Annotated in this window: 30 protein-coding genes; 16 read left to right on the forward strand and 14 right to left on the reverse strand. The window is 72.7% G+C overall.

The annotated features are described in order from the left end of the window. The coding region (locus ACIQ87_RS00005) for a hypothetical protein (protein WP_402399080.1) at positions 1 to 360 on the forward strand (360 nt) is incomplete at its 5' end. Between the two features lie 94 nt (positions 361 to 454). Beyond that, positions 455 to 2,278 (forward strand): trypsin-like serine protease, encoded by a 1,824-nt coding sequence (locus tag ACIQ87_RS00010; RefSeq protein ID WP_402399083.1) that lies wholly within the window; start codon positions 455 to 457, stop codon positions 2,276 to 2,278. A gap of 101 nt (positions 2,279 to 2,379) precedes the next feature. Here ACIQ87_RS00010 and ACIQ87_RS00015 read toward each other — a convergent pair whose 3' ends face one another. The 4 genes from ACIQ87_RS00015 to ACIQ87_RS00030 all read right to left on the reverse strand — a co-directional run bounded on the left by ACIQ87_RS00015 (position 2,380) and on the right by ACIQ87_RS00030 (position 10,389). After that, positions 2,380 to 3,708 carry an MFS transporter gene (locus ACIQ87_RS00015; RefSeq protein WP_402399976.1) on the reverse strand — a complete coding sequence of 443 codons (1,329 nt, stop codon included), beginning with the start codon at positions 3,706 to 3,708 and terminating at the stop codon, positions 2,380 to 2,382. 125 nt (positions 3,709 to 3,833) lie between these two features. Further along, complete coding sequence (locus ACIQ87_RS00020; RefSeq protein ID WP_402399086.1) at positions 3,834 to 4,646, reverse strand: glycerophosphodiester phosphodiesterase; 813 nt, start codon at positions 4,644 to 4,646, stop codon at positions 3,834 to 3,836. A 142-nt stretch (positions 4,647 to 4,788) separates the two neighbouring features. Then, positions 4,789 to 6,030 carry a damage-control phosphatase ARMT1 family protein gene (locus ACIQ87_RS00025; protein ID WP_402399978.1) on the reverse strand — a complete coding sequence of 414 codons (1,242 nt, stop codon included), beginning with the start codon at positions 6,028 to 6,030 and terminating at the stop codon, positions 4,789 to 4,791. Positions 6,031 to 6,312: 282 nt separating this feature from the next. Continuing rightward, complete coding sequence (locus tag ACIQ87_RS00030) at positions 6,313 to 10,389, reverse strand: ricin-type beta-trefoil lectin domain protein (protein WP_402399089.1); 4,077 nt, start codon at positions 10,387 to 10,389, stop codon at positions 6,313 to 6,315. A 394-nt stretch (positions 10,390 to 10,783) separates the two neighbouring features. On the opposite strand from ACIQ87_RS00030, the gene ACIQ87_RS00035 reads away from it, so the two are divergent. Beyond that, positions 10,784 to 18,418: a ricin-type beta-trefoil lectin domain protein gene (locus ACIQ87_RS00035; protein WP_402399092.1), complete on the forward strand. Its 7,635-nt coding sequence runs from the start codon at positions 10,784 to 10,786 to the stop codon at positions 18,416 to 18,418. Between the two features lie 81 nt (positions 18,419 to 18,499). Here the strand turns inward: ACIQ87_RS00035 and ACIQ87_RS00040 are convergent, their stop codons facing one another. Continuing rightward, the gene (locus ACIQ87_RS00040; RefSeq protein ID WP_402399094.1) at positions 18,500 to 18,958 is read right to left on the reverse strand and encodes a hypothetical protein; all 459 of its coding nucleotides are present in this window, start codon (positions 18,956 to 18,958) and stop codon (positions 18,500 to 18,502) included. A 174-nt stretch (positions 18,959 to 19,132) separates the two neighbouring features. Between ACIQ87_RS00040 and ACIQ87_RS00045 the strand changes: the two genes are divergently transcribed. Then, positions 19,133 to 19,900 carry a hypothetical protein gene (locus ACIQ87_RS00045; RefSeq protein ID WP_402399097.1) on the forward strand — a complete coding sequence of 256 codons (768 nt, stop codon included), beginning with the start codon at positions 19,133 to 19,135 and terminating at the stop codon, positions 19,898 to 19,900. A gap of 222 nt (positions 19,901 to 20,122) precedes the next feature. On the opposite strand, the gene ACIQ87_RS00050 is transcribed toward ACIQ87_RS00045, so the two are convergent. The 3 genes from ACIQ87_RS00050 to ACIQ87_RS00060 all read right to left on the reverse strand — a co-directional run bounded on the left by ACIQ87_RS00050 (position 20,123) and on the right by ACIQ87_RS00060 (position 24,666). Beyond that, entirely contained in the window at positions 20,123 to 21,031 is a 909-nt protein-coding gene (locus ACIQ87_RS00050; protein WP_402399100.1) for a UTP--glucose-1-phosphate uridylyltransferase, read from the reverse strand. Between the two features lie 390 nt (positions 21,032 to 21,421). Beyond that, on the reverse strand, positions 21,422 to 23,227 hold the full coding sequence (locus ACIQ87_RS00055; protein ID WP_402399103.1) for a penicillin-binding transpeptidase domain-containing protein: 1,806 nt from the start codon (positions 23,225 to 23,227) through the stop codon (positions 21,422 to 21,424). Between the two features lie 200 nt (positions 23,228 to 23,427). Further along, positions 23,428 to 24,666: a cytochrome P450 gene (locus ACIQ87_RS00060; RefSeq protein ID WP_402399106.1), complete on the reverse strand. Its 1,239-nt coding sequence runs from the start codon at positions 24,664 to 24,666 to the stop codon at positions 23,428 to 23,430. A gap of 198 nt (positions 24,667 to 24,864) precedes the next feature. On the opposite strand from ACIQ87_RS00060, the gene ACIQ87_RS00065 reads away from it, so the two are divergent. Beyond that, positions 24,865 to 25,488, forward strand: a complete 624-nt coding sequence (locus ACIQ87_RS00065; RefSeq protein ID WP_402399109.1) for a hypothetical protein — start codon at positions 24,865 to 24,867, stop codon at positions 25,486 to 25,488. A gap of 326 nt (positions 25,489 to 25,814) precedes the next feature. After that, positions 25,815 to 26,444 carry a hypothetical protein gene (locus ACIQ87_RS00070; RefSeq protein ID WP_402399112.1) on the forward strand — a complete coding sequence of 210 codons (630 nt, stop codon included), beginning with the start codon at positions 25,815 to 25,817 and terminating at the stop codon, positions 26,442 to 26,444. A gap of 92 nt (positions 26,445 to 26,536) precedes the next feature. On the opposite strand, the gene ACIQ87_RS00075 is transcribed toward ACIQ87_RS00070, so the two are convergent. Then, entirely contained in the window at positions 26,537 to 29,743 is a 3,207-nt protein-coding gene (locus ACIQ87_RS00075; protein WP_402399114.1) for a M28 family peptidase, read from the reverse strand. A gap of 357 nt (positions 29,744 to 30,100) precedes the next feature. Between ACIQ87_RS00075 and ACIQ87_RS00080 the strand changes: the two genes are divergently transcribed. The 6 genes from ACIQ87_RS00080 to ACIQ87_RS00105 all read left to right on the forward strand — a co-directional run bounded on the left by ACIQ87_RS00080 (position 30,101) and on the right by ACIQ87_RS00105 (position 46,491). Further along, a complete protein-coding gene (locus ACIQ87_RS00080) occupies positions 30,101 to 31,534 on the forward strand; it encodes a helix-turn-helix domain-containing protein (RefSeq protein WP_402399117.1) in 1,434 nt (477 codons plus the stop codon). Positions 31,535 to 31,843: 309 nt separating this feature from the next. Continuing rightward, positions 31,844 to 32,701: a sterol desaturase family protein gene (locus tag ACIQ87_RS00085; RefSeq protein ID WP_402399120.1), complete on the forward strand. Its 858-nt coding sequence runs from the start codon at positions 31,844 to 31,846 to the stop codon at positions 32,699 to 32,701. 72 nt (positions 32,702 to 32,773) lie between these two features. Next, the gene (locus ACIQ87_RS00090; protein WP_402399123.1) at positions 32,774 to 42,019 is read left to right on the forward strand and encodes an amino acid adenylation domain-containing protein; all 9,246 of its coding nucleotides are present in this window, start codon (positions 32,774 to 32,776) and stop codon (positions 42,017 to 42,019) included. After that, a complete protein-coding gene (locus ACIQ87_RS00095; RefSeq protein ID WP_402399126.1) occupies positions 42,006 to 43,745 on the forward strand; it encodes a phytoene desaturase family protein in 1,740 nt (579 codons plus the stop codon). Before ACIQ87_RS00090 ends, ACIQ87_RS00095 begins: the two co-directional genes overlap by 14 nt. A gap of 29 nt (positions 43,746 to 43,774) precedes the next feature. Next, on the forward strand, positions 43,775 to 45,439 hold the full coding sequence (locus ACIQ87_RS00100) for a phytoene desaturase family protein (protein ID WP_402399981.1): 1,665 nt from the start codon (positions 43,775 to 43,777) through the stop codon (positions 45,437 to 45,439). After that, positions 45,436 to 46,491, forward strand: coding sequence for an MDR family NADP-dependent oxidoreductase (locus ACIQ87_RS00105; protein WP_402399129.1), 1,056 nt, complete (start codon positions 45,436 to 45,438; stop codon positions 46,489 to 46,491). The genes ACIQ87_RS00100 and ACIQ87_RS00105 overlap by 4 nt, the downstream gene beginning before the upstream one ends. Before the next feature lie 59 nt (positions 46,492 to 46,550). Here the strand turns inward: ACIQ87_RS00105 and ACIQ87_RS00110 are convergent, their stop codons facing one another. From ACIQ87_RS00110 to ACIQ87_RS00120, 3 genes are all read right to left on the reverse strand, one after another. Further along, a complete protein-coding gene (locus tag ACIQ87_RS00110) occupies positions 46,551 to 47,936 on the reverse strand; it encodes a hypothetical protein (RefSeq protein ID WP_402399131.1) in 1,386 nt (461 codons plus the stop codon). A gap of 178 nt (positions 47,937 to 48,114) precedes the next feature. Continuing rightward, a complete protein-coding gene (locus ACIQ87_RS00115; RefSeq protein WP_402399134.1) occupies positions 48,115 to 49,377 on the reverse strand; it encodes a pyridoxal-phosphate dependent enzyme in 1,263 nt (420 codons plus the stop codon). A gap of 81 nt (positions 49,378 to 49,458) precedes the next feature. Beyond that, entirely contained in the window at positions 49,459 to 50,013 is a 555-nt protein-coding gene (locus ACIQ87_RS00120) for a YceI family protein (protein ID WP_402399136.1), read from the reverse strand. Positions 50,014 to 50,188: 175 nt separating this feature from the next. Between ACIQ87_RS00120 and ACIQ87_RS00125 the strand changes: the two genes are divergently transcribed. Continuing rightward, positions 50,189 to 50,500: a hypothetical protein gene (locus tag ACIQ87_RS00125; protein ID WP_402399139.1), complete on the forward strand. Its 312-nt coding sequence runs from the start codon at positions 50,189 to 50,191 to the stop codon at positions 50,498 to 50,500. Between the two features lie 42 nt (positions 50,501 to 50,542). Here the strand turns inward: ACIQ87_RS00125 and ACIQ87_RS00130 are convergent, their stop codons facing one another. Next, positions 50,543 to 53,365: a penicillin acylase family protein gene (locus tag ACIQ87_RS00130; RefSeq protein WP_402399142.1), complete on the reverse strand. Its 2,823-nt coding sequence runs from the start codon at positions 53,363 to 53,365 to the stop codon at positions 50,543 to 50,545. A gap of 225 nt (positions 53,366 to 53,590) precedes the next feature. Here ACIQ87_RS00130 and ACIQ87_RS00135 point away from each other — a divergent pair, with 225 nt between their 5' ends. Further along, positions 53,591 to 54,304, forward strand: coding sequence for a hypothetical protein (locus ACIQ87_RS00135; RefSeq protein ID WP_402399145.1), 714 nt, complete (start codon positions 53,591 to 53,593; stop codon positions 54,302 to 54,304). A 109-nt stretch (positions 54,305 to 54,413) separates the two neighbouring features. On the opposite strand, the gene ACIQ87_RS00140 is transcribed toward ACIQ87_RS00135, so the two are convergent. Then, entirely contained in the window at positions 54,414 to 55,427 is a 1,014-nt protein-coding gene (locus tag ACIQ87_RS00140; protein ID WP_402399148.1) for a zinc-binding dehydrogenase, read from the reverse strand. A gap of 99 nt (positions 55,428 to 55,526) precedes the next feature. Between ACIQ87_RS00140 and ACIQ87_RS00145 the strand changes: the two genes are divergently transcribed. Beyond that, positions 55,527 to 56,189 carry a TetR/AcrR family transcriptional regulator gene (locus tag ACIQ87_RS00145; protein ID WP_402399150.1) on the forward strand — a complete coding sequence of 221 codons (663 nt, stop codon included), beginning with the start codon at positions 55,527 to 55,529 and terminating at the stop codon, positions 56,187 to 56,189. A 183-nt stretch (positions 56,190 to 56,372) separates the two neighbouring features. After that, positions 56,373 to 57,419: an IPT/TIG domain-containing protein gene (locus tag ACIQ87_RS00150; protein ID WP_402399153.1), complete on the forward strand. Its 1,047-nt coding sequence runs from the start codon at positions 56,373 to 56,375 to the stop codon at positions 57,417 to 57,419. Positions 57,420 to 57,671 lie beyond the last annotated feature (252 nt).

The raw sequence follows: 57,671 nt of genomic DNA on the forward strand, positions 1-57,671 counted from the left end.
ACCGGCGACTACACCGCCGGAACCTGGACCACCTTCGAGGCCCTCCCCAGCAACGGCATCCAGCACATCGCCGCCACCACCATCGGCAACACCGTGCGCCTGTTCGCCGTCGGCGGCGACAGCCAGATCTGGACCACCGACAGCACCGCCGGCGGCCCCTGGACCACCTTCGCCCCGGTCCCCGACGTCCGCGGCGTCAAGCAGGTGGCCGCCACCACCATCGGCGACACCGTCCGCCTGTTCGCCATCGGCACCGACGACCAGATCTGGACCGCCGACAAGAAGGCCGACGGCAGCTGGACCACCTTCTACGCCGTCACCAGCAAGGGCATCCGGTCCATCACCGCCACCACCGGCTGACCCGGGCCGAACCCGCCGTACCCTGCGGGGGCGCGCCGGCACGATGCCGGCCGCTCCCGCGGGCTGCTCCTTACTGACTCGAAGAGGAATCCTCATGTCCCGCAAGACCCCGTCCCGTTCCTGGCGGACCGGTGTGCTGGTCGCGGCCGCGACCGCCGGCACGCTGAGCACCTTCTCCCCGGCCGGTGCCGTGGTCGGCGATGCGGCCGCCGACGGCTCCTACGCCTTCACCGCGCGCCTGGTGATCGGCGACAACCTGCGGGCCTGCACCGGCGCGCTGGTGGACCGTTTCTGGGTGCTCACCGCCGCCTCCTGCTTCGCCGACGACCCGGCGCAGCCGCAGGCCCTCGCGGCCGGCGCGCCGAAGTGGAAGACCACCGCCACCATCGGCGACAGGTCGGTGGAGATCGCCGAGCTGGCGCCGCGTCAGGACCGTGACCTGGTGATGGCCCGCCTCGCCGCACCCGTCTACGGAGTCGCCCCGATCGCGGTCACCGCCACCGCCCCCAGCGCCGGGGAGACGCTGCGGGTGCCCGGCTTCGGGCGCACCAAGGACGAGTGGATCCCGAACAAGCTGCACACCGGCGCCTTCTCGCTCGATACCGTGAGCCCGACCGGCGTCGGCATCACGGGCACGGGCGGCGCGGCGATCTGCAAGGGCGACACCGGCGCCCCGGCCGTCCGTGAGGCCAACGGCAAGGCCGAGCTGGTCGCCGTCGCCTCCCGCTCCTGGCAGGGCGGCTGCCTCGGCGTGCCCGCCACCGAGACCCGCACCGGCGCGTACGACACCCGCGTCGACGACCTCGGTGGGTGGATCAAGCAGGTGCGCGACGGCTGGTGGGAGAGCGTCACCGCGAACCCGCCGGCCCGCAGCTCGGTCTACGACCCGGTCCGGAAGATCACGATGGTCTTCGCCGTCGACAGCAACCGCCACGTGGTGTCCTCCTCCAGCGCGGACGGCACGACCTGGAGCGCTTGGGAGCAGGTCGCCGGCAACTGGGAGTTCGCGAGCGTCCCCGTCGCGCTGTACAACCCCGCCACCGGCGGCATCGAGCTGTTCGCGATCGGCACCAACGGGGTGCTCAACCAGACCTACTGGATGCCGGACGGCGCAGGCTGGCGCGAGTGGTACAACCAGGACTCGAACCTGAAGTTCACCGGCAGCCCCACTGCCGTCTACAACCCGGCGACGAAGACCGCGGAGGTCTTCGCCACCCGGGCCAACGGGGTGGTCGCGCACTCGTACTACACGCCGGGCATGAAGGGGTGGAGCGGCTGGTTCGACATCAACGACTGGCAGTTCGCGAGCAGCCCGAGCGCCGTCTACAACCCCGCCACCGGTGGCATCGAGCTGTTCGCGATCGGTGGTGACGGCGTGCTGTCCCAGACCTACTGGTTGCCCGACGGAAAGCACTGGCGCGGCTGGACCACGCTGCACCCCGAGGCGAAGTTCACTGGCAGCCCCACGTCCGCCTACAACCCGGTGACCAGGACCGCGGAGGTCTTCGCCACCAAGGACAACGGGGTGGTCGCGCACTCCTACTTCACGCCGGGCATGACGGAGTGGAGCGGCTGGTACGAGATCCCGGGCAAGCAGTTCGCCGGCTCGCCGACCGCCGTCTTCGACCCCGCGACCGGCGGCTTCGAGGTGTTCGCGGTCGACGGCGGCGGCACCCTCGCCCGCACCGAGTGGGTGCCCGACGGCAAGCCGTGGCGGGCCTGGACCGCCATCGGGGACTGGAAGTTCACCGCCGGCCGGTTCCCGGCCGCGACGTTCAACGCCACGGCCGGCGTCATGGACCTCTTCGCCACCGGCCGGGACGACGGTGCCCTGAACTACGTGTCCTACAAGGCCGACCCGGGCCAGACCTGGGGCGGCTGGAAGACGATCGGCGGCAAGACCATGATCACCGGCTGACGAAGCCGTCCACGGACCGGGCCCGGCCGCTCCTCCGATCGATCGGAGGAGCGGCCGGGCCCTGCTGGTCGTCAGGGGTGCCGTGCGAGCCGTGCGAGCCGTCAGAGCCGCTCGGGCACCGGGTTTCCGACGGCCTCGATGGCGCGGCGGACGGGCACCTTGAGCAGGACGGCGAAGCCGATGACGAAGAAGATCAGCAGGGAGATGATCGCGGAGCGGTAGCTGCCGGTGAGCTGGTAGGCGAGGCCGAAGACGAGCGGTCCCATCCAGCTGGTGCCGCGGTCGCTGACCTTGTAGAAGCTGAAGTACTCGGCTTCCCGCCCGGGCGGGATGAGGTGGGAGAAGAGGGAGCGGGAGAGGGCCTGGCTGCCGCCGAGCACCAGGCCGATCATGCAGGCCAGGGCGTAGAACCAGGCGGGCTGGTGGGCGGGCATGAAGTAGCCGAGGGCGAGGGTGACGACCCAGCCGACCAGGGAGCCGAGGATGGTCCGCTTGGCGCCGTAGCGCTGGGCTATCCGGCCGAGCAGCAGGGCGCCGCCGATCGCCACGACCTGGACCAGGAGCACGGCGGTGACCAGCGAGGTCTGCTCCATGCCGAGTTCCTCGCTGCCGTAGAGGGAGGCCTGGGAGACGACGGTCTGGATGCCGTCGTTGTAGCAGAGGAAGGCGGCGAGGTAGAGCAGGGTGAGCGGGTGCTCGCGCATGCGGCGCAGGGTGCGGGCGAGTTCGCGCAGGCTGCCGGTGGTGGGCTTGCCGTCCGCGGTGGCGCCGGCCCCGTCGGTGGCGGGTCGCGGGGCGACGCCGGCGCGGGAGGGCAGCCGGAGCAGGGGGACGACGGTGAACAGCGCCCACCACAGGCCGGCCGAGGCGAGGCAGATCCGGACGGCGGTGCCGGAGTCCAGGCCGAACGCGTCGTGGCCCTGGAACAGCGCCAGGTTGGCGATCAGCAGCAGTCCGCCGCCCGCGTAGCCGTAGGCCCAGCCCTTGGAGGAGACCTTGTCGCGCTCGTCGGGGGAGGCCAGGCCGGGCAGGTAGGCGTAGGAGAGCGCGACCGAGACCGCGTACGAGATGTTGGCGACGACGAGCAGCGCGCCGCCGAGGAGGTAGCGGTCGCCCTGGAGGAAGAACATCCCCATCGTGGCGAGCGAGCCGAGGTACGCGAAGCCGCACATCAGCTCCTTGTGCCGCCCGGTGCGGTCGGCGAGGGTGCCGGTCAGCAGCATCACCGCGACCGAGAGCAGCACGGAGAACGAGACCGTGTACGGGAAGAACGATCCTGCGCGGATCGTCAGGCCGAGCGGGTGCACGTTGCCGGCCGCGTCGGCGGCGTCCTTGGCGACGGAGGTCAGGTACGGGCCGAGGAACACCGTCAGGACGGTGGTCGAGAAGGCGGCGTTGGCCCAGTCGTTGACGTACCAGCCGAACTGCATCCGGCGCAGGGACCGTCCGTCGTCGGTGGCAGCGGTGGCAGCGGTGGCAGCGGCAGCCGTGGCCGGGGCGGTCGTGGGGTCGGTCGGTGGGTCGTCCGGCAGGTGCGTCGCCGAGTTCGTGGTGCTCATGGGGTTCCCATCACCGTGCTGGAGCCGGTACTGCCGTCCGTCCAGCAGCCGCGCTCGCCGAGGACGTCCCGCAGGACGTCGATGCGATCGGCCATGATGCCATCCACACCCAGGTCGAGGAGAGCCCTGATCCGTGTGGGATCGTCCACAGTCCAGACGTGCACCTGGAGGCCGAGCCGGTGGGCGGTTCGGACGAAGGCCCGGTCGACGACCCGCACGCCCCGGTGACGCTCCGGCACCTGGGCGCACAGCCCGGTGAACGGTGCTCCAGCGCGCCGCGGCAGTGGCAGGAACGATTCGGCCAGCGAGCGCAGCCGCAGCCGGGCCACCTCGCGCGGACCGAGCGAGGTGGCCAGCCGCGGGCCGGCGGCGGCGCGGACGGCGGCCAGCCGGGTGTCGGAGAAGCCGCCGACGCAGACCCGGTCCCAGGCGTCGGTCCGGCGGATCGCCTCGACCAGCGGGCCGACGGCCGGCGCCGCCTTGACGTCGATGTTGAACCGGGCCTCCGGGAACGCGCCGAGCAGGTCCTCCAGCAGCGGCACCGGCTCGGTCCCGTCGATCCGGGCCCGCCTGACGTCCTCCCAGGGCAGCTCCGCCACCGCCCCGGTGCGGTCGGTGACCCGGTCGAGGCGCGAGTCGTGAAACGCCACCAGGACACCGTCGGCGGTCGCGTGCACGTCCGTCTCCAGGTAGCGGTACCCGAGCGCGACGGCGGCCTCGAAGGCGGCGAGCGAGTTCTCGGGGCGCCCGAGGTCACCGCCCCGGTGCGCGAAGGCGAGCGGCCCGGGGTGGTCGAGGAAGGGGTGCATGTGGTGCTCCGAGCTGCGGGGAGAGGGATCCGAGCGGCCCGCGGGGCCGGGATCCGGGGCGTACCGGTGCCAGCGCGTTACAGTATTACGCACCCTGTCAAGCAGTAACGATCACCTGGCGGCGCCCAGCCCCGCGGAGCCCCTATCCGCGCGGGTCGACCTGGACGACGGCGTGCCGCCCGTCGGTGCGCCACGTCGTGCCGGTGCCGTCGAGCCGGGCGACGGCGGCGGCGTCGAGACCGACGACCACGTCCGACTTCAGCGTCCGCAGCGCCGCCACCGCCGAGGGGAAGTGTCCGACCGCCTCGGCGAACGGGGTGGTCGGCGGCCAACGCCGGTCGCCGACCAGCCGGCGGTAGTTGAGGTCCCCCTTGACGATCGTCAGCGCCGCACCGGCGAACTCGGCCCGCAGGTCGGCGGGCAGGTCGTGGAACGGCAGCGGAGCACAGAAGAACGGGTGCGTACGGACCACGAGCGCACCCCCGCCCAGCGCCCGCCACAGCCGCCCGCCGACCGCCCCGGCGGCGGGGGAGGACGCGGCGCGAAGGCGCCCCACCGCGGCGAGGACGTCGGCCATCGTCGCGTCCGACACGAAGTACGGCTGCGGCTTCACGTACAGCACGACCCGCGCCGCCAGGCCGTGGGCCAGCAGGTGGTCGATCAGCACCAGGTCCGGCAGCAGCTCCCGGCCCGCGTTGTCCGCGACGACGCCCACCGATTTGCCCGCGCTCCCGGCCCGTTCCACGGACGCCCGCTCCAGCGCCGTCCGCAGCAGCGCACCGTCGTCGGCGGCCAGGTCCGGGGCCGTCGCCCCCTCCGCCCCCGCGGTGATCCGGAAGCTGAGGTCCGCCCGGTTGCCCCACAGGGCGGAGGACACCAGCGCCTGCGCCCGTCGCTCCTCCGGCAGCCCGTCGAGCGCGTCCAGCGCGGCCAGCTCCTCGTCCACCGCCGGCCCGCCCAACTCGGCGGCCTTGAACGGCGCGAACGGATCGACGCCCTGCCACGCGCCGGGCCGGAAGTACCCGGTGGCCTCCAGCAGCCGCCGGTAGAAGTAGCTCTCCGCCCAGAGGAACGGCGCCTCGCCCCACGGCCTGCCCCACAGGCCCTCGCCCCAGGCCAGCCACTGCGCCCCGTCCGGGGCGTCCGCCCCCAGCGGCTCCAGCACTCCGGCGGTGCTCTCCACCAGCAGCCGCTCGACCGCCGCCCGCTCGCCCGGCCCGTACGGCAGCGCGTCGAGCACCTGCCGGAGCAGCTTCGGGTGGCGCTCGTGGAACACCCCGTGGGCGAAGGACCCGGGGATGTCGGCCCGGATCACGGGCGGGGCGTACGGGGAGCTGCTCCCGCTCGACGGGTCGGGCGTCGGTGCGCTCGGCTTCGACACGATGGGGCTCGTCTCTCTCGTCCTCGTCTTCGTCCTCGGTGTCCGGAGCCCGGAGCCCGGAGCCCGGCGACCGGCGCCTGGCGACCGGCGGCCCGTCCACCGTCCACCGGCCGTCCGCCGCAGCCGCAGCCGCCGGCACGCCCGAGTCTAGGTCGCGCCACTGTTCGGCCGCCCGCCCGCCCGCGCCCGGCCGCGTCGGCGGAGCCGGGGGAAACGCGGACGGGGCCCGCGGCGCAAGGCTGCGCCGAGGGCCCCGTCACGGTCGAGGGGATGCTGCTACGAGCGTCAGACGTTGTTCGGGAACATCGTCCAGCGCTGGTTGGCGTGGCCGGAGATGCACTCCCACACGCCGAGGGCCGTGCCGTTGGCGTCGGCCCAGTTGGGGAGTTCGAGGCAGCGGTCGGCGTTCGGGTTGTAGATGCTGCCGTCGGCGCGGAGCGTCCAGACCTGGCCGGTCGCTCCGACGCAGTCGCTGACGACGACCTGGGCGCCGAGGGTGGTGGCGTTGTCCTTGATGCCGACGCAGCGTCCGCCGGTGCGCAGGGTGCCGTCGGAGCCGAAGGTGAACTTCTGGCTCGCGCCGGCCCAGCAGTCGTAGAGGCGGAGGTTGGTGCCGTTGCTCGCGCCCCAGTTGTCGAGGCAACGGCTCGGGTTCGCAACGGAGTTGATGTTGTAGGAGGCGGGCTTCGGGGTGTCCAGGACGCGGATGTCGCCGAAGCGCGGCAGGCCGGCCTCGGGCGTGGTGCCCAGGTACTGGACGAGGGTGTGGTTGTTGTCGTTGGTGATCAGGTCCGGGTTCCCGTCACCGTTGATGTCGCCGGGGGAGTCGACCACCGGGTAGTCGGCCGAGCTGAAGCCGCCGACGAGGGCCGCGGTGGCGGCCGGCGCCTGCCAGTACTGGCTGCTGTTGTCGAGGCAGTCCCAGATGATCAGATGGGTGCCCGGCGTGTTGCTCCCGGCGGAGACGGCGAGGCAGCGGCCGGAGTCGGGATTCTGCAGGGTGCCCGGGTAGGGGCCGGTGACCCACTTCTGGGCGCCGCCGCTGTGGCAGGTGTACAGGTTGACCGGCGAGCCGTTGCCGGTCGCCGCGCCGGTGATGTCGAGGCACTTGCCGAGGACGTGCAGGGTGCCGTCCGTGGCGTAGGTGAAGGCCTGTCCCGGGTTGGTGTTGCAGTCCACCAGCTGGGCGTCGGTGACGTTCTCGGTGCGGCCGTCCTTGATGTCGGCGCACATGCTGCCGCCGGCGGCGCTCTTGACGGCGGAGACCAGGGTCCGGTGGGCCGGGGCGTGCAGGGACTTGGCGGCGGGGCTGCCGTTGGTCAGCGGCATCGGGATGGTGCTGATCGCACCGGTGACGCTGTCGCGCACCCACAGGGTGGGCACACCGGCGATGACGCCGGGCGAGAGCAGGGTGAAGCCGCTCCAGTCCTCGTTGTCGGCGCCGATCTCGATGCCCTCGGCGAACCGGCAGTTGCCCTGCGGGCTGCCGGTGTAGTAGCGCAGGTGGCCGCTCTCGATGGTGACCAGGTTCGGCTTGCCCTTGCTGTTGGGCGTCTCGCTGAACGCGGTCATCTGGTCGAGGTGGTTCCAGGTGCCGTCGATGCCGAAGGTGCACAGACCGGTGCTGGTGGCGACCTGCGCGACGCCGGTGCGGTCGGCGAAGTGGCCGGGGGTGCCGCCGCGGGCGGCGTCGTTGGTGTAGACGTACAGGTGCTTGGTGGCCTTGTCGAAGGCGATCAGGTCGTCGACGCTGTTCTCGACGAGCGACCCGCGGTGGGCGATCAGGTAGTTGTTCCAGCTGTCCTTCTCGGGGCTGCCGGCCATCGGTGAGGCGGTCCCGGGCATGGAGGTGAAGTCGGCGTTGCCGGGGAGCAGGGTCAGCGAGCCGTCGGAGGCGGGCACCAGGTAGTCCGGGGTGCCGTCCGCGGTCACGTCACCGGCGACGACCTTGGTGGCCGGGTTCCACGGCGCGTAGAAGTCGTACGTCGCGGCCTGCGGCTGGGTGTTGCCGGCGTTGTCCGTGGCCCGGACGTACAGGCGGTGGCTGCCCCACTGGTCGGGGTTGAGGTTGATCGGGATGTCCGCGTACGCGTAGCCGTTGGCGTCGACTCCGGCGACGGGTTGGGCCTTGTAGCCGGTCGGCGGGATGTTGTCGTCCAGGTTGTACTGGAACTCGCGCACGCCGCTGGCGAGGCAGCTGCCGCGGGTGCAGCCGCCCGGGACCGGGTCGAGGCTGGTGACGCGGATGGTGGAGGCCTGGTCACCGGCGTGGCCGGTGGGCTTGATGCCGCTGCCGATCGGCGGGAAGACCGTGGAGGGCGCGATGTTCGCGAGCGTGGGCGCGCTCAGGTCGACGTTGAAGTAGCAGTAGAGGCTGTCCCCGCTGCTCAGCAGCCCGTCGGTGGCCCACGCGTTCCAGCCGTACTGGTGACCGTCATGGACCGGGCCGCCGATGTTGGCGTCGCCCCAGCCCGCGCCGTTGATGGTCTGGCTTTCCACCCAGGAGTAGGTGGTGGGACCGCCGTTGGCGTCCGCCACCATGTTGTCCCAGACGTGGAACTTGATCACGATGTTGGTACCCGGCATCACCGTGCGGCTCCAGGCGTGCAGGGTGATGTCGGCGGCGCCGTTGCCCAGCGGCGTGGTGTTCCCGATCCAGCCGGGCTGGCCGGCCCCGCAGGCGTAGCCGTCGGGGTTCCGCGGCATGGGGCTGGTGTAGTTCGCGTCGGGGGTGTTCGGCGGCAGGTCGTACGTGGCGATGACGTACGGGTTGGGGTTGAACCGCATGAAGTGGTCGATGCTGGTGGAGCGGGTCTCGTCACCGAACAGGGCGACGGTCAGCGGCCGGCCCTCCTGGACGACCTGACGGACCGCACCGGTGACGTCGAAGTCGACGTCGTGCCAGCCGCAGGAGCCGTAGGAGCTCTTGAGCCACTTGGTCTCGCCGTCCTGGCGCACGCCGGGCTGGCTGTTCCAGGTGGTGCCGCCGCCGATCTCCCAGGTCCACTTGAGGGTGACCGGCGCGGTGGCGTTGCAGTCCCAGGCCGCGGCGTAGGTCTCGGAGAAGTACGCCCGGGCGCTGTCGATGTACATCTGCGGGGTCAGGGCGCCGGTGCCGAACTCGTAGTACGAGCGCTCCATGCCGTAGCAGTTGGACTTGTAGTGCTGGTAGCCCGCGCCCTGGCCGTTGTCCTGGGCGACGTCGTAGGCGGGGGTGCCGGCGCAGCCCTCCATGACCTGGGCGAAGTGGCTGGTGCCCATGGTCGGGGCGGGCTGGAACGTCGGGTCGATGAACAGCGGCCAGACGGTGTCCTTGCCGCCGAGCAGTTCCGCGTCCGGGGTCAGGGCGAGGCTGCCGTCCTTGGCCTCGACGCCGATCGGCTTGATGTGGGCGCCGTGGCCGGGGCCCTCGGGCGAGGAATCGTTTCGTCCGGCCGGCTGGGCGACGGCGGTGGTCGGGGCACCTTCGGCGGCCGGGGCGGCCGCGGCCTTGGCGTCCTTGGCTTCCTTGGTGTCCTTGGCCGCGGGAGCCGCGGGGGCCGCGGGAGCGGCAGGAGCCGCCGGAGCGGTGGCAGCGGAGTCCCACATCAGCGGGGCCTGGGCCCGGAACGCGGCCTTGCCGTCCTTGCCCGCGGCGGTGAGGTTGCCCTCGGCGTCGGCGGAGACCGTCAGGTCGCCCTTGGTGCCGGTGCCGAGCGTGATGGTCTTCAGTGCCGGATTGGCGGCCGCCTTGGCGTCCTTGACGACCAGCACCTCGCGCACGGCGCCCTGGTCGGTGACGGTGACCCGCAGGTCGACCCCGGGCAGGACCTCGGCGTACGTGGCCGCGCTGCCGGACACGGTGGGCTTGGGCAGGGTGACCGGGAACGTCACCGCGAGGCTGCGCCCGTCCTTGTCGGTGAGCGTGGCCAGCGGGCCGCGGCCGCCGCCGGACAGGGCGACTCCGGACGGGGTGGCACCCGGCGAGTACGTCCCGTCCGCGTTGCGGCCGAGCTTGGCGTCCACCGCCGTCCACCCGCCGTTCGCCTTCTTCACCCGGGCGGGCTGGAGGTGGTTGGTGACGGTGAGCTTGCCGTTGGGCTCGGCGACGGTCAGCGAGGTCTCGGTGGTCAACTCGTCGATCGTGACGGGCTTGCCGGTCTTCTTCGCCGTCAGCCGAGCCGCCTGGACGGCGCCACCGGCGGTGAGCTCGGCCGGCTTCGGGGCGGCTGCCGAGGACTGGCCGGGAGGCGCGGCGAACGGGCGGTCGTCCGCGACCGCGACGCCCGGGGCGGTGAGGACGAGGCCGAGCGCGCACGCGGCGGCCAGGCGTCTGGGCAGCCTCCGGCGGCGCGGAGGAGGGGTGGGAAGGAATTCCCCCATAGCGTGTCAATCCACTTTCAGGCAGGCCGAATCTCTCACGGTCGGCCTGGTGCGCTGTGCCACACCCGGCCGTCGCGGAGAGCGGGACTTTGTCCATTTCTGGCGCGGTATCCGACCAATCGTCGACTGGCGAGACATCAAATCGGCCACCGCGCTCGGCCCCGAACGCTATTGCTTCTGCCTGTTCGCTGACAATACGGTTCCTGCCGTCCTTCCGTGACCTGGGCTGACCGGAAGTCAGTGCAGGTCACGGACCTATGACGAATCAGGAAACGCAAGGAAACGCATGCAACTCAACAGGAGATGGCTCACGGGCCGATCACCGGTGGGTGGAAGGCGGCGAAAGGCCCTGACGGCCGCCGCACTAACTACCGTCATTTCACTGGTAGTTCCAATGGTCGGCTCGGAAACGGCCTTCGTGGCACAGGCGGCCGGGCAGGACAAGGAAAAGCTGCCGCAGCTGCCGCGGGTCGGCGGACACAACGCCGATGGCAAAGCGGCCCGGAAGGACTTTCCGCGCCCGGCCGGAGCCCGGGACCTCGCCGAGCACAAGCCCGGCCCCGTCCGATGGCCCGGCCGGGCCACGGTCGCGGTCGACCTGACGTCCGGTCCGGCCCTCCTGGACAAGGGGAACGCAGGCGCTCCCGTCCAGGCCGGGGCGACCCCGGTCCGACTCGGCGCCGCGCCGGCGGACCGCGTCGGCGAGAAGGCCAAGGCCGCGGCTGGCGGCGCCGCCGGGATCGGCCGGCCCTCCTCGGTCGAGGTCACCGTCGCCGACCGCGGCCAGACCGAGAAGGCGAACGTCGACGGCCTCCTCGTGGGACTGAAGCGCACCGACGGCGGCCACGACGCGGCGGGCCTCGACGTGTCGCTGGACTACAGCGCGATAGCCGACGCGTTCGGCGGTGGCTGGGCCTCCCGGCTCCACCTGGTCGCCATGCCCGCATGTGCGCTGACCACGCCCGAGCAGGCCGAGTGCCGGACCAGGCAGCCGCTCGACTCCGTCATCGACCCGGTCGCCAAGACGATCAGCGGCACCCTGGCGGTACCGGGCGACGGCGCGGCCCCGGCCGCGAAGGCCTCGCCCGACCAGGTGCCCGCCATGAAGCTCGACTCGCTCGCCTCCGTGGCGGGCGGGATCGCCGTGGCGGCGGAGTCCACGCCCAATGGCTCTCAGGGGTCCTACACCGCGACCGACCTGTCCGCCTCCGGTTCGTGGGCGCAGACCGCCTCCGGTGCTTTCACCTACAGCTATCCGGTCACCATGCCTCCAGCGGTGACCGGTGCCGCGCCCGGCGTGGCCCTGTCGTACAACTCCCAGAGCGTCGACGGCCAGACCTCGGCGCGCAACTCGCAGGCTTCATGGATCGGGGACGGCTGGTCGTACAGCCCCGGATTCATCGAGCGCTCCTACCGGCCGTGCAAGAGCGCGGGCATCGACAAGTCCGGCGACCAGTGCTGGGCCGGATGGACCGCGACCATCTCGCTCGGCGGGCGCACCGGTGAGCTGGTACGCGACGACAACGGCCTGTACCACCTCCAGAACGACGACGGCACCCGCGTCGAGCGGCTGACCGGCGCGGCCAACGGCCTCTGGCAGGGCGAGTACTTCAAGGTCACCACCACCGACGGCACCGCCTACTACCTGGGCCTCAACCACGCGCCCGGCACCACCTCCGACGGCGCCACCAACAGCGCCTGGGGCGTGCCGGTCTACCACCCCAACAGCGGCGACCCGTGCTACAGCGCTGCCAAGGGCGCGGGATCCCAGTGCGACCAGCAGCCCGGCTGGCGCTTCAACCTGGACTTCATCGTGGACCCGCACGGCAATGTGCAGCGCTACGACTGGGCCGGCGAGAGCAACCGCTACGCGATGGGCGGCGGCCAGGCCGCCGCCGGCAGCAACGGCACCCTCACCGCGTACACCCGCGGCGGCTACCTGACCAGGATCTCCTACGGCTACCAGCTCGCCGACGCACTCGCCGGCCGCGAGCCCTCGGCCCGGGTCCTCTTCGACACCGCCGAGCGCTGCGTGACCTCCCCGGACGTCTGCAAGCCGGAGAACCTCAGCGGCTCCACCGCCTCGAACTGGCCGGACGTCCCGTACGACCTGGCCTGCCAGGACGGCTGGACGACCACCGGCACCGGCTCCAATGTCTGCCGGCCCGGCTCGCCGACCTTCTGGACCACCAAGCGTCTGACGGCCGTCCGCACCGAACTGCGCGCGCAGAGCGGCTGGCAGCCCGTGGACAAGTACGAGCTGACGCAGGTCTTCTCGGACGCGGGCGGGATCATGGACCCGGTCACCGGCAAGACCCCCGACAAGCAGAACGTCGGTGGCCTCCAGTCGGTGATGTGGCTGTCGAAGATCCAGCACACCGCGCAGGACCCCTCCACCGGTGGTGCCGAGATCAAGCTCGACCCGACCACCTTCGCGGGCACCGAGATCGACAACCGCGTCAACGGCACCGACACCGGCGCCCCGCCGCTGTACCGCCCGCGCATCATCGGTGTGAACACCGAGTCCGGAACGTCGGTCGTGGTCACCTACCGCGACGCGGAGTGCGACCGCACCAAGGGCAGGATCCCGGCCTCGGCGGACAACAACCAGATGGCCTGCTACCCGGCCTACTGGACTCCGGCCGGCTATGCCGCACCACTGGCCGACTGGTTCAACAAGACCGTGGTCAAGCAGGTCGAGGTCTCGGACACCACCAAGGCCAACTCGCCGACTCGGACCACCAGTTACGAATACGCTGGAGCGGCCTGGCATCGCGATGACTCGGATCTGACCGACGACCAGTTCCGCACCTGGAACGACTTCCGCGGCTTCCGCACGGTCACCACCACCGGTGGCGCGGCCCCGGACCCGATCAGCAGGACAGTCGTTTCCTACCTGCAGGGAATGGACGGAGACTATCTGGCCAACGGCACCCTGCGGCAGGTGCCGAAGCTGAAGAACTCCCTCGGTGAGGAACTGGCCGACAGCCCCTGGCTGGCGGGGCTGGCGCAGGAGACCGACACCTACAGCCAGGCCGGCGGTACCGTGATCGCGAAGGAGCTCGCGGACGCACCGACTGTCAAGTCCACCGCCAGCCGCAAGCGCACCGCCTGGAGCTCCAAGAAGGGCGCCACACTCGCCACGCTGCCGGCCCTGGAGGCGCGGCGAACGGAGGCGGCCGGCTTCCGGACGAGCGCGCTGCTGTCCGACGGAACCACGTGGCGCACCAGCCGGAGCACCATGGCCTTCGACGACCTCGCGCGTCCGACGACGGCCACCTCCCAGTCCGACATCACGGTGCCGACCGACCAGACGTGCACCAGCACGACGTACGCGAAGCCGCCGGCGAGCAACCCGATGATGGTGGCCTACCCCGTCAGGACACTGACCGTGGCGGGTGCGTGCGGCACGACGCCGTCCGCCGGCACGATTCTCACCGACAAGCGGCAGATCTACGACGGCAGTGCCGACCCCGCCAACCCCGGTGCGCCGGAGGTCCTCGGCCAGAACGGCACGACACTCGGTGAGGTCACCGCGACCCAGGTCGTGAAGGCGTACGACCAGCAGGGCAACCCCACCTACCAGACAGTCGCCGCCCAGGCCTTCGACTCCTACGGCCGCGTCGTCCGCGCCGTGGACGGGCGGGGCGCGGTCTCCCAGATGTCGTACACCCCGGTCAGCGGTACCGTGCCGACCGAGGTGTCGGCGACCAACCCGCTCGGCTGGACCGCGAAGACCGTCCTGGCACCCGGCCGGAGCCTGGCCACCCGGACGATCGACGCCAACGGCAGGGTCACCGACTCGACCTATGATGCGCTCGGGCGGCGCACTGCCGTCTGGCTGCCCGGGAACAGCAAGGACGCGGGCAAGAAGGCTGATCGGACCTTCGGGTACGAGATGCACGGGGTCGACCAGAACCCGGCCAGCCGGGCGCTCCCGCCGTCCGTCACGACCTCGACGCAGTTGGAGAACGGTACCTACCGGACCGACGTCACCATCTACGACGGCTTCCTGGCGCCCCGCCAGACCCAGACCACGCCTGCCAACGGCGCGGCCGGCCGCGTCGTCTCCTCCACTCGCTACGACGGCCACGGGCAGGTCAGCAAGACCACCGCCGCGTGGTCCGACCCGACCACCGGCCCCGGCACGACCTTGTTCGAAGAGGACGACAACACCGTTCCCTCGCAGACCAGGACGGTCTACGACGGCACGGGCCGGGTGATCGCCAGCAAGCTCTACGCCAAGGCGACCGAGCTCTGGCAGACGGTGACCGCATATCCGGGTGCCGAGCGGACCGACACCACGCCGCCCAACGGAGGCACCCCGAGCACGGTCTACGTCGACGCGGCGGGCCGTACCTCGACCTCCGTATTGCACGGCGGGGCGGGCACCGGTGACGCCACCACCCGATTCACCTACGACACCCGTGGCCTCCTCGCCACCGTCGCCGACAATGCCGGCAACACCTGGTCGTACGGCTACGACCTCCGGGGCAACCGGATCTCGCAGTCCGACCCGGACTCCGGCGCCAGTACGACGGCGTACGACGAATTCGACCGTGTCACCACCACCACCGACGGGCGCGGCAAGCAGCTCTCGTACTCCTACGACCTGATCGGCCGCCTCACCGGCCGCTTCGAGGGCACCGACATCGGCGACCCCTCCAAGCAGCTCGCCGAATTCACGTACGACGGCCTTCTCAAGGGGTTGCCGAGTTCGGAAATCCGATACGTGGGAGGCAAGGGCGGCGCCAGCAGCAGCGCCTATGTGAACAGGATCGACAGCTACAACGATCGCTACCAGCCCAAGTCCGTCACCACCACGGTCCCGGCCGCCGAGGGCAAACTCGCCGGTGACTACACGCAGGCCGCCTACTACACCGACAACCTCGGTCTGCTCGCCGGTACCGGATACGGGGCGGACGGTGGCCTGCCCGCAGAGAAGCTGGGGCTCACCCGTGACCTGATGGGCGAGGTCGTCGGCTCCGGCACCGAGAACACCAAGCTGCTCGACCTGGCCAACTACAACCCGCTCGGCCAGCTCCTGCTGTCGCAGTACGGAACGCGTGGGGAACTGCTGCGCACGGCCCGTACGTACGACGACACCACGGGCCGCCTGACCACCAGCAGCGTCAAACTGCAGCAGGCCGACGCCAACCCGGTCTCGTTCACCACCTACGGTTACGACCAGGTCGGCAACCTCACCAGCGCGTCCGAGCTGCAGTCCTCCGGGGGTACGGACCAGGCCTATGACACCCAGTGCTTCCGCTACGACGGCCTGAACCGCCTGGCGGAGGCCTGGACCGACACCCAGGGCGTCAGCGCGCCGGGGGCCGGTCAGGTCTCGCACTGCAACAACTCCGACCCGAGCTGGGTGACCATCGGCGGGCCGGCCCCGTACTGGCAGAGCTTCCAGTACAACCTGCTCGGCGACCGCACCCAGACGGTCCGGCACGACGTGGGTGGCGACACCTACCGCGACGTCACCCAGACCAGCGTCTACCCGGGCAACGGCACCACCCAGGCCGCGAAGCCGAATGCGGCCACCAGCGTCACCTCCCGCACCGGACAGCAGACCACGACGATCGCATCGGCCATGGCCGGTGCCGGTGGCGTGACGCTGTGCCTGGACGTCCGCAACGGCCTGACGGCCGACGGTACGGCCGTCGAGACGACCAACTGCAACGGCAGCCCGGCCCAGCGCTGGACCCGGCCCGGCGACGGCACCGTGCGGGCGCTCGGCAAGTGCATGCGGCCCGCCGCCGGTCTCGTCGGCTGGGGCATCGAGCTCGCCACCTGCGACGGCAGCGACAACCAGAAGTGGCAGGACGGGGCCGACGGTGCCCTCGTGCACAGCGCCTCCTCGCTCTGCCTGGACATCCCGGGGTGGAACGGCAACCTCGGCGTCCAGTTGGCGCTGTACTACTGCAACGGCGCCAACGCGGCCAACCAGCACTGGTCCTCCAGCGCCAACGCGCCCAGCGGCCCGTCCTACACCAGCACCCTGACCCCGCAGTACGACGCGCAGGGGAACACCACCAGCCGCACCACCATCGCCACGACCACCCTGCCCTCCGGCGTCGCGACCGGGACCACTCCGCTCTGCCTCGACGCCGCGGGTGGCCGCAGTGACAACGGCACCGCGGTGCAGACCTGGGCCTGCCACGACGGGGCGTCCCAGCAGTGGACCGTAGGCCAGGACGGCACGGTGCGCGTGCTGGGCGCGTGTCTGCGGCCGGTCGGGGGCAACACCAACTCCGGCTCCCAACTCGAACTGTGGGCGTGTGACAGCGCCGACGGCAGTCAGCAGTGGCGCATCGGCACCGACGGCGCGCTGCTCACCGCGGCGTCCGGCCTGTGCGTGGACATCCCGTGGGCCAGCAGCACGCCCGGCACACGGGTGATGCTCTACACCTGCAACCAGGGCCCCAACCAGAAGTGGGGTCCTGCGGGCACCCAGCCCACCACCGGTGCGACCCAGACCTTCACCTACAACGCCGAAGGCCGCACCGAGACCGTCACCAACCCGAGCGGGGTAGGCACCAGCACCTCGCGGTACCTCTACGACGCCAACGGGGAGCTGCTCGTCCAGCGCGGCTCCGAGGGCACCATCCTCTACCTGTTCGGGGGCACCGAACAGCTCACCCTCTCGCCCGACGGCACCACCGTCTCCGGCAAGCGCTACTACCCCAACCCCGACGGCACCGCGGCCGTCCGCTCCAGCAGTGGGAGTCTCACCTACGAACTGACCAACCCCCAGAACACCTCCACCCTCCAGATCGACGCCGCGACCAAGGGCATCACCCGGAGGGCCTTCGATCCGTACGGCAGCCCCCGCGGTCCCGTCCCCACCTCGTGGGCCGACAACCGCGGCTACCTCGGCAAGCCCGTCGACAGCGGCAGCGGGCTGAACCTGCTGGGCGCCCGCAACTACGACCCGTCCCTGGGACGCTTCCTCTCCGTCGACCCGATCTTCCAGGCCGGCGACCCCAACGAGATGGGCGGCTACGCCTACAGCGGGAACAACCCGGTCACCAGGAGCGACCCGTCGGGCCTGTGTGACTGGTGCGACGCCCTCGTCGGCGCGATCGACACGGTCATCTGCCTGGAGGGGTGCGCGACCGGCCATCTGCCCAGGAAGGGCGAAGGCGGACACGAGTACATCACCTTCGATGACCGCGGACCTGCCAAGGAATTCTTCGGAGTCAGTGACGACTCGATCTCCTACAACAACGCTCGCGCCGGATTCGGCACGGTCTTCCTCGGTGGCGCGATCAAATCGCTCGTCACCGCGGGTGTCAAAAAGCTGGCTGGAGCGATGTCCGCCGCCGGCCCGCTGGAAGCCGCGGCGAGCGGGGGCGGCGGTGGTTGGTTCAGCCGTGTCACGAATGGTTTCAAGAATCTCTACAAGGGGCTCAGCCGCTCGAAGGTCGACGACCGAGGGATTCCGTTCTCGGAGCGGCAGCCCAAGCCTTCGCCGAAGGCAGGTGGAGACGGTGGTCCGAGTGCTCCCAAGGGCTCTTCCGGAGCCGCCGCGGACGATGAAGGACCGTATCTCTCACCCAAGGGGAAGAAGGGCCGGAAGGCTGCCGCTGAATCCGCCGAGCCGTCGGCTCCGAAGGGACGGTCGGGAGGCGCCACCCCTGTCGGCGGATTCCGTCCGGACGGAGAGGTGGTTTTCCAGGGGCATGGTTCCTACCATCCGGCAGACGGTACCATCATCGTTCCCGAGGGAACGACCTTCGTGGTGTATGGCGAATTCGGTACGAAGCTCCACTACTACGACGGACACAAGGTCGCGGGCGCCTCGCCGACCGCGCCTTCCCCGGTGGCCGTGTACAAGTCGGGCGAAGTGATGCCGAACTTCACCCTGCACCCGCTCGGGATGCGGCCGGACACGGGTCTACCGTTCGCGTACCGGGTGGGATCGGAGATCGTGGATGAGCCGACCCTTCTGTCCGACCTGATCAAGCCGGGCGCCGGGACGTGCCACTGGGCCGCGTGCCAGTCGGTCAGAAGATTCCAGTAGACGCCTGATCTGACGACGGAAATGCGCCGCCCCTCGCTTCGAGGGGCGGCGCATTTCCAGGCGGCGTGTCGCGCTGACCCTTTACTCCTCGTACTCCGCGTCGTCGGGAATCCATGGAAAGTGTGCCCACGGGTGCAGCGGTGACGTGTCCTGTACCGGATCGAAGGCGAGCACGGCGTCGATGAACTCCTGGGGTGGACGATAGTGATGGTCGGCCACATAGTGGGAGATCAAAGTCGGTGCGGCGAAAACAGTCCCCGGCGATCCCGGTACGCGGATCTCTCCGAACCCGTCGCTGTGCTCCCGATTCCCCGGAAGGGGGCCGGGGTTCGCCTCCACGGTGTCACAGGGCGGGCAGAATTCGCAGTGAAACGGGGACATCGTCTCGTTGACGCCCTGTAGTCGCCGAAGCTGCGCGAGCTTTTGGACGAGATCCTCCGACGGTGGCTCCTCGGTGTACGGGTGGCCCGCGGCGAGCCAGCCCACGTTGACTCGTCGGTAATCCGGCTGGAAGTTGACCCAGCCGTATCCCTTGGTCATGTCCGTGAAGACGTCTGGGCGCGATGTGGGAGAGTACCAGCTGAGGTCCTCGTGAAAAGACATACGGATGTTGTACCAGACGGTGTATACCCCAATCGATACTGACTCCTCGTCGGGGAGCCATAGGCGGCGGGCAGCGGCCGCCGTAGCACCCCTTCCGCACAAGGAGAAGGCATGCCCAGGGACATCGCCACGGTCTGCCTGGACGAGACGGCCGCCGACGATGTGACGGCCGCCCTCACCGAGGCCCTCGCCCCCTTCGCGCACGACGCCCAGCCGGTGGACGGCCGCTGGCAGGGCGAATGGGACTGGTGGCACGTCTACGGGGGCGACGGTGAGCGGGGCCTGGCCGTCCGCCCGGGCCATGAGAACGACCCGCGACTGATCCGCAGCCCCATCTGGCTGGACGGCTCCCCGCGCCCGGCACAGCCCGCGCACCGGTGCGACGGCGGACCCCGAGGCCTCCTCGACCTCGACACCGAGCGCACGGCCGCAGCCGTCGCCGCTGCCCGGGAGTGGGACGACTGGTCGGCGTTTGCCGCGCGGTTCCCGCCCGCGCGCTCCCTTCGGGCGATGTCCGAACGCGGCCCGTCGGCTCCCCCCGCCGTCGGCTCGCCCTATCAGGCGTTCAGGGAACAACCGCTCATGCGCGCTCTTGTCGCCTGGCGGCAGTCCGACCCGAACGCCCCGGCATGGACCAGGGACTCGGATCCCGTCTGGCGCTTCGGCGAGAGCCGCGAGCAGTACGCACATCGAGCCGCTGTACGGGTCCAGACCACGAACGTCCTGGTCACCCTCGACGGCCGGTGGACCGACTGCTTCGAGTACGCCCCCACGCCGGAGCAACCGATCGCCGCCGACGCGTACTTCGACTTCGCGGACCGGTACCTCCGCGAACTGCCGGACGACGCCCTCATCGTCCGCGTCCGATTCCATTCGTGACACCGAGCACCAGCGGAGCGGGGCCGCCACCACCGAGGTGGCGGCCCCGCTGTCCTGTCGGCGCGCCGACGGTGTCCTGCCGGCGGTGACAGTGGCCTGTTCGGGCGCTGTCCGTGTGCTGCAAGCGGTGGGCCGCAGCCCCGGGTCGAGACGACCTGCAGGACTACTGACCGGCGAGGCGGCCCTCGCCGGTCAGGGCCTGGGGCGAGCGTGCCCCCGGCCCTACCGGGCGGCCGCCGGGGAGAGCTCCGCGGCGAGCCGGCGCAGCTCGGGGCCGTACTCGGGGTTGGCCAGCGCGGCGGCGAACTGGGCGCGCAGGTACGCGGCGGGGTTGCCGGTGTCGTACCAGGTGCCGGCGATGACCTGCCCGTAGACCGCCCGCCGGGCCGCGTAGGCGTTGATGGCGTCGGTCAGGTAGACCTCGTCCTCGGGCTTCTCGTGCCACCGGAGGGTGAGTTCGCGCAGCTCGTCGACGATGCCGGGGGTGATCACGTAGCCGCCGATCGCCGCGTACGAGGAGGGCGCGTCGGCCGGCTTCGGCTTCTCGACCAGGCCGGTGATCCGCAGCGAGCCGCCGCCCAGGTCCTCCTTCACCACCGGCACGCCGTAGCGGTAGGAATCCTCGGGAGCCATCGGCATCAGCGCGAGCACCGGCGCGTTGGTCTGCTCGTACGCCCGGATCAGCTGCTGTGCGCGGGGGACCTCCGCCACGAAGACGTCGTCGGGCCAGAGCACCAGGCAGGGCTCGTCGCCGAAGTGGCGGGCGGCGTTGAGCACCGGGGTGCCGTTGCCGTACGGGCCGTGCTGGTAGAGGTAGCTGATGTGGCCCTTGCGGGACAGCTCGCCGACCTCCTCGACCGCCGCGGCGAAGGCCGCCTTGCCGTCCCGGCGCAGCTGCTCGACCAGGACGGGGTTGGGGCGGAAGTGTTCCTGGATCAGGCCCTTGTCGCCGTTCACGACGATGGTGATGTCGGTGATGCCGCTCTCGACCAGCTCGCGCACGGTGTGCTCGATCACCGGCTTGTCGCCGACCGGCAGCATCTCCTTCGGCGTGGCCTTGGTCAGCGGCAGGAGGCGGGAGCCGAGGCCCGCGGCGGGGATGACGGCTCGGCGGATCGTCCTGGGGGCCATGTGACGCCCTCTCGTTCGGCGGTGGAGCTGCGCCGGGGGTGACGCGGCGGCACCGCAGACGCTACCAAGAGCCGACGCGGCGTCGAGTGGACCGTTGACGTACGGGAGTTGGCCTCCCGGCGGCGTACGGGAGTCGGCCCCCGGTGGCCGTCCCCGGGTGCCGCACCGGAGTCCCGTCCTCCGCGTTGCGCTGCCCCCGGCCCCGAGGTGTGAACACCCGTCACTTTGTAGCGGCCCATCAGGGGAGCCGGAGGGGAAAATGACACTGGATCTGCGGCGACAGGGGTCGGTCGAGGAGGACATGGTCTTCTTCGCGATGCTGCCGACCCTTGCCGGAGCGTAGGTCGGCGGCCGGCCGGCCGGGCCCTCGCCCGGGCCGGCCCGAGGCCGTCAGCCCTTGTTGCCCGTCTTCAGCACCTGCGCCGCCGCCACGCCTGCCGCGCTGAAGCCGTGCCCGCCGCCCTCGACCTCGGCCGCGACGGCGAGGTCGCCGCGGTAGGCGATGAACCAGCTGTTGTTCGCCTGGCCGCCGGCCTCGACGGTGCCGGTCTTGGCGCCGATCTGCCCGGACAGTCCGGCCATCGGGGTGCGGGCGGTGCCCTGGGTGGCGGTCTTCGCCATCATGGCGCGCAGGTCCCGGGCGACGTCGGCGGGGAGTTTGCCGGGCGCCGTCACCCGCTTCACGTCCTCGCGCAGCACCGGCTGGCGGAACGTTCCGCTCTGCACGGTCGCGGCGACCGAGGCCATCGCCAGCGAGTTGGCCTGGATCCGGCCCTGGCCGATGTACTCGGCCGCGGCCTCGTCCCTGTTCCCCGGCGGCGGGATGGTGACGTCCCGGCTCGGGACGCCGATGTGCCACTCCAGACCGAGACCGAACTGCTCGCGGGCCACCGTGCCCAGCGTGCCGGGCTGGAGCTTCTCCAGGCCCTTGTCGATGAAGCCGGTGTTGCAGGAGTGGGAGAAGTCGTCGGCGAGCGTGTAGGACGGGAAGTCGCCGGGCTCGTCGTTGTGCCAGGCGCGCGGGGAGTTGGTGGTGGCCTTGCACGGCACCACGGTGTCCGGGCTCACCCCGGCCTCCAGCAGGGCGGCCGAGGTGATCACCTTCATCGTCGAGCCGGGCGCCTGGCCGCCGGCGATCGCGCGGTTGAAGCCGCCCTGCGGGGCGTACGCCATCGCCAGGATGAAGCCGGTGCTCGGCTCGACGGCCACCAGCGAGGCCGGATTGCCGTTCGCCGACTGCTGCTTGACGGCGTCCTCGGCCGCCTGCTGGAGGTCGGCGTCCAGGGTGAGCCTGACCTTCGGGGCGGTCGGCGGGGTCAGCACGAACAGCTGCTCCGTCTCCGCGCCGCTGCCGCCCGAGCCCGAGAGCACCACGGCCCGGCCGGGCGCGGTGGTGTCGCCCTCCGGCGGGGTGATCTGGGGGAGGACGGCGCGCAGCGAGGGGAAGGCGTCGAGCGGCCGGCCCTTGCGGTCGGTGGGCTTGGCGACGGCGGTGGGCAGCGCCTTCACCGCGATGGTCCTGCCCGGGGCGAGCTGGGGGTGGATCACCGTGGGCTTCCAGCGCACCACGGGCCGCCCGTCCTGGGAGCGGACGAAACTCAACACGCTGTCGTACTCCCAGGCGTCCGGGATGCCCTCGAACTCCGCCTTCACCCGGAAGCCGAGGGCCGGCTCGCTCGGGGTGTCGGCCGGCGCGCGGCCCGTCCCGGTCAGCGCGAGCGAGCGGGCGCCCACCTGCTCGTCGAACGTGGCCAGTGCGGCGCGGGCGGTCTCCGGGTGGTCCGTGAGGCCGGCCGCGGCGGCGATGTCGCCGCGGCTCCAGGCCGCCAGGAACTCCTTGGCCGCCGCCTCGGCCTGCTCGGCGGTCGGCGGGTCCTGTGGGGCCTTCGCCACGGTGGCGGAGCCCTGGTGGCCGCCGCCGGAGGGGCCGTTGTCCGTCACGGCGTCCAGCACGTTGTAGGCGCCGTAGCCACCGACCGCCAGCAGGGCGGCGAACACCCCGCCGGCCGTCACCATCACGACCCGGCGCGTGGTCGAGCCGCGCCGGCCCCCGCCGGCGCCGTCCCCGTGGCCGTCCAGGCCGTCCAGGTCGTCCAGGCCGTCCAGGCCGTCGAGGTCGTACTCGACGTCGTCGTCGGCGAGCCGGTCGTACTCCTGGTGACCGTTGTGCCTGTCGTCCCTGTGCTCCTCGAACACGCTTCCGTCCCCCCTGCGATCCTTCGTCTGCTGCGGGCCTGTCCCATTCGGCGGATCGGCCCGCGGGCCCGATGCCGGACGAAAGTCCGTTCGGGCGCGGATCAGCCTATGCCGAGACGGGTGAGCGGTCGACAGCCGGGCCGGTCCACCCCTTCAATGCGGCGCGGGCCCGGAAGGTTGCACACGTCTTCGGGCCCGCTTCAGCCCAGCACCGCCGGCGTCGGCCCGTCCGGCCGCACCGTGATGCTGTACGCCGCTCCCGCCGGCCGTGAGCGGAACGCCAGGGGCCCCATCGGCAGCAGGAGGTCCAGCAGCGCCGTGGTCTCGCGCAGCGCGAACCGGGTGCCCAGGCAGGCGCGGGCGCCGAGACCGAACGGGAAGTACGCGCCGAGCTGCCCGGGGCGGTCCGCGCCGGGGGCGAAGCGGTCCGGGTCGAAGCGCTCCGGGTCGGGCCACAGCGCCGGGTCGCGGTGGGTGAGGTAGGGGCAGACCAGCACGTCCGTCCCGGCGGCGACGCGGTGCCCGGCGATGACGTCGTCCTCGACGGCGTGCCGCGGGAGCAGCCAGGCGGAGGGGTAGAGCCGCAGGGTCTCGCTCACCAGCGCCTGCGGATCGGCCGTCCGGGCCCCGGGGTGGCGGTCGAGCAGCAGGAAGAGCCAGGTGAGCGTGGTGGCCGTGGTCTCGTGGCCGGCGACGAGCAGGGTGACCAGCTCGTCACGGATCAGCCGGTCGGTGTACTCGGGGTACCGCTCGCCCGCCTCGACCAGCACCCGGAGCACTCCGGGCTCCTCGGTCGGGCCGGCCGAACGCGCCGCGTCGATCGCCGCGTGGGCCACCGCGTCGATCCGGGCGAGGTCCCCGGCGACGGCGTCCCGGGCGTCCGCCGCGTCGGTCGGCAGTTTCGGCATCGCGGCCACGACCCGCTCCACCGACCGGAGTTCGTGGTCCGTCCGGTCGTCCAGCGGCAGCCCGGTGAGAGCCCGCCAGACGGTGTCCAGGGCGAAGCGGCGCATCTCCTCGCCGAGGTCGAAGGTCTCCCCGGTGCGCCGGTACCCCGCCCAGCGCTCGGCGGTGCGCTGGGCCGCCGCGGCGATCCGCCGCTCGTAGCGGCGCATCCCGGTGCCGGTGAACTGCGACTGCAGCAGCCGCCGTTGACGCTTCCAGGCGTCCCCGGAGGCGGACAGCACGCCGTCCCCGACCAGCATCCGGGCGCGGTGCGAGCGCTTGACGTACCGGTCCGGATGGCGGCCCAGCACGTGCTGCACGGCGGCCGGGTCCGTGACCAGGACGGTCGGCGTCGGGCCGAGCCGGAAGGCGGCGACGCCACCGACGCCGCGCTGGGTGCGGGCCAGCAGGTCGACGAGCTCGGCCTCCTCGGCCCGCCACTGCTCGACGACCTCGGCGGCCAGTTCCGGTACCGGGCGGGTGTCCGTGCTCACGGGGTGTTTCCTTCCGGTCTGCTGACGGTGCGTCCGTGCCGGACCGACTCTATGGCAGGGCGCCCCCGGCCCGGGGTTGCGCCGACCGGGCGGCGGGCGGTGGCCCGGGCGGCGCGGCACCCCGCCGCACGGCACCCGCCCGGGTACCGTGCGGCGGGGCCGACCGGCCCCTTGCTCGCTGCGCGGATGGGAGAACGCATGCCCCGGACCCGGCACTTCGGAGGCGGCCCGACCGGCCGAGCGGTCCGGTGGCTGGTGGCCGCCCTGGTCGTACCGGTCCTGGCAGCCTGTGGCGGCGGCTCCGGCAACAACGGCCAGAACGGCAGCGGCCAGGCCACCAGCCCGCAGCCCGACGACCAGCGGACCAAGGCTCGCGAGACTCAGGCGAGCTTCCAGGAAGCCGGCGCGGTCTCCGCCACCGCGCGGGGCCGGGGTACGAGGGCCGTCGTCACGTTGAGGAGTTCCTCGCCCAAACCGGTCGAGGCCGTCGTCAGCGACGTCACCGACTGCACGCACAACGCCGAGCACGCCACCCCGAGCCAGGCCACGGTGACCGTGACCGCCGACGGCAGCGAACCGCTGGATTTCACCCTCCCGACGTCGAGCGGGACGACTCGACCGATCTGCTACACGGTGGCCATCGGCGGGGAGAGCCGGGAGCTCAAGGCCGAGGGGGAGGTCACCGGTACGGCTTCTCCCAGTCCGGGCGTGCCCACCACCGGCAAGACCGGTCCGACCGGCGGATCGACGAGCCCCGGCGGGAGCGGAACCCCGTACCGGAGCAACGGGGGGACCGGCACCGGGACCGGGAGCACCCCCTGAGCCCTGCCGGGGAGGACCGGCCCGCCGAAGAGGGGGAGCGGCCGGCCGATCCCGAGGAGCGGTCGTCCGACGCCGAGGAGCGGTCGTCCGACGCCGAGGAGCGGCCGGCCGCGAGCCCGTGGAGCGGCTGGATCAGCACGCTCGCGGGCTGGATCGCCCCGACCACCTTCGTCACCGCGCTGCTCTTCTTCTTCGGCTACGCCTACACCGACGCGCTCTACGGCTACTTCGGCATCGACGCCGCGACGATCGGCTTCTCCACCCAGGAGCTGCTCCTGCGCAGTTCCCCGGCGCTCTACCTGCCCGTCGGGGTCGCGCTCAGCGGGGTGCTGGTGGCCGCCCTGGCGTTCCCGCTGGTGTGCGGCGCCGCCCGCCGCGGTGCGGGCGGTTCCCGGGTGCTGCGCCGGGTGTGCGTCGCCGCCGTCCTGCCGATGGTCGCGCTGCTGACGCTCGGCCTGGCGGCGGGGTTCGAGGTCATCCATGCCGGTCCGATGGGCACCCCACTGCTGATCGGCGGCGCGCTGCTGCTCGCCCTGCTGGCGCGGCTGCTGTACGTGCGGGGCACCGACGCGCCGTTCCCCGTGGCGGGCGAGCGGGTGGCGCTGGGCGTCACGGTGGCGATCCTCGCGCTGTGCGCGTACTGGGCGGTCGGCAGCTACGCCCAGCAGAAGGGGGTGGCCGACGCCGAAACGCTCTCCCACAACCTCCAGGCGCGGCCGGCCGTCCTGCTCGACACCTCGGAGCGGCTCGCGCTGGACTGGCCCGGGGTGCGGGAGACGCCGCTGCCGGACGCGGGGGCCGGGTCGCGCTTCCACTACCGCTACGAGGGCCTGCGGCTGCTGGCGCAGTCCGACAACCGGATGTTCCTGATCCCGCGGCGATGGCTCTGGGAGACCGGCAACGTGCTGGTCCTCCCGGTCGACGCCGGCGTCCGGGTGGCCTTCCACGCCGGCTGAGCACCGCCCCGGACACGGCACGGCTGCGCCGCGGCCCGTCCCCCTCGACGGACCGCGGCGCAGCGGCTTCACCGGGTGTCAGAGCACCTTGATCACACCTGCTGCCAGAGCGCGGGCACGATCGGCGGCTCCCAGCCGACCTGGGCGGTGTGGCCCTGGAGGCAGCGGTAGCCGACCCCGTTGTAGGTCACCACGTCACCCGCCTGGTAGGTGGTGCCGGGGGTCCAGGTACCGCCCGGGTCGGTCGGGCCGTTGCCCACCACCAGGGAGAAGCTGGTGCTGTGGGTGGCCGAGCCGGTCCCGGTCAGGGTGATGCTGTAGGTACCGGCGGCGGTCGAGGCGGAGGTGGCGACGGTGAGCGTCGCCGAGCCGCCGGACTGCACCGAGGACGGGTTGAAGGAGACCGTCACGCCGGCCGGGGCGCCCGAGGCGGTCAGGTTGACCGTCTGGGCGGACCCGGAGGTGGTCGAGGTGGCGACCGTCGCGGTGGCGGTCTCACCGGGCTTGACGGTGGCGGTGGTCGGGTTCACCGAGACGGAGAAGTCGTTGGTGGGCGTGCTGCCGCCGACCGAGGTCTTCCAGATGGTGTACGCCACGCCGTCGGCGTTGCGGTTGAGCACCGTCGCGTCGACGTTGGCGGTGGTGTCGCAGGACGAGTGGTAGCAGGAGTCGTAGGAACGGCCGGCGGTGCCGCCCCACTTGGCAGCCTGCGCCGAGGTCTTGGTGTCGCTGGCGCCGGCCGCGTAGCCCGAGGTCGGGATGCCGGCCTGCTGGAAGGAGTAGTCGTCCGAGCGGCCCTGGCCCTCGACGTTCTCCTCCGGCTTGAGGTTCAGCGAGTCCCAGTAGGCCTTCATCGGCGCGGCGGCGGTGGAGTTGAGGTTGTTGATGAAGTAGCCGGCGTTGGTCGAGCCGATCATGTCGAAGTTGTAGTACGCCTTGATCGCGGAGCGCTGGGCGGAGCTCAGCTGGCCGACGTAGGACTGCGAGCCCTGCATGCCCTGCTCCTCGCCGGTCCACCAGGCGAACCGGACGTGCCGGGTCAGGCCGGGGTTCTGCTGGGCGAGCACGAGCGCGTTCTCCAGCAGGGTCGCCGAGCCGGAGCCGTTGTCGTTGATGCCGGGCCCGGCCGAGACGCTGTCCAGGTGGGCGCCGAACATGGTGACCTGGTCGGACGGGCCGCCGGGCCAGTCGGCGATCAGGTTGTTGGACTGGTAGGTGCAGGAGGTGCAGGTCTGCTCGGTGACGCTGTAGCCGGCGGCCTGGAGCTTGCCCTTGATGTACGCCAGCGACTGGCTGTGTCCGGCGCTGCCCGCCCGGCGGTGGCCGCCGTTCTGGTTGGCGATGCTGTTCAGCTGGGACAGGTGGGCCTGGACCCTGGCGACGTCGATGTCGGGTGCGGGCCCGCCGGGGTTGCCCCCGCCGCCGACGGTCAGACCGTACTGGGCGGTGTGGGTGGTGGCGCCGGCGGTGCCGGTGACGGTGATCTGGTACGTCCCGGCCACGGCCGCCGCGGAGGCGGAGAGGGTCAGCGTCGAGGACGAACCGGCCTGCACCGACGAGGGGTTGAAGCTCGCGGTGACGCCGGCGGGCAGGCCGGAGGCGGTCAGGCCGACGGTCTGGGCGGTGCCGGAGGTGACGGCGGTGCTCACGGTCGACGAGGTCGAGGCGCCGGGCTGCACGGAGCCGGAGGCCGGGCCGAGCGAGAGCGAGAAGTCGTTGCTGCCGGACGGCGTGCAGGTCGGGTCACCGCTCTGCGCGGGGACGCTGACGGCGTCCCAGGCGGCCTTGGCCCGGTTGAAGAAGGTGCAGCTCGCGTCCAGGCTCTTCGCCGCCGTCAGGGTGGCGGTGCGGTAGCGCTTGTAGGTCATGCCGCTGGTCTTGAGCAGCATGCCGCCGTAGAAGACCCGGCCGGCGTCCTTGATCCCGATGCCGGTGACGGAGGAGTTGTTGCAGGTGGGGCTGGTGGGCTTGCCGCCGCCGGGGTTGGAGCCCTCGGCGAGCAGGTAGAACCAGTGGTTCAGCGGGCCGGCCGCCGCGTGCTCCTCGGTCTGCGGGATGGACGCCGAGTAGCAGTTGGGGTTGTTGCTCACCAGGGAGGGGTTGTACATGTTGCGGATCGGGCCGTTGCCGACCAGGTTGATCATCTCGCCGACGGTGTAGTCCGGGGAGTCGTAGGGGGCGGGCTCGTTGGCGTAGGCCTCGGTGAGCGCGCCCATGATGTCGCCGGTGGCCTCGCCCAGGCCGGACTCGTTGTTGGCGCCGCCGGGGGTGTACTGGTCGATGCCGTGGCCGAACTCGTGGCCGACGACGTCGATGGCGGCGATCCACTTGTTGGCCTGGCTGTGGCCGATGGAGATGGTCGAGCCGTCCCAGTAGGCGTTGACGTCGCTGAGGCCGACCTTGACCGGCCAGCTGCCGCCGTTGCCGTTGTGCCCGTTGCGCCCCAGCCAGTCGCGGAGCATGTCCCATTCCTTCTGGGCCGCGAACATGGCGTCCCCGCAGCCGGTCTCCTTGCTGGAGGCGCTGCCGGTGCCCCAGGAGTCGCTCGACTTGGAGAACACCTGGCCGGTGCTGTAGTCGGAGCAGGACAGGCCCGGCCGGTTGGGGTCGCGCAGCGAATACGAGCCGCCGGAGCCGGTGGTGCTGATGGTGACCGGGGAGGGGCCGTTCCACTCGCTGTTGACGGTGCCCGCGCGCACGTCGTCGTAGCTGTCGACGACCTCGCCGGTCGCCGCGTCGACGAAGACGTGCAGGCGGCTGGGCGCGGTTTCGGTGCGGCCCTTGAGGACGGTCTCCCAGGCGAGGCGGCTGCTGCCGTCCTTGACCCGGACGACCAGGCGGCGGGACTCCACCGAGTCCACGGCGGCCAGCTCGGTGCGGGCGGTCCGCTCCGCCTGGTCGGCGCCGACCTGCGGGGTGACCGAGCCGCCGACGGGGCCGGGGGCGGCCGACTGGAGGGCGCGGACCTTGCCCTGCCCGTCGGCCAGGACCACCGCGTCACCGCCGACCACCGGCAGGCCGCGGTAGCTGCGCTCGTACGCCACCGAGTACAGCCCGCCCACCCACGGGGTGACGGCCTTGCGCTCGTAGGTCTCGTCGGGGCCCTTGGCCAGGGCGTCCAGCCCGGCCGCGGCCGCGGCGTCGGCCGCGTTCACCGCGGCGGCCAGGGCGCTGGGCGGGGTCGGGGAGGGGGCGGGTGCGGCGCCGGCCGGGCCCGCGGTGGCGGCGATCATGCCGGCCAGTACGGTCAGGGTGGTCGCGGTGGTCAGCAACCGGCCTGCGGAAACTCTGCGTTGCATCGAGGCTCCTCGCATGTGGGGGTCCTCGACCGCGGACGACCAGGGCTGGTGGCGCACCGCAGGGCCGCGTCCGGGGGACGGCCGTGCGGGCCGTCCGCGCTCGGGTGCCCGAACACTCACACGACGTCATGCCCAGGTCAATGCCTGGTGCGCTCACGGCAAGGAGTTGGCAAATTCCGTCAAGGCGGCAGGCCCTCCTTTGCGTCAAGCTGGGGTTTTCCTCAGGTGGTTGAGACCACGTCATGTACGGAGCGGGTGTCGATCGAGTACCGTCCTCGTCATCGGAGTCGTCGGAACCACTGGAATCGTCGGCGGGCCGTGCGAGCGGCCGGGGACGACGCGCCCGGGGAGGCAGCCGTGCAGCGCAACCGTGTGGCCCCCGCGGCGGCGGTGCCGGCACCGCCGACCGGCCGGGGCCAGGAGGCCTGGCGGGAGTTCGGCGCCCGGCTGCGGCACTGGCGGCGCCGGGCCGGTCTCACCCAGGCGCAGCTCGGCGCCGGGATCGGCTACGACCACACCGCGGTCAGCAAGATCGAGCACGGTGCCCGCCGGGTCACCCCCAGGACCGCCGACCGGATCGACGACCTCCTCGGTGCCGCCGGTGAGTTGAGCGCCGCCTGCCAGCGCGCCGAGAGCGCCGAACTCTGCCACGTCAACGCCTTCTCGGCCGCCCTGCTCCGGCCCCCGCTGCCGGGTGGGGCCCCGGCCGGCCCGCCCTCCCCGCTGCCGGCCCCCGCCCCGCTGCGGCTGCCCGACTACGGTCTGCTCTGCCCGCTGCACGGCGCCGAGGGCTGTCCGGTCCCGGAACCCGGGGAACTCGCCGACCTGCACGCCGAGTTCTGCGCCCCCGAGACGCCCGACGGCCGGGCCGCCGCCCGCCCGCTGGACGCCGTCACCGCGCACGCCCTGACCGGGCTGCTCGCCGCCCACCTGCGCTCCGGCGAGACCGGCGACCGGCCGGGCCTGGCCGCCGCCGTCGAGCGCACCCTGCGCGCGGTGCTCGCCCGGCTGGCCACCGCCCCCGCCGCGCAGCGCGGCCCGCTGGTCCGGCTGGCCGCCGAGCACGCCCACGCGGCCGGCGCGCTGCGGATGCAGGACGGCCGCAACGCCACCGCGATGGCCAGCTACGACCGCGCCCTCACCTGGGCCGGGCTGGCCGCGGACCAGGCCACCCAGGTCGGCACGCTCAGCGACATGAGCATCCTGGCCCGGCTGGACGGGGACCCGGTCGCCGCCCTCGGCTACGCCCGCGAGATCGAGCAGGTCGCGCCGGGCCGGCACTGGGCCGGGGCGATGGGCCGGATCAGCCGGGCCCGGGCGTACGCGCTCACCGGCGACGTGCGGGCGACCGTCCGTCAGATCGGCCTGGCCCGGGCGCACCTGGATCACATCGGCGCGCAGGACGAGGTCGACGTGCCCTGGCTCTCCATTGCCTCGATGCGGATGCGGGTCGAGTCCGCCGCGGCCGCCGCGCTGCGCGACCTCGCCGCGGCCACCGACGACCCCCGGCTGGCCCGCCGGGCGCTGGACGCCACCGAGACCGCGCTCGGCCTGCTCGGCCCGGACCAACTTCCCTCCAGCCGCCTCCTCTTCATCGTCCGGGCGGCGGACTGCCACGTCTGCGCGCACGACCCGGCGACGGCCGTCGACCTGCTCGGCCCGGCCCTGGAGGCGACCGGCGCGACGGCCCTGCCCGCGCTGGTCGAGTACGAACTGCGCGGTCTGCGCGATCGTCTCGCGGCGCACGCGCCCCGCGCCGCACACCGGTTGGCGGAGCCGGCCCGCTCCTGACCCGGCGGAGCTCAGGAAGCACCCGGCGGCGGTCGCCGTCCCGTGGCCGGATCGGGAGCCGCGCGCGGCGGCGCGGGAGGGGGCGCACCAGCGCCCGGAACACCGCACAGCGGTTCTGTCACACCGTCAACTCTCGCTTGTTCTCGAAAATGCGCCCCTTTCGCGCCGTACAAACGTCAACTTCGCGAGCGTATAGTCCGCCGATCGGGTCATTCATGGAGTTAACACGTCGAATGACTGTCACGGCGCGTGTCTGCCGCTAGAGTCTCTGACGTTTCCAGTCGTTAGTCCGCGAAGAACGGGGGGCGCGTGCTGTCAGCCATTGCCCGCCGGCTCGCCCATCCGCTCCTGCTCCTGGGTGTGCTGTGCACGGCCGTCGCGACCCTGCACTTCCACTGGGCGCCGGACCGGGTCTCCCCGCTCTTCCTGGTCGCCGTCCTCGGATATCTGGCGGTCCTGGAACGGGTGATCCCGTACCGGATCGACTGGCACCCGAGCCGACGTGAACTCGGCTGGTACAGCGTCTACTTCGTGCTGAGCATGGTCGGCGGGGCACTGGCCCAGGGGCTGGTGGCGACGCTGGTGGAGGTGCTCGGCCCGGCCCACCCGGCGCTGCCGTTCGCGATGGAGATCCCACTCGCGCTGCTGGTCGGATCGCTCGGCGACTACCTCGTGCACCGCTGGTCCCACCGCAACCGGTGGCTCTGGCGGCTGCACGGGGTGCACCACGTCCCGGACAAGGTGAACGTCGCGAACAACGGCGTGAATCATTTCCTGGACGTGCTCGTCGCGCAGTCCGTGGTTCAACTGTCGCTGGCGCTGATCGGATTCTCGCCGGATTCAGTGTTCGTGGTCGGAATATTCGTCCTGGCTCAGGGGTATTTCGTCCACGCCAACATCGAAGTCCGCATCGGTCCGCTCGGCCACGTCCTGGCCGGGCCGGAACTCCACCGCCTGCACCACAGCACCGACCTCGCCGAAGCCGGCCACTACGCCTCCGACCTCTCGCTCTGGGACCACGTGTTCGGGAGCTTCACCTGGCGGCCCGGCAGAGTGCCGAAGGCCGTCGGCCTCACCGACCCGGCCGCGTTCCCCGCCACCGGTGAACTCGGCGCCACCCTGCTGCACCCCTGGCGCCGGGCGAAGACCACCGAGCAGTCCGTCTGAACTCCGGCCCCCGAGAGGCCGCTCCCACTTGCCCGTGTCCCCGGCGCCACGCCGTCACCCCCGGATTGGATCATGACCTCCTCGCCCTTCGCCGCGCCCCGCGAACGCATCGCGATCACCGGTATCGGCTGCCGCCTGCCGGGACACGCCAACGACCACCGCTCCTACTGGCGCAACCTGATCGAGGGCCGGGACTGTCTCACCGAGACGCCCGCCGACCGCTACGACACCGGAACGCTGGGCAGTCGGGACCGGGCCAAGCCAGGACGGCTGATCGGCGGCCGGGGCGGATACATCGACGGATTCGACACCTTCGACCCGGACTTCTTCGGGATCAGCCCGCGCGAGGCCGAACACATGGACCCGCAGCAGCGCAAGCTCCTGGAGGTCAGCTGGGAGGCCCTGGAGGACGGCGGCCTGCGCCCCGGCGAGCTGGCCGGCCGGGAAGTCGGCGTCTACATGGGCGCCTTCACCCTCGACTGGAAGATCCTCCAGTTCGCCGACCTCGACTTCGCCACCATCGCGGCGCACACCGCCACCGGCACCATGATGACGATGGTGTCCAACCGGATCTCGCACTGCTTCGACTTCCGCGGGCCCAGCGTCTCGATCGACACCGCCTGCAGCTCCTCGCTGGTCGCGGTCCACCTCGCCTGCCAGAGCCTGCTCCGCGGCGAGACCGAACTCGCCCTGGCCGGCGGGGCGTTGCTGCACATGGCGCCGCAGTACACGATCGCCGAGACCAAGGGCGGCTTCCTCTCCGCGGACGGCCGCTCGCGCGCCTTCGACGCCTCCGCCGACGGCTACGTCCGGGCCGAGGGCGTCGGCGTGGTCGTGCTCAAGCGGCTCTCCGACGCGCTGCGCGACGGGGACCCGGTGCACGCCGTCATCCTCGGCACCGGCGTCAACCAGGACGGCCGCACCAACGGCATCACCGTCCCCAGCGCGGACGCCCAGGTCACCCTGATCGAGCGGGTCTGCGCCGAGGCCGGGGTGGAACCCGGCAGCCTCCAGTACGTCGAGGCGCACGGCACCTCCACCCCGGTCGGCGACCCGATCGAGGCCGCCGCCCTCGGCCGGGTGCTCGGCATCGGCCGGCGAGCAGGGGACCGCTGCTACGTCGGCTCGGTCAAGACCAACATCGGGCACACCGAGGCGGCGGCCGGCGTCGCCGGGCTGATCAAGACCGCGCTCGCGATCAAGCACCGCCGCATCCCGCCGCACCTCAACCTGGAGCGGCCCAACCCCGGCATCGACCTGGACGCGCTGCCGTTCGAGATCCCGACCGCCCCGACGGACTGGCCCGAGCACCGGGGCCCGGCCCGCGCCGGCGTCAACTCCTTCGGCTTCGGCGGCACCAACGCCCACGTCCTGCTGGAGGAGCCGCCGCGGCCCGCCCCGGCCGGACCGGCGGCGGAGCCGGCCCGCACGGTCCTGCCGCTGAGCACCAAGGACACCGCCGGACTGCCCGAACTGGCCGCCGCCCTACGGCAGGAGCTCGCCGACGGGGCGTCCCCGGCCGACCTCGGCCACACCCTGGCGCACCGCCGTCAGCACCTCCCCGAGCGGCTCGGGGTGGTCTACTCCACCCGGGAGGACCTGGACGAGGCGCTCGCCGCGTACGGGCGCGGCGAGGAGCACCCCCGGGTGGTCCAGGGCCGCGCCCGGGAGCGCGGGCAGCGCCGGCTGGCCTGGGTGTTCACCGGCATGGGCCCGCAGTGGTGGGGGATGGGCCGGGGGCTGTACGAGCACGAGCCGGTCTACCGGGAGGCCGTGCAGGCCGTCGACCGGGAGATCCGCGCGCAGGCCGACTGGTCGCTGCTGACCGAACTGGGCCGTGACGAGGCGGACTCCCGGATGGCCGAGACCTGGCTGGCCCAGCCCGCGAACTTCGCCGTCCAGGTGGGCCTTTCGGCGCTCTGGCGGAGCCACGGGCTGCGCCCCGACGCCGTGGTCGGGCACAGCACCGGCGAGGTCGCCGCGTTCCACGAGGCCGGGGTGTACGACCTGGCCGACGCCGTGCGGGTGGTGCTCGCCCGCAGCCGGCTCCAACAGCGCCTGGCCGGCACCGGCACCATGCTCGCGGTCGGCCTGCCGGAGGCCGAGGCGGAGCGCCGGATCCGCCCGTACCGCTCCGAGGTCTCGCTCGGCGCGGTCAACAGCCCCTCCGCGGTGACCCTGGCCGGGGACGCCGAGGTGTTGGGCGAACTGGCCGAGGAACTGCGGCAGCAGGGCGTCTTCGCCCGCCTGCTGGACGTCGAAGTCCCCTACCACAGCGTGCGGATGGACCCGATCCGGGACGAGCTGGTGGCCGCGCTCGCGGCCATCAAGCCGCAGGAGGCGCGGCTGCCGCTCTACCTGACCGCCCGCGAGGGGCTCGCCCGCGGGCCGGAGCTGGACGGCGAGTACTGGTGGCAGAACGTCCGCAACCCGGTCCGCTTCCGGGCCGCCGTCGAGCGGATGGCCGAGGACGGCCACCGGCTGTTCCTGGAGCTCGGCCCGCACCCGGTGCTCGGCCACGCGATCCGCGAGTGCGCGGAGCAGGCGCACACCGTGCCGTCGATCCGCCGGCAGCAGGACGAGCCCGAGCGCCTCGCCCGCAGCCTCGCCGAACTGCACACCCTCGGCGTCGAGTTGAACTGGGACGCGCTGCACCCGGCCGGCCGCCCGGTGCCGCTGCCGGCCTACCCGTGGCGGCGTGACCGCTACTGGGTGGAGCCCAAGCCGGTCGAGCAGGTCCGGCTCGGGCAGCTCGACCACCCGCTGCTCGGCCGCCGCACCGCGAGCGCCCAGCCCGGCTGGACCGGCGCGCTCGACCCCGAGCGGCTGCCCTACCTGAGCGACCACCGGATCGAGGGCCAGGTCGTCTTCCCGGCCGCCGGGTACCTGGAGATGGCCGCCCAGGCCGTCCGCACGCTGACCGGCGGCACCGAGGTGACGCTGGCCGAGGTCGAGCTGAACCGGGCCCTGTTCCTCTCCGAGAGCGAGCCCGTCCCCGTCCAGCTCGGCTACGCGCCGGAGGACGCCCGCTTCACCGTCGCCTCCACCCCGGCCGGCGGCGAGCCGAGCGTGCACGCGAGCGGCCGCGTCCGCACCGGCCAGCGCCGCTCCTACGGACCCGCGCTCGACGTGGACGCCCTGCGCGCCCGGGGGCGGCACCTCGACGGCCCGGACTGCTACCGGCGGCTGGCCGAGCGCGGCTACGACTACGGGCCCGCCTTCCAGGCCATCGCCGAGGTGTGGACGGGCCCCGGCGAGGCGCTGGCCCGGGTCAGGCCGACGCCGCAGCTCGGTGCGGACGCGGCCGACCACCACCTGCACCCGGTGCTGCTGGACGGCTGCTTCCAGACCCTGCTGGCCACCCGGCTGGAGACGCCCGAGGACGGCAGCGTCCGGCTCCCGGTCTCGATCGAGGAGGTCCGGCTCGACGAGATCGGCGACCGCCCGCTCTGGGTGCACGCCACCGTCACCCGGGACAGCGGTGAGGAGCTCGTCGGCGACCTCGCGCTGTACACCGAGGACGGCACCCCGGTCGGCAGGGTCACCGGCTTCCGGGTCGCCGACGTCGCCCAGGCCCCGGCCTCCGTCGGGCTCGCCACCATCGACGGCTGGCTCACCGAGGTCGGCTGGGTCGAAGCCGCCCGGCCGGCCGCCGACGAGGACCCCGGAGACCTGCTGCTCTTCGCCGACGAGGGCGGCCTCGGCGAGCGGCTCGCCGCACTGGCCGCCGCTCGCGGCGCCCGCTGCCACCTGGTCCGGCCCGGCGGCGAGTACCGGCACGGCGAGGGGCACTCGACCGTCCGGCCCGACTCCGCCGAGGACGTCCGGCGGCTGTTCGCCGACCTCGACCCAGGCTTCGGCACCGTCGTCCACCTCTGGAACCTCGACCAGCCCGCCCTGGCCACCGCCGGCGCCGACCGGCTCGGCCCGCTCGCGACCCTCGGCGCCTACTCCCTGATCACCCTCGCCCAGGCCCTGCCCGCCGCCCGCCCCGACGGCCGGCTGCACATCGTCACCCGGGGCACCCAGCCCGCCGCCCCCGGTGACCGGGTCGAGCCGCTCGGCGCCCCCGCCTGGGGCATCGGCCGGGTGCTGTGGCAGCAGGAGCTGGTCGCCCAGCGCGGCACCCTGATCGACCTCGACCCGGCCGTCGACGCCGCGGACCAGGCCGAGGCGCTGCTCACCGAACTCGTCGCCCGGGACGAGCAGGAGATCGCCCTGCGGGCCGGCGCCCGGCTCACCAGCCGGCTGCGGCAGGCCGAGGGCCTCACCCGCCCGCTGCCGCCCGTCCTGCGCCCCGACGGCAGCTACCTGGTCACCGGCGCCTTCGGTGCCCTCGGCCGGCTGCTCTGCCGCACGCTCGTCCGGCGCGGCGCCCGGCGGCTGATCCTGGTCGGCCGCACCGCCCTGCCCGAGCGCTCCGCGTGGGCGCACACCGACCCGGACACCCCCGCCGGCGAGCGGATCGCCTTCCTGCGCGAGCTCCAGGCGCTCGGCGCCGAACCCCTGCTCGCCCAGGTCGACGTCACCGACGAGACCGCCCTCGCGGACTGGCTCGCCGACTACCGGCAGCGCCAACTCCCGCCCATCCGAGGCGTGTTCCACCTCGCCGGGCAGGTCAGGGACACCCTGCTCGCCCAGATGGACCGTCCGGCCTTCGACGCCGGCTACGCCCCCAAGGTGATCGGCGGCCACCTGCTGCACCGGCTGCTGCGCGACGAACCGCTCGACCACTTCGTGCTGTTCGCCTCCGTCGCCTCGCTGCTCACCACCGCGGGGCAGACCAACTACGCGGCCGGCAACGCCTTCCTGGACGCCCTGGCCCACCACCGCAGGGCCGAAGGGCTGCCGGGGCTCAGCCTGGACTGGGGCCCGTGGGCCACCGGCATGATCGAGGAGCTGGGCCTGGTCGCCCACTACCGCGATGCCCGCGGCATGAGCTCCCTGCCGCCGGACGCCGGAACGGCCGTCCTGGAGCGCGTCCTCGGCCAGGACCGCGCCCAGCTGCTGGTCGCCACCGTGGTCGACTGGCCGACCTTCCTCGCTTGGTACCCGGCGCCGCCACCGCTGGTCGCCGACCTGGCGGCGAGCGCCGCCGAGCAGGCCCCGGCCGAGACCGGCGGCTTCCTCGACGCCTACCGCGCGGCCGGCCCCCAGGCCCGCCGGGAACTGGTCGCCGAACGGTTCACCGCCGCCGCCGCGGCCGTGCTGCGGATCGGCGCCGAGCGGATCGACGAGGAGACCAGACTCGGCGCGCACGGCCTGGACTCGCTGCTCGCGATGGAGCTGCGCGCCCGGGTGCACGGCGAACTGGGCGTCGCCCTGCCGGTGGTGGCCCTGCTCAGCAACGGCACCGTCGGCGACCTGGTGGACCTGCTCACCGAAGGACTGGCCGAGCGGCTCGCCGCCGACGGCGGCCCGGCCGAGGCGGAGGTGGAGCTGTACACCGACGAGTCCCGCTTCCCGCTCACCCACAACCAGCAGGCGCTCTGGTTCCTGCGGCTGCTGCACCCGGACGGCTTCGCGTACAACATCGGCGGCGCCGTCGAGGTCCGCGCCGAACTCGACCCGGAGCTGATGTTCGAGGCCTTCCGCCACCTCGTGGCCCGGCACCCCGAACTGCGCGCGGCCTTCACCGCCGAGCAGGGCCGGCCGGTCCAGCGCATCCGGGCGGAGGTCGAGGCCGACACCGGGTTGTTCGACGTCGAGGGCCGGCCGTGGGAGGAGATCCACGACCTGATCGTCCGCGAGTACCGGCGGCCGTACGACCTCGCCGAGGACCCGCTGGTGCGGCTGCGGCTGTTCCGGCGCGGTCCGGACCGCTGGGTGCTGATGAAGGCCGTCCACCACATCGTCTCGGACGCGATCTCCACCTTCACCTTCATCGAGGAACTGTTCGAGGTCTACGAGGCGCTGCGGCAGGGCCGCACCCCGGACCTGCCCCCGGTGCCCGCCCGCTACCTGGACTTCCTCAACCGCCAGAACCGCTTCCTGGCCGGCCCCGAGGCCCGACGGATGCTCGACTACTGGCGCGGCCACCTGCCGGCCGAGATGCCGGTGCTGGCACTGCCCACCGACCGGCCGCGCCCGGCCGTCCAGACCCACAACGGCGCCTCCGAGTTCTTCCGGCTGGACGCGGAACTCACCGGCCGGGTCCACGAGTTGGCCCGAGCCAACGGCGCCACCCCGTTCATGGTGCTGCTCAGTGCCTACTACCTGCTGCTGCACCGGTGGTCCGGGCGGCAGGACATCGTGGTCGGCAGCCCGGTCACCGGCCGCACCCAGGAGGAGTTCGCCTCCGTCTACGGCTACTTCGTCAACCCGCTGCCGCTGCACGTGAGCCTGGCCGGGGAGCCGACCGTGGCCGAGCTGCTGGCCCGGGTGCGGGAGAGCGTGCTCGGCGGGCTGGACAACCAGGAGTACCCGTTCCCGCTGCTGGTCGAGCAGCTGGGCCTCCAGCACGACCCGAGCCGCTCCGCGGTGTTCCAGGCGATGTTCATCCTGCTCACCCACAAGGTCGCCGTGGAGCGCTTCGGCTACCGCCTGGACTACATCGAACTCCCCGAGGAGGAAGGACAGTTCGACCTCACACTGTCCGCCTACGAGGACCGCGCGGACGGCCGCTTCCACTGCGTGTTCAAGTACAACTCCGACCTCTTCGACCCCGCCACCGTCCAGCGGCTGGCCGAGCACTACCGCAACCTGCTGGACGCCATGACCAGCGCCGGCGAGAGCGAGCCGGTCGGGCGGCTGCGGATGCTGGGCCAGGCCGAACGGCGGCGGATCCTCACTGCCTTCAGCGGCGCCGAGCGCCGGATCGAGCACGGCACCCCGGTGCCGGAGCTGATCGCCAAGGCCGCCGCCGAGCGGCCGGGGGCCGTCGCGGTGGTCGCGCCCGGCCGGGACGGCGTCCGCCGGCTGACCTACGCCGAACTGGAACGGCAGGCCCAGCGCACCGCCGTACGGCTGCGCGAACTCGGCGTCGGCGAGGGCTCGGTGGTCGCGGTCTGCCTGGACAAGTCACCCGAGCTGATCACCACCCTGCTGGGGATTTGGCGGGCCGGCGCCGCCTACCTGCCGCTCGACCCGGGGCACCCGGCCGACCGGCTCGCCCACCAGGTGGCGGACGCCGGAGCGGCGCTGGTGGTGGTCGACCAGCGGCGCCCGCTCGCGGCCGACCTGCCCGCCGAACCGGTCACCCTGGAGGCCCTGGACCGGCCCGTGCTGGGGGGCGCCGTACCGTTGCCCGCCGCCGACCCGGACCGGGCCGCCTACCTGATCCACACCTCGGGCTCCACCGGCCGCCCGAAGGGGGTCAGGGTCGACCACCGCAACCTGGCCGCCGTCACCGCCGGCTGGCGCGCCGAGTACCGGCTGGACACCGACGTGCGAGTGCACCTCCAGATGGCCGGCACCGCCTTCGACGTCTTCTCCGGTGACCTCGCCCGGGCGCTCAGCACCGGCGGCACCCTCGTCCTGGTCGACCGCGAGCTGCTCTTCGACACCGCCCGGCTGTACCGGGTGATGCGCGAGGAGGCCGTGGACGGCGGCGAGTTCGTGCCCGCCGTGGCCCGCGCGCTGCTGGCCCACTGCGAGCGCGAGGGGCTGACGCTGGACTTCCTGCGGCTGCTGATCGTCGGCTCCGACTCCTGGAAGGCCGCCGAGCACCAGCGGGTGCGCGCCCTGTGCGGTCCGCGGACCCGGCTGGTCAACTCCTACGGGCTGACCGAGGCCAGCGTCGACAGCACCTACTACGAGGGCGCGACCGACGGGCTGGAGCCCGGCCGGATGGTGCCGATCGGCCGGCCGTTCCCGAACAGCGCAGTGTACGTCCTGGACCCGTACGGCGAGCCCGTCCCGGTGGGCGTGCCCGGCGAGCTGTGGATCGGCGGCGCGGGCGTCGCGTTCGGTTACCCCAACGACCCGGAGCAGACCGCCCGGCGCTTCCGCACCCTGGACCTCGACGGAACGCCGGTACGGCTCTACCGCACCGGTGACCTCGGCCACTGGGACACCGCCGGCACCGTGCACCTGCTCGGCCGGATCGACAACCAGGTCAAGGTCCGCGGCCACCGGATCGAGCTGGGCGAGATCGAGGCCCACCTCACCGCCCGCCCGGAGCTCGCCCAGGCCTGTGTGGCGGTCCGCCAGGACGCCAGGGGCGAGGCCGCCCTCGCCGCCTACGTGGTGCCCGTCGAGGGCACCGTGCTGGACCGCCGCGAACTGCGCCGCCACCTGGCCGAGCACCTGCCCACCGTGATGATCCCCTCCTACCTCACCGAGCTGCCCGCCCTGCCGCTCACCCCGAACGGCAAGGTGGACCTCGCGTCCCTGCCCGAGCCGAAGGCCGACACCGCGGGGGCCCAGCACGAACCGCCCGTCACGCTCTACGAGACGAGGGTCGCCGAGCACTGGCAGAACCTGCTCGGACTGGACGAGGTCGGCCTCCAGCACGACTTCTTCGAACTCGGCGGCAGCTCGATCCGGCTCATCGAGCTGATCCACCACCTCCAGAGCGAGTTCAACATCAGCATCCCGGTGGGCCAGCTGTTCAAGGTCACCACCCTGCACGGAATGGCCCGCACCGTGGAGCAGATCATCACCGGCGAGCTGGCCGGCGGCGAGGCCTACCTCTGGTTCAACGCCGGGGCGCCCGAGGACCGTACGGTCTTCTGCTTCCCGCCGGCCGGCGGCCACGGGCTGGTCTACCGGCAGCTCGCCGCGCACCTGCCGGAGCACCGGATCGCCTCCTTCAACTACCTGACCGGCGACGACAAGACCGCCCGCTACGCGGACCTGGTCGAGCAGCTGCACGCCGCCGGGCCGTACGTCCTGCTCGGCTACTCGCTCGGCGGCAACCTCGCCTTCGAGGTCGCCAAGGAGCTGGAGCGACGCGGACGCACCGTGGCCTCGGTGCTGCTGCTGGACGCCTACCGGGTCACCGAGGCCTTCGACCTCGGCGAGGAGCATCTGGCCGTCTTCGAACGTGAACTCCACGAGCACCTGCACCGTCACACCGGCTCCCGGATCGTGGCCCAGGAGACCCTCGAACAGGCCAGGGACTACCTGGAGTTCAGCAGCCGGACCCCCAACACCGGAACGGTCAGGGCCCAGTTGGACGTGGTCTGCGAGCAGGAACGGCTCTCCGTGCACCTGGGCGGCGAACCGGGCTCCTGGCACGGCGCCTCCACCACGGGCACCGCGGTGTACGTCGGGCACGGCGTCCACGCCGAGATGCTCGACGGGGAGTTCGCCGCCCGCAACGCCGAACTGGCGGGCGCCATCCTGGCCGGAGGCACCGCCGATGTCCTCGGCTGACCGCGGACCGGACTGGTCCGACCGGGAGCGGGCCGACGGCGGCCCGCCCCGGGTCATCGTGATCGGGGCCGGCCTGGCCGGCCTCGCCACCGGCTGCTACGCGCAGATGAGCGGCCTGGAGACCCGGATCTTCGAGAAACACGTGCTGCCCGGCGGCTGCTGCACCGCGTGGTCCCGGCACGGCTACCTGTTCGACTACTGCATCGACTGGCTGATCGGCACCGCCGAGGGCACCGGAGCGCACCAGGTCTGGAGCGAACTCGGCGCCCTGGACGGCAAGTCGGTGACCCTCTTCGACACCTTCAACCGCGTCGTCGACGAACACGGCCGGGCCGTCACCTTCTACGGCGACCCGGACCGACTGGAGGCCCACCTGCTGGACCTCGCGCCCGGCGACGCCAAGCCGATCCGGGAGTTCTGCCGGGACCTGCGCCGCTACGCCGCGATCGATCTGCCCTGGGACCTCACCCCGCCGCCGCTGCGCACCACGGCGGAACGGCTGCGCACCCTGCGCACCGTGCTGCCCGCCTTCCGGCTGTTCTGGCGCACCGCGACCACCCCGATGAGCGGCTTCGCGGAGCGCTTCCAGGACCCGCTGCTGCGGCGGGCCTTCCCCAACATGTTCCTCCAGGAGCCCGCCGGCTTCCCGCTGCTGCCGTACCTCTACACCCTGGCGGCCGCCCACAACGGCAACGCGGGCTTCCCGCAGGGCGGTTCGCTCGGGCTGGCCCGATCGGTGGAGGAGCGCTACACCTCGCTCGGCGGGGCGATCGGCTACCGCTGCCGGGTGGAGCGCGTCCTGGTCGAGGACGGGCGCGCGATCGGGGTGGAACTCAAGGACGGCTCACGGCACTTCGCCGACCACGTGGTGGCCGCCTGCGACGGCCCGACGGTGCTCGACCGGCTGCTGGAGGGCCGCTACTCCAGCCCCGCCACCGAGAAGCTGTACGGCGAACTGCTGGACAAGCCGGGCAACCTGTACCCGTCCGTGGTCTCCGCCTTCGTCGGCATCGACGGCCCGCTGCCCGAGGGCGAGCCGCACAGCACCACCTACCTGCTGACGCCCGAGGACGGCGAGCGGCTGCCCGGCTCGCTCCAGCGCAGCCTGGTGGTGCAACTGCGCTCCTCCTACGCGGACGGCTTCGCGCCGCCGGGCAAGTCGGTGCTGCACTGCACCTACTTCAGCGACTACCGCTCCTGGAAGGACCTGCGGAGCAGCGACCGCCGGGCCTACCGGGCGCGCAAGCAGGAAGTCGCCGCGTTCGTCCGGGAGTTCCTGGAGCGGACGTACCCCGAGCTAGGCCGGCGGATCGAACTCGTGGACGTGGCATCGCCGGTGACCACCGAGCGGTTCACCGGGAACACCTACGGCAGCATCCTCGCCTGGCAGGCGTTCTCCGAGGCCGAGGACGCCGCCAACCGGCTGGTCAACCGGGACCGGATGCGGCTGCCCGGGCTGAGCGGCTTCTCCATGGCGGGCCAGTGGGCCTCGCTCGGGGGGCTGATCCGGGCGGCCACCAGCGGGCGGTTCGCCGCGCAGTACCTGTGCGAGGAGCTCGGCCGGCCGTTCCGGGCCTGGCCGAGCGACAACCGGGAACCCTGGCACCCGGGCAAGTGGGGCCGCCTGCCGCAACTCGGCCGGGCCACCGTGCCCCTGCCGGACCCGGCCGTGGCGGACGCGGGAGTGGCGGGGGCCGGAGTGGCGGAAGTGGGAGTGGCGGAGTGAGCGGGACGACGACCGGCGGCCGGCGGAGCATGGTCATCATCGGCGGAGGGCTCGGCGGCCTGTCCACCGGCTGCTACGCGCAGATGAACGGCTACCGCACCCGGATCCTGGAGATGCACGAGATCCCCGGCGGCTGCTGCACCGGCTGGGACCGCGGCGAGTTCACCTTCGACTGCTGCGTCAGCTGGCTGCTGGGCAGCGGCCCGGGCAACGAGATGCACCAGATCTGGCTCGAACTCGGCGCACTGCAGGGCAAGCGGATGCGCAACTTCGACGTCTTCAACGTGGTGCGCACCCGGGACGGCCGGGCGGTCTACTTCTACTCCGACCCGGACCGGCTGGAGGCCCACCTGCTGGACCTCGCCCCCGAGGACGCCCGGCAGATCCGGCAGTTCTGCGCCGGGCTGCGCAAGTTCCGCCTGGCCCTGGCCCGTTACCCCTTCCTCAAGCCGGTCGGGCTGATGGGCCGGTGGGAGCGGATGCGGATGCTGGCCTCCTTCCTGCCGTACTTCAACGTGATCCGGCGCTCGATCACGGTGCTGATGAGCGACTACTCGGCGCGGTTCCGGAGCCCGCTGCTGCGGGAGGCGTTCAACTTCATCCTGTACGAGAAGCACCCCAACTTCCCGGTGCTGCCCAACTACTTCCAACTCGCCTGCCACGCGGGGCAGTCGGCCGGGGTGCCGGAGGGCGGCTCGCTGGGGCTGGCCAACTCGATCGAGCAGCGCTACCGGCGGCTGGGCGGCGAGATCACGTACAACACCAAGGTGACGGAGGTCCTGATCGAGGACGACCGCGCGGTGGGGGTGCGGCTGAGCGACGGCCGGGAGGTGCGGGCGGACATCGTGGTGGCCGCCTGCGACGGCCGGACCACCATGATGGACCTGCTCAAGGGCCGCTACCTGAGCGACACCTACCGCCGGCTGTACACCCAGACCATCACCGAGCCCGGCATGGTCTTCCCCGGCTACGTGACCGTCTTCCTCGGCCTGCGCCGGCCCTTCCCGGCGGGCGACCCGTGCACCACCTACCTGCTGGAGGACGAGGTCGCCGAGCGGCTCACCGGCATCCGGCACCCGAGCATCAACGTCCAGTTCCGCAGCCGCCACTACCCGGAGTTGTCCCCGGCCGACACCACCGTGGTGTACGCCAGCTACTTCTGCGACATCGAGCCCTGGCGGGAGCTGAGCACCGGGCCGGAGCAGGAGCCCAGGGTGCGGCGCGGCGAGGAGCTGCACACCCTGCCGGTCGGCCGGGGGCGGGAGTACCAGCGGGAGAAGCGCCGGGTGCGCGACGCCATCGTCGAGTTCCTGGACGGCCACCACCCCGGGCTCCGGCAGGCGGCGGCCGTCAAGGACGTCTCCACACCGCTCACCCAGGTCCGCTACACCGGCAACTACAACGGCACGGTGCTGGGTTGGCAGCCCTTCGTGGAGAGCGGCGAGACCCTGGAGGAGGAGATCAAGCGCAACGGCCCGGGGCTGCCCGGCCTGGCGAACTTCTACCTCTCCGGGGTCTGGGCGACCACCGGCGGGCTGATCCGGGCGGCGGCGGCCGGCCGGCACGTCGTCCAGTTCATCTGCCGCGACGACGGCAGGCCCTTCACCGCCGAGGTGGACGACAGCGCCCCGCTGCCCACCCTGCTCATCGAACCGGTCGGCCCCGCCGACCGGCAGTTTGGAGTCACCTCGTGAGATTCGAGAAGTGGGTCGTCCAGGAGCACGAGGACGGCGTGCCGGACGTCGAGCGGGTGTACCGGAAGGTCGTGGAGGAGGTGGACGTCCGGCTCGCCGCGGACGAGATGCTGCTGCGCACCCGGTACGTGTCGGTCGACCCGTACCTCCAGGGCATCGCGCTGGACACGCCGATCGGCGACCACATGGGCGCGGACTCGATCATGGAGGTGCTGGAGGCCGGCCCGGCCGCGCGCTTCGCGGTCGGCGACCTGGTGCAGGGCTTCGGCGGCTGGCGCAGCCACCTGATCAGCAACGGGGAGCCCCGGCTCTGGCAGACCGGGACCTTCCCGATGGTCTTCCCGGCGTTCCGCCGGCTGGACCCGGCCGACTACGACGAGGCCCTGCCGCTGTCCACCGCGCTCGGTGTGCTGGGCGGGCCGGGGATGACGGCCTGGGGGACGGTCGAGAAGTTCCTCGATGTGCGGCCCGGGTCGACGGTGCTGGTCAGCGGGGCGTCCGGGGCGGTCGGTTCGCTGGTCGGGCAGCTGGCCAAGCACCGGGGCGCGCGGGTGATCGGCACCACGGCGACGCCGGAGAAGGTCGAGTGGCTGTGGCAGCTGGGCTTCGACGGGGTGCTGCTGTACCACGACGGTGACGCGCCGGAGCAGGTGGAGAAGGAACTGGCCGCGCTCGCGCCGGACGGCATCGACCGCTACTTCGACAGCCTCGGCGGGACGCTGACCGACGTGGTGTTCCGCATGCTCGCGGTGGAGAGCCGGGTCGCCGTCTGCTGGCAGTGGGGGAGCCAGGTCGGCGGGAACTGGGCGGGGCCCCGGCTGCTGCCGATGATCATGTTCCCGCGCACCACGATCCGCGGCATCTTCTCGCTGGAGTGGTTCACCGAGGAGAACTGGGCCGCGCTGCGGCGGGACATCGGGCCGCTGGTCCGCAGCGGACAGCTGACGTACCGGCAGACCGTGCACCGGGGGTTCGACAGCATCCCGGACGCCTACCGCGGCCTCTACCTCGACCGTTCGGTCAACCGGGGGAAGGTGCTGGTCGAGCTCTGAGCGGGGCGGAGGCGCGTTCGGGCCCTTCGGCGGATCCGCCGAAGGGCCCTGGCGCGTGGTCAGTTCAGGGTGAACCAGGTGCTGCGGGACTTCTTCCACTCGGGGTGGGTGAGGTCCTTGGCGGCGGTGGCGTCGCCGTAGAGGTCGGCGGAGCCGTCGTCGGTGATCAGCTGGGCGCGGGCGCCAGGGGCGTCCAGGTCCGGGACGTCCGCGATCGCCTCCCAGGCGCCGTAGTCGCTGGTCGGCAGGTCGATCAGCTTGGTCGGCTGCGAGCCCGGCTGCCCGTTCCAGCGGTAGAGCGCGTACGGGGCGGAGTTGTCCTCGGCGGCCCAGGAACCGGCCACGATCAGGTACTGGCCGAGGTCGTTGCGGCGGATGTCGCGGACGGACAGCCCGCCGAGGTCCAGCTCGATCGCGTCGCCGAAGGTCGCGTGCGCGGCCGAACCGTTCAGCAGGGACGGGAGGTTGGTGACCGGGACGAGCAGCGCCCGGCCGCCGGTGACGGCCGGGGTGAGCGGCGCGCGGAAGCCGACGTAGGCGGTGCCGGTGCTGCCGGGTGCGAACTCCAGGCCCTCGACGTTGAACCCGTCGATCTGCTTGGGTGCCTGGCCGTCGGCGGCGCCGGCCGCGAAGCCGTAGCGCTGGCCGTGGGCGTCGTCCCAGGCGATCAGGTCGTCACGCAGGCCGTGGTACGAACCGGCCAGGGAGAGCTGGGTGTCGGCGCCGGAGCCGGTGACGGTGGTGGCGAAGACGGTGTGCCGGTCGGGCTTGACCACGCCGTCCTTGTTGTTGCCGAGCGAGCCCGTCCAGTAGATGGTGTTGCCGACCCGGGTGGCGGCCTCGATGTCGATCTCCTTGGAGACGCCGAGGGCCGAGCTGAAGTCCCAGGTGCGGATCGGCGCACCGGAGTTGTTGCGGTCGTACAGGCGCAGGGTGTTGGACTCGTCGTCGCCGACCACGAGGTAGCCGCCGCCCGCGTCCACGGCGGCCGAGGCGTCGCTGGAGCCGGTCAGGTAGCGGCTGGTGGCGGAGAACAGGACGGCGGGGGAGGCGGCGTAGTGCAGGGTGCGGGTGGCGCTCTTGCCGCCGAGGCCGGTGACCTTGATGGTGAGGTCGGCGTAGCCGACGCCCTGGGCGGCCACCGCCAGGGTGCGGGTGCCGCCGGTGCCGCTCACCGTGACGTCACCGGTGCGGGCCACGGCGCTGCGGGTGGTGGCGGAGGCGGCGACGGTCAGCGCCGAGGCGGAGGCGCCGGACTGGGCGACCGTCACCGTCACGGTCGGGTCGCCGGTGGCGCCGACCGCGCCGGACAGGTACCCGGCCGAGAAGGTGATCGTCGGGGTGCCGTACGTGACCGCGCCGGCCGGGAGGGCGGGCAGGGCGAGCACGGGCACCGCCGCGACGGCGACGGCGAGCGGCAGCAGGCGACGGAGGGAACGCGACACGGTGGCTACCCTTCGGCAGGTGGGGGGAGTTGACGGAGGGTGCAAGCCTGGTGGCGCTCGGCGAACACCGACCCTACGGCGACCCTACGAGTGTGGGCGGGTGGGCGAACAGCAGGCCTCGCGGCGGTGGAGGGCCGGGCCTCCGTCGGTGGGACCAGGCGCGCCGGAGGGCCGGGCCTCAGCCGGTGAGGCCGGCCGCGCGCAGACGGCGGCCGACCGCGTCCCAGTCGGGGGCGACCGGCTCGGTGCGGTGGGTGCCGACGCCCAGGTCCTTGAAGCCGCTGGAGGTCGACACGCAGACCACCGGGCCCTCGGAGAGGTCCGGTGCGCCGAGGCTGCGCAGCCCGGCCAGACCGGCGGCCGAGGACAGCTCGGTCCACAGCCCGGCCCTGGCCAACTCTCGCTGGGCGTCCGCGAGTTGGGCGTCATCCAGGGTCAGTGCCCGGCCGCCGCTCGCCCGGACGGCGAGCACGCCCCGGTAGCCGCTGACCGGGGAGGCGATCGAGTACGCCGCGCTCGGCCCGACCGTCACGTGGGCGGCCGGCAGGCCCTCGGCGATGGCCCGGGCGAGCGGCCCGGAGGCCGCCGTCTCGCAGGAGTGGATGCGCGGCACCCGGTCGGTCAGGCCCAGCCGCCGCAGCTCGGTGAAGCCCTTCCAGACGCCGAACAGCAGCTCGCCGTAGCCGGTCGGGACGAACACCGCGCTCGGAACGCCGACGTCCTGGAAGATCTCGTAGGCCACCGTCTTGTAGCCCTCGGGGCCGTACGCGTGGCCGGTGTGGGTGGTGGTCAGGTTGCTGACCGGGTGCAGGCCCAGCCGCTCGACCGTCTGGCGCAGCAGCGGCCAGCGAGCCTCCCACGGCACCGGGAGCACCACCGCGCCGTACGCGTTGAGGAAGGCGTCGACGTTCGGCGGCAGGTCCGGGCCGGTGAACACCACGCAGGGCAGTCCGGCGCGGGCGGCGTAGGCGGCCGCCGAGGCGCCGTGGTTGCCGGAGGAGGCGACCGCGATGCCCGGCGCGCCGACGCCCACGGCGGCGCTGGTGGTGCAGCGGTTCAGCCGGTCCTTGTGGCTCCAGGTGGGGTTGCGGGACTCGTCCTTGACGTACACCCCGGGCTCGAGCTCCACCAGCGGGGTGGAGCCCTCGCCCAGGCCAGGGGCGAGCAGCGGCGGCAGCAGCGGGGCCCAGCGCTCCAGGCCGCGGCGCTCCAGGCCGCGGCGCGCCGGGGTGCCGTTCGTCGGGACGCTGTTCGTCGGGGCGGTGTCGAACAGGGCGGCGGGGTCGGCCTTCTCGTAGGCGTAGTCGACCTCGACGGGGTAGGAGACAGCCTCGGTACCGGTGCGCGGGCAGCCGGCGGTGAGCGGGGGCCAGAGCGGGTAGTCGAGGGCGGGGTCGCCGAGGGAACGCTGACCGGTCGCGAGGGACTCTTCTGTCGGCATGCCAGGAGACTAGCCGGGCGGCCGTGGTGCGGTCCGGCGGTTGACCGGTTCGGTGGTTGCGCGGTTCGGTGGTTCCGCGGTTCAGGCGCCCTGGCGGATCGCCGAGATGTCGAACTCCAGGACGACCTTGTCGCCGACCAGGACGCCGCCGCCCTCCAGAGCCGCGTTCCAGGTGACGCCATAGTCCTTGCGGCTGATGGTGACCGAGCCCTCCAGGCCCACCCGGAGGTTGCCGTACGGGTCGACGGCGTTGCCGGTGTACTCGAAGTCGATGGTGACCGGACGGGTGGTGTCCTTGATGGTGAGGTCGCCGGTGACCCGGTAGTCGCTGTCGGAGCGGGCCTCGACCGCGGTGGAGCGGAAGGTGATGTCGGGGAAGTTCGGCGCGTCCAGGAAGTCGTTGGTGCGCAGGTGCTGGTCGCGCTGCTCCACGCCGGTGTCGATGCTGTCGGCCTTGATCACCACCTGGACGGAGGAGCGGGACGGCTCCTTCCCGTCGAGGTGGGCGGTGCCCTCGAACCGGTGGAACGCGCCGCGGACCTTGGTCACCATGGCGTGCCGGGCGACGAAGCCGATCCGGGTGTGGGTGGGGTCGAGGACGTAGTCGCCGGTGAGCTCGGAGAGGGGGGTGGTCATGGTCGGCATGCCTCCTGGTGTGGGGCCCGGGTCTCGGCCCGGGGGTGGTCGGGGCGGTCCCCGGACCACGCTAGGGGCAGTTCCGGCGGGTCGCGCGCTGGGCTGGGCCTAAGCGGGGGACGGGGTGGGAAGGCTCGCGGGGTACGTCGGAGGGCGGAAGGGCGAGGGGGCCTGGATGGACAGCGGGATACGGGCGATCGTCGACGCGGTCGAGGAGGCGCGGCGGCAGCTGCGGGAGAACGCGTTGCCGAAGGCGCGGGACAGCAGCCGGGAGAAGGTGCCGGAGAAGGAGGAGGCGGCGCTGATGGGGGCGCTCGCGGGGCTGATGGAGGCCTTCGTCGAGCTGGCCCGGGCCGCCTCGGACCGGATGGCCCCGGGCGACAGTAGCGAGGCGTACATCAAGGTGGTCCGGCGGCTGCGGGACCAGCCCCGGTTCCTCCGGGAGGACGCGGCGGCGATCGAGAAGCGGGTGGGCGCGGCGGAGTGACCGACGGCCGGTGCCCCGGAGCGGGGCACCGGCCGCGGCGGTTCAGCGGTGGCTGAGGAACTGCACCACCTGCTGGTAGGTGGGGCGGTTCTGCCAGGTGGTCTTGGCGTCCGTCACGCCGCCCAGCGGGCGCTGGATGATCGTGTCGGCGCACCACTGGTCGCCGGCCGCGCAGTCCGCGTCGCCCGGGTAGACCTGGGCGGCGGTCTGGGCGGCGGCCTGCTTCAGGGTGTTCAGCAGGACGGTCCGGCAGGCCGCGAGGTCGCCTCCGCCGCAGAACGGGCGGGCGAGCGGGCCGGACACCCGGTCGCCGAGGACGGCGCGCAGGTCCTTGTCCAGGTAGCTCCACCAGCCGTACTGGAAGGCCGAACCCTTGTGCGGGATGGCCTCGTTGGCGCTCACCGGGCCGCCGGCGGCGCCGGTCTGGCCGCCCGAGGGGGACTCGTTGATCTGGAGGGCGCCGGTCAGTGCGCCGAACAGCTGGTCGCCGAGGCCCGGCCGCATGACGCCGTCGGCGACCAGCGGCCACCAGGCGTCCATCACCCGGATCGCGGTGGCGTCCGCGTAGCTGTGGCTGCCCGGTGAAGTCTCCTTCCGCTGGGCGCCGTTGGCGAGCCAGGCCTCCAGCTGCTGCAGGGCGGTGAGGGCGGCCTGGTCGGTGACGGGCGCGCCGCGCAGCACGCGGATCAGGTCGGGCAGCACGTCCTCGGCCCGCAGGTCGGCCAGGGCGGCGCTCTCCATGGCCTGGGTGAGCGAGACCCGGCTCGCCTTGCCGCCGTTGCCGAGCAGGGACCTGACTCGGTCGTCCAGCAGGTTGCCGCGGTGCACCGAGCCGTTGCCGAAGCCGGCCGAGGTGTAGCCGTTCGCCTGCTTGTTGTTCCAGGAGATGTAGTAGTCCTGGTTGACGGACTGCGGGTGCTCGGCCGCCGGGGTGTACCGGGCGGTGTTGGTGGCGGGGTCGAAGTCGGCCCACTCGTAAGCCGGTTGGGCCTGGATGGGGAGCCCCGGGTCCACCCCGGGAGCGCGGACCGGGTTGCTGCCGGAGTTGTAGTAGGCGATGTCCCGCGAGTCGGCGTAGAACCAGTTGAAGGTGTAGTTGATGTCCTGCGCCGCCTGCTGGAAGCCCGCGGCGTCGCGTACCGCGGCGGGGTCGTTCAGCTCCTGGAAGCCGATGATGGAGTCGGCCTCGTGCCGGTAGGTGGAGCGCAGCGAGGTGAAGGCGACGGGTGCGCCGCCGACCGTGCCGCGGGCGCTCACCAGGCCGTACCGGGAGCGGTACATCACCAGGGTGTAGGAGCCGGCCGCGGTGGAGTCGGCGGTGGTCGGGTTCCAGGCGTTCTTGCGTTCCAGCCGGTCGAAGGGCAGGCACTGGCCGTGCCAGAGGTAGGAGTTGGCGGCGGTGGTGACCGGGGAGCCGTCGGTGGTGCAGAGCGGGACGGCGTAGGTGTCGGTGATGTCCTGCCCGGCGGAGGTCGCGCTCCAGGCGTAGTCCTGGCCGCGGCCGAGCTGGACGTAGAAGCTCAGGCCGGCGAAGGCGGCGCCGCGGGCGCTGATCCCGGGGCCCTGGATCTCCTCCAGCATCAGCAGCTGTGGGGCGAAGTAGCCGGTCTGCGGGCCGAACACGGCCACCGGGTGGCCGTCGTCGGTGTGGGCGCCGGAGACCAGCAGGGCGTTGGACATGCCGTGCTTGGCGGTCAGCAGGTTCCCGGGCAGGACGCCGTTCGCCCTGCTGGTGGGCGAGTTCGCGGATCCGGTGGCGTCGTAGACCACCCGCTCGGGCACCACCGAGCCGGGGTCGGGCAGCGCCGCGCCCTGCGGCCGGTCCGGGACGGTCGCGTACGGGAAGCTCTGGCCGTCGTGCAGGGTCTGGACGGCCTCCGGGTCGTCCGCCTCGCGCAGCGACTTCCAGACCGCGTCCCCGGCGTCCTTGCCGTAGCGGGCCTCGGCGGCCGACCTGACCTGGGCGGAGGCCAGTTCGCCCCCGCCGCCGGAGCCGAACAGCGCGCCGACCACGGAGGCGAGGGCGACCAGGTCGGTCAGCTTGAAGGGTTCGATCGAGCCGGCGTTGGTGATCGGGTCGATGTGCCCGGTGAGGTCGTACTCGCCAGGGAAGGTGCGGGCGTTGTAGGACTCCTTGGCGTACTGGTTGATCCCGTCGAGGTAGGCGGTGGCGTCGGCGAGCGCCTGGGTGGCCCGGCCGCCGCGGGCGGCGATGGCGTCGATCTGCTGCTGGAGTTCCGCCTCGGTGTACGGCGCGGCCTGCCAGAAGGTCTGCTCCAGCTGGCGGTTGGCGGCGGCGCCGCCCGCGAAGCCGGACAGCTGGCCGCGGCCGACGTGGCGGAAGAGGTCCATCACCCAGAGCCGGTCCTGGGCGGCGGCGTAGCCCGCGCCGAACTCGGTGCCGTAGCGGGTGGTGCCGGTGATGTGCGGGACGCCGGTGGCCTTGTCGCGCACGATGGTGACGTCCGGGCGCGGGCTGGTGGAACTGGCCACCTGGTCGGCGGGGACGCCGAAGGAGGCGTCGTTGAAGAAGTCGCGCAGCTTGGCCTCGGTCAGGCCGGGGTAGCCGGAGGCCAGGGCGGCGTACGGGCCGAGTTGGTCGTCGGTGTGCGCGGGGCGGGTGCCGAAGGCCCGGTTGAGCAGGATGTCGGCGAGGGTGGCGTTGCCGTTCTCGCCGGGCGGCAGGATGTCGGAGCAGTGGCCGCCGCAGTAGTCGTTGGCGGCGGCCGTCGTCGCGGCGGCGGGTGCGGCGGTGGCGGTGGGGGTGGTGGTCAGGGCGGCGGTGACGAGCAGGGCCGAGGCGAGGGCGGCGGCCGGGAGTCGGAGGGAGCGGGCGTGGGGGCGTTGGCGTTGGCGTGAACGCAAGGCGGACTCCTCCGTCGAAGTCTCACGGAAGAGTCGACGGTAGGGGTGCTACTGGCCGGTTGGCTAGTGGCGTGCATGCCATTTCCGTTGCGGAGGTGCGAAGTTGAGGAGTGCGGTGGTCCGCGGGGCGTGCGACCCGGGTCGGGGCCGGGCTACCGCCGGGCAGTAGCCTGGCCGCTTCGTTGACGTGGGAAGCAGGGCGGGGCGTTGGGCGAGAGTGGGTCCGTGCGGGCACTGGCGCGGGTGGTGTGGCGGCGCAAGGAGCTGGTGCTGCTGCCCGGGATCGCCACCGCGGTGGTGGGCGGGCTGGTGTGGGGGCTGGTCAGGGCGGAGCTGTTGGCCGGCGGGAGCGTGGCGCTGGGAGCGGCGGGGGCGGTGGTGATCGCGCCGGCCGCCACTTTCGGCAGCGCCGTGACGCTCCTCGCGGCGGACGACGCGCTGCGCGGGCGGCCGGTGGGGATCGCGGCCTGCTGGACCCGGGCGGTGCGGCGGCTGCCGGCGATCGCGGGCTGGGTGCCGGTCGGGGCCCTGGGGGTCGTCGGGGCGCTGCTGCTGGTGGGGATGGGGTGGTCGTCGGCGAACTACCTGGTGCTGCCGGCGCTCGTGCTCGACGGGGCCGGGATGCGGGAGGCACGGCGGAACTCACGGGCGGCCTACCGTCGGGACCGCGGGAGGTTCGTGCGGGGGTCGAGCCGGATGACGATGCCCGTCCAGCTGGCGCTGGTGCCGTGCCTGGTGGCCTTCGGCATGGGGCTCACCGTGCGGGACCGGTGGCTCGGGGAGCTGCTGACGGCCGGGGCGGCGCTGTGCCTGGGTGTGGCCGTGACGGTGACGGCGAGTCTGTACGGGGTGTTCCGGGCCGCGTTGTACCGCGAGTCCGTCGTCGAGGCGGCGACCGAGGCGGTGCGCCCGGCGCTGCGGGTCACGGAGGTGCGGTAGCCGCGCGGAAGAAGGCGGCGCCGCACCCGCCGGGCTCAGTCCGGAGGTGCGGCGCCGGGTCGGTGACGCGCCGGGGCAGGGCTTGCGCCGGGTCAGGGCTCGCGCCCGGTCAGGGCTTGAGCACCAGGCGGATCGGGTTGCCCTCCTTGCGCTCCAGCGCCTCGACCGCGCGGGCGGCCTCGGCCAGCGGGAAGGTGCCGCTCACCGAGCGGGAGAACTCCAGCCGGCCGCCGCGGACCAGGTTGACCAGGTCGACGACGTCCTGGCCGTCCGAGCCGTAGTGGCCGCGGATCTGCTGGCGCAGGTAGCTGACCAGGGTGCCGTTGGTGACGGTCAGCGGCTTGTCGGTGAGGCCGACCAGCACCAGGCGGCCGTGCTCGCCGAGGGCGGCCATGGCCTGCTCGCGCACCGGGGCGACCCCGGCGAAGTCGAAGGCGGCGGACAGCGGGCGGCCGCCGGTGGCCTCGCGGAGCAGCCCGGCGAAGCCGGGGTCGGCCGGGTCGAGGGCGGCGTCGGCACCGAAGGCCAGGGCGCGTTCGCGGGCGGCCGGCAGCGGGTCGACGGCGACGATCGGGAAGGCGCCGATGGACCGCAGCAACTGCACGCCGTGGGCGCCCAGCCCGCCGACGCCCCAGACCCCGACCGCCTCGGCCGGGCGCACGGCGCCGGTGGTGGTGATGGCGGCCCAGGGGGTGGAGACCGCGTCGGGGATGAAGCAGGCCTGCTCGAAGGGGAGCTCGTCCGGGATCGGCACCAGGGTGGTGGCGGTGGCGAGCGCGTACTCGGCCCAGCCGCCGTCGTAGTCCACGCCGCGGGTGTGCACGGCGCCGTCGCGGGTCTCGCCGGCCTGCAGCAGCACCCGGTCGCCGACGGCCGCGGTCGTCACGCCCTCGCCGAGGGTGTGCACGGTGCCCGCGACCTCGTGGCCGAGGGTGACCTTGTCGCCCCTGAGGTAGAGCGGCTTGAGCATGCCCTCGATCAGGTGGACGTCCGAGAGGCAGACGCCGGCGGCCTCCACCCTGATCAGCACCTCGCCCGGACCGGGGACCGGGACGGGCACCTCCTCCACGGCGAAGGCGCCCTTCGCGACGTCGAGTCGGCCGGCGAGCATCGTGGCGGTCATCGGGACTTCCCTTCTCGCGGGGGCGGCGGGTCGGGGGAGTGCCCGCCGCTCCGGAAGTTACTTGTTATCCGACAAGCAAGTTCACACTAGCATGGTGTCATGTCTACGCACGATGAGGACGGAAGCGGCCGGACCGGGACGCTTCGGGAGGCGCCGGCCCGCCGCACCCAGGCCGAACGGCGGGCCCGGGCCGAGTCCGCGCTGATCGCCGCCGCCGCCCGGCTGATCGCCGAGCACGGCAGCACCGGGGTCACGCTCGCCAGGGTCGGGGAGGAGGCGGGCTTCAGTCGCGGGCTGGCCACCCACTACTTCGGCTCCAAGGCCGCGTTGCTCGCCCGGCTCCAGGAGGCGGCGCTGGCCGAGGCGATGGCGGCGGCCGCGCCGGAGCGCAGCGGGGCAGGGGCGGTGGACGAGCTGTGCGGGTTCGCGCGCGGCTGCCTGGAGGGCGTGCGCAGCCCGACCGACCTGGGCCGGGCCTTCGTGGTGCTGGGGGCCGAGGCGCTCGCCGGGGCCTCGGAGCTGACCGCCGCGGTGGCGGAGCTGGACGCCCGGACCCGGGCGTGGACGGCCGAGGTGGTCGGACAGGGGCAGCGGGACGGGGAGCTGAGCCCCGCGGTGGACCCGGGGGCCTTCGCGCTGGCCTTCGTCGGACTGCTGAAGGGGCTGGTGGTGCAGGCCGCGGCCGCCCCGGAGGCCTTCGACGTGGGGGTGGCGGCCGCGGAGTCCGAGCGGTGGATCCGGCTCGCGCTCACGGCGGGCTGAGCTCGCGCTCCCGGCGGGCCGGCGGCGTGTCATCGGATCGCGGGGCGTGGGTCGCCGGACCTGCGGCGGCAGTGCCCGCCCTGGTCCGCGCGGGTGGGTGCGGGATCGCGCCAAATGCCGTGCCGCTCCGGGCAATTCGGGAAAGCGGCCGCCGAACTGCTGGGCGCCCGGGAGGATTTCCGTATGCCTACGATCATCAGACTGGCGGGAGCCGGTCTTGCCGCAGCCCTGTCCCTGACCGCCGCCGCGACGCCGGCGGGGGCGACCGACCTCCCCGGCGAAGCGCGCACCGCCACCGTCATCGGCCAGCGGGTGGTGCTCACCCAGGCAGGGAACTACCCCACCGAGCAGAACCGGTACGGCGTCTTCTCGGTGTCCTGGCACGCGTTCGGCACCGAGGACCTCGCCGGGCCGACCCACTTCACCGTCGACCTGCCGCCGGGCGTGACCACCGGTGGCGCGATGTTCTACTCCACGCCGAACGACTACACCTTCACCGAGACCGTCTCGCCCGACGGCCGCCACCTGGAGGCCGTCCTGTACGGCAACCGCCGCTCCGGGACCGAGGAGTTCATGAAGATCCCGGTCGTCGCGGAGGGGACCGGACCGGTCACCGGCGCGATCACCGCGCGGGTGGCCAACGCCAACGACACGATCCCGACCGGGCACGTCTCCACCTACCTGCTCGGCATCGGCCTGCTGCCGCCGCTGATCGGCTCGCAGCCGCGGATCGACGACGTCAGCGCCACCACGGGACCGGGGGCGGGCGGCACTCCCGTGACCGTCACCGGCGTCGGCCTGGAGGGCGCGATGGTGCTGGTCGGCGGCGTCCCGGCGCCCGGCACCTGCACCGACACCGCCTGCACGGTGACCACACCCGGCGGCTCGGGCAGCGCCGCCGTCACGGTGGTCGGACCGGGTGGGAAGGCCACGGCCCCTGCGGCCTTCGACTACACCGGCGCCCCGCCGCCGCCCCCGCCGGCTCCCTCGCTCTCCGGCCTGAACGCGCCCTCGGGCCCGGTCGGCGGCGGCACCGCGGTCATCGTGACCGGCGACGACCTGGCCGGCGGCACGGTCTCCTTCGGTGGCCGGCCCGCCACCCGGCACTCCTGCGGCCCGCGGTTGTGCACCGCCACCGCACCGGCGGCCGACCAGCCGGGGCCGGTGGACGTCACGGTGACCACGGCGGGCGGCACCAGCGGCCCGGTGGCGTTCACCTACGCGCCGTAGCGCGGCCCGCCGTCGGACCGGGCCTGGAGGCCAGGGCGGGCAGCGCCCCGGCGACCGGGGCCGGCCGTTGTCGCGACCACCGCCGACCGGGGTCGGCCGTTTCTGCGGCCGCCACCGACCGCAGGGCGTCACTACTGCCGGAATCCATCACATACGAAACAAGTGATTTGAAAAATTCTTCAAGTTCATACATGCTGTCGTGCCGTTGAACCGGTGGAAGGCGCGTCCGGGCGCCGTCGGACGCAGGAAGGG

This window comes from Kitasatospora sp. NPDC096204, from assembly GCF_044763205.1.
Lineage (GTDB): Bacteria > Actinomycetota > Actinomycetes > Streptomycetales > Streptomycetaceae > Kitasatospora.

Bases quoted from the DNA above. Each gene is read 5' to 3' on its own strand.
- ACIQ87_RS00045 (WP_402399097.1), top strand. From the start codon at position 19,133: ATGCCCAGGGACATCGCCACGGTCTGCCTGGACGAGACGGCCGCCGAC.
- ACIQ87_RS00035 (WP_402399092.1), top strand. From the start codon at position 10,784: ATGGTCGGCTCGGAAACGGCCTTCGTGGCACAGGCGGCCGGGCAGGAC.
- ACIQ87_RS00065 (WP_402399109.1), top strand. From the start codon at position 24,865: ATGCCCCGGACCCGGCACTTCGGAGGCGGCCCGACCGGCCGAGCGGTC.
- ACIQ87_RS00095 (WP_402399126.1), top strand. From the start codon at position 42,006: ATGTCCTCGGCTGACCGCGGACCGGACTGGTCCGACCGGGAGCGGGCC.
- ACIQ87_RS00145 (WP_402399150.1), top strand. From the start codon at position 55,527: ATGTCTACGCACGATGAGGACGGAAGCGGCCGGACCGGGACGCTTCGG.
- ACIQ87_RS00020 (WP_402399086.1), bottom strand. From the start codon at position 4,646: ATGCACCCCTTCCTCGACCACCCCGGGCCGCTCGCCTTCGCGCACCGG.
- ACIQ87_RS00150 (WP_402399153.1), top strand. From the start codon at position 56,373: ATGCCTACGATCATCAGACTGGCGGGAGCCGGTCTTGCCGCAGCCCTG.
- ACIQ87_RS00100 (WP_402399981.1), top strand. From the start codon at position 43,775: ATGGTCATCATCGGCGGAGGGCTCGGCGGCCTGTCCACCGGCTGCTAC.
- ACIQ87_RS00040 (WP_402399094.1), bottom strand. From the start codon at position 18,958: ATGACCAAGGGATACGGCTGGGTCAACTTCCAGCCGGATTACCGACGA.
- ACIQ87_RS00115 (WP_402399134.1), bottom strand. From the start codon at position 49,377: ATGCCGACAGAAGAGTCCCTCGCGACCGGTCAGCGTTCCCTCGGCGAC.
- ACIQ87_RS00125 (WP_402399139.1), top strand. From the start codon at position 50,189: ATGGACAGCGGGATACGGGCGATCGTCGACGCGGTCGAGGAGGCGCGG.
- ACIQ87_RS00090 (WP_402399123.1), top strand. From the start codon at position 32,774: ATGACCTCCTCGCCCTTCGCCGCGCCCCGCGAACGCATCGCGATCACC.
- ACIQ87_RS00120 (WP_402399136.1), bottom strand. From the start codon at position 50,013: ATGACCACCCCCCTCTCCGAGCTCACCGGCGACTACGTCCTCGACCCC.
- ACIQ87_RS00030 (WP_402399089.1), bottom strand. From the start codon at position 10,389: ATGGGGGAATTCCTTCCCACCCCTCCTCCGCGCCGCCGGAGGCTGCCC.
- ACIQ87_RS00140 (WP_402399148.1), bottom strand. From the start codon at position 55,427: ATGACCGCCACGATGCTCGCCGGCCGACTCGACGTCGCGAAGGGCGCC.
- ACIQ87_RS00010 (WP_402399083.1), top strand. From the start codon at position 455: ATGTCCCGCAAGACCCCGTCCCGTTCCTGGCGGACCGGTGTGCTGGTC.
- ACIQ87_RS00015 (WP_402399976.1), bottom strand. From the start codon at position 3,708: ATGCAGTTCGGCTGGTACGTCAACGACTGGGCCAACGCCGCCTTCTCG.
- ACIQ87_RS00050 (WP_402399100.1), bottom strand. From the start codon at position 21,031: ATGGCCCCCAGGACGATCCGCCGAGCCGTCATCCCCGCCGCGGGCCTC.
- ACIQ87_RS00075 (WP_402399114.1), bottom strand. From the start codon at position 29,743: ATGCAACGCAGAGTTTCCGCAGGCCGGTTGCTGACCACCGCGACCACC.